Annotated in this window: 49 protein-coding genes (2 of these 49 cut by a window edge); 25 read left to right on the top strand and 24 right to left on the bottom strand. The window is 62.3% G+C overall.

Annotation, left to right across the window (positions count from 1 at the left end):
* From HFO99_RS28940 to HFO99_RS28930, 3 genes are all read right to left on the bottom strand, one after another.
* Positions 1-319 carry the 5' portion of a 4-(cytidine 5'-diphospho)-2-C-methyl-D-erythritol kinase gene (locus HFO99_RS28940; protein ID WP_222365110.1) on the bottom strand. 593 nt of this gene lie to the left of the window's left edge, so 319 of the gene's 912 nt are visible here — the first part of the coding sequence; it begins with the start codon at positions 317-319; its stop codon lies beyond the left edge, outside the window.
* Between the two features lie 57 nt (positions 320-376).
* Entirely contained in the window at positions 377-2,209 is a 1,833-nt protein-coding gene (locus tag HFO99_RS28935; protein ID WP_222310929.1) for a tetratricopeptide repeat protein, read from the bottom strand.
* Positions 2,210-2,343: 134 nt separating this feature from the next.
* On the bottom strand, positions 2,344-3,360 hold the full coding sequence (locus tag HFO99_RS28930) for a polyprenyl synthetase family protein (RefSeq protein WP_018070111.1): 1,017 nt from the start codon (positions 3,358-3,360) through the stop codon (positions 2,344-2,346).
* Between the two features lie 108 nt (positions 3,361-3,468).
* Here HFO99_RS28930 and HFO99_RS28925 point away from each other — a divergent pair, with 108 nt between their 5' ends.
* Both HFO99_RS28925 and HFO99_RS28920 read left to right on the top strand, forming a co-directional pair.
* Entirely contained in the window at positions 3,469-3,696 is a 228-nt protein-coding gene (locus HFO99_RS28925; protein ID WP_024321294.1) for a DUF2007 domain-containing protein, read from the top strand.
* Positions 3,697-3,702: 6 nt separating this feature from the next.
* Complete coding sequence (locus HFO99_RS28920) at positions 3,703-4,479, top strand: tRNA1(Val) (adenine(37)-N6)-methyltransferase (protein ID WP_222333326.1); 777 nt, start codon at positions 3,703-3,705, stop codon at positions 4,477-4,479.
* A gap of 58 nt (positions 4,480-4,537) precedes the next feature.
* Here the strand turns inward: HFO99_RS28920 and HFO99_RS28915 are convergent, their stop codons facing one another.
* A complete protein-coding gene (locus tag HFO99_RS28915) occupies positions 4,538-5,878 on the bottom strand; it encodes an Nramp family divalent metal transporter (RefSeq protein ID WP_222253302.1) in 1,341 nt (446 codons plus the stop codon).
* A gap of 198 nt (positions 5,879-6,076) precedes the next feature.
* Here HFO99_RS28915 and HFO99_RS28910 point away from each other — a divergent pair, with 198 nt between their 5' ends.
* The 10 genes from HFO99_RS28910 (at position 6,077) to HFO99_RS28865 (ending at position 17,205) form a co-directional block, all read left to right on the top strand.
* On the top strand, positions 6,077-6,937 hold the full coding sequence (locus HFO99_RS28910) for a S49 family peptidase (protein ID WP_164577540.1): 861 nt from the start codon (positions 6,077-6,079) through the stop codon (positions 6,935-6,937).
* Between the two features lie 18 nt (positions 6,938-6,955).
* Complete coding sequence (locus HFO99_RS28905; protein WP_003556931.1) at positions 6,956-7,147, top strand: membrane protein; 192 nt, start codon at positions 6,956-6,958, stop codon at positions 7,145-7,147.
* A 365-nt stretch (positions 7,148-7,512) separates the two neighbouring features.
* Positions 7,513-8,469: a glycine--tRNA ligase subunit alpha gene (locus HFO99_RS28900; protein WP_170258247.1), complete on the top strand. Its 957-nt coding sequence runs from the start codon at positions 7,513-7,515 to the stop codon at positions 8,467-8,469.
* The gene (locus HFO99_RS28895; RefSeq protein ID WP_222365108.1) at positions 8,466-9,017 is read left to right on the top strand and encodes an AAA family ATPase; all 552 of its coding nucleotides are present in this window, start codon (positions 8,466-8,468) and stop codon (positions 9,015-9,017) included. The genes HFO99_RS28900 and HFO99_RS28895 overlap by 4 nt, the downstream gene beginning before the upstream one ends.
* Before the next feature lie 61 nt (positions 9,018-9,078).
* Entirely contained in the window at positions 9,079-9,630 is a 552-nt protein-coding gene (locus tag HFO99_RS28890) for a LemA family protein (protein ID WP_164577536.1), read from the top strand.
* Between the two features lie 159 nt (positions 9,631-9,789).
* Complete coding sequence (gene aroA / locus HFO99_RS28885; protein WP_222365106.1) at positions 9,790-11,052, top strand: 3-phosphoshikimate 1-carboxyvinyltransferase; 1,263 nt, start codon at positions 9,790-9,792, stop codon at positions 11,050-11,052.
* Between the two features lie 36 nt (positions 11,053-11,088).
* The gene (locus tag HFO99_RS28880; protein WP_222365103.1) at positions 11,089-13,023 is read left to right on the top strand and encodes a DUF2207 domain-containing protein; all 1,935 of its coding nucleotides are present in this window, start codon (positions 11,089-11,091) and stop codon (positions 13,021-13,023) included.
* 64 nt (positions 13,024-13,087) lie between these two features.
* Positions 13,088-14,365, top strand: a complete 1,278-nt coding sequence (gene purD / locus HFO99_RS28875; protein WP_222365100.1) for a phosphoribosylamine--glycine ligase — start codon at positions 13,088-13,090, stop codon at positions 14,363-14,365.
* Positions 14,366-14,464: 99 nt separating this feature from the next.
* The gene (locus HFO99_RS28870; protein ID WP_222365099.1) at positions 14,465-14,923 is read left to right on the top strand and encodes a plant virulence effector HPE1-like domain-containing protein; all 459 of its coding nucleotides are present in this window, start codon (positions 14,465-14,467) and stop codon (positions 14,921-14,923) included.
* A gap of 458 nt (positions 14,924-15,381) precedes the next feature.
* The gene (locus HFO99_RS28865; RefSeq protein WP_222365097.1) at positions 15,382-17,205 is read left to right on the top strand and encodes a methyl-accepting chemotaxis protein; all 1,824 of its coding nucleotides are present in this window, start codon (positions 15,382-15,384) and stop codon (positions 17,203-17,205) included.
* 78 nt (positions 17,206-17,283) lie between these two features.
* Here HFO99_RS28865 and HFO99_RS28860 read toward each other — a convergent pair whose 3' ends face one another.
* Positions 17,284-17,772 (bottom strand): DUF523 domain-containing protein, encoded by a 489-nt coding sequence (locus tag HFO99_RS28860; protein WP_222365095.1) that lies wholly within the window; start codon positions 17,770-17,772, stop codon positions 17,284-17,286.
* A gap of 57 nt (positions 17,773-17,829) precedes the next feature.
* On the bottom strand, positions 17,830-19,944 hold the full coding sequence (glyS, locus tag HFO99_RS28855; protein ID WP_222365093.1) for a glycine--tRNA ligase subunit beta: 2,115 nt from the start codon (positions 19,942-19,944) through the stop codon (positions 17,830-17,832).
* A gap of 228 nt (positions 19,945-20,172) precedes the next feature.
* Here glyS and HFO99_RS28850 point away from each other — a divergent pair, with 228 nt between their 5' ends.
* The 5 genes from HFO99_RS28850 (at position 20,173) to ubiA (ending at position 26,859) form a co-directional block, all read left to right on the top strand.
* Entirely contained in the window at positions 20,173-22,482 is a 2,310-nt protein-coding gene (locus HFO99_RS28850; RefSeq protein WP_222365092.1) for a Tex family protein, read from the top strand.
* Positions 22,483-22,615: 133 nt separating this feature from the next.
* Positions 22,616-23,875: an SAM-dependent methyltransferase gene (locus tag HFO99_RS28845; RefSeq protein WP_222365087.1), complete on the top strand. Its 1,260-nt coding sequence runs from the start codon at positions 22,616-22,618 to the stop codon at positions 23,873-23,875.
* Between the two features lie 67 nt (positions 23,876-23,942).
* Entirely contained in the window at positions 23,943-24,524 is a 582-nt protein-coding gene (locus HFO99_RS28840) for a histidine phosphatase family protein (RefSeq protein WP_222365086.1), read from the top strand.
* A 401-nt stretch (positions 24,525-24,925) separates the two neighbouring features.
* Positions 24,926-25,741, top strand: a complete 816-nt coding sequence (locus HFO99_RS28835; protein WP_222365085.1) for a MipA/OmpV family protein — start codon at positions 24,926-24,928, stop codon at positions 25,739-25,741.
* Positions 25,742-25,899: 158 nt separating this feature from the next.
* Positions 25,900-26,859, top strand: a complete 960-nt coding sequence (gene ubiA / locus HFO99_RS28830) for a 4-hydroxybenzoate octaprenyltransferase (protein ID WP_222365121.1) — start codon at positions 25,900-25,902, stop codon at positions 26,857-26,859.
* A gap of 85 nt (positions 26,860-26,944) precedes the next feature.
* Here the strand turns inward: ubiA and HFO99_RS28825 are convergent, their stop codons facing one another.
* The gene (locus HFO99_RS28825) at positions 26,945-27,511 is read right to left on the bottom strand and encodes a DUF6101 family protein (RefSeq protein WP_222253320.1); all 567 of its coding nucleotides are present in this window, start codon (positions 27,509-27,511) and stop codon (positions 26,945-26,947) included.
* Between the two features lie 300 nt (positions 27,512-27,811).
* Between HFO99_RS28825 and HFO99_RS28820 the strand changes: the two genes are divergently transcribed.
* Positions 27,812-31,141: a DUF1217 domain-containing protein gene (locus HFO99_RS28820; protein WP_222365084.1), complete on the top strand. Its 3,330-nt coding sequence runs from the start codon at positions 27,812-27,814 to the stop codon at positions 31,139-31,141.
* Between the two features lie 24 nt (positions 31,142-31,165).
* On the opposite strand, the gene HFO99_RS28815 is transcribed toward HFO99_RS28820, so the two are convergent.
* From HFO99_RS28815 to HFO99_RS28805, 3 genes are read right to left on the bottom strand one after another with little or no spacing between them, the layout of a single operon-like run.
* Positions 31,166-32,602 carry an FAD-binding oxidoreductase gene (locus HFO99_RS28815; RefSeq protein ID WP_222333298.1) on the bottom strand — a complete coding sequence of 479 codons (1,437 nt, stop codon included), beginning with the start codon at positions 32,600-32,602 and terminating at the stop codon, positions 31,166-31,168.
* A 33-nt stretch (positions 32,603-32,635) separates the two neighbouring features.
* Entirely contained in the window at positions 32,636-33,610 is a 975-nt protein-coding gene (locus HFO99_RS28810) for an L-threonylcarbamoyladenylate synthase (RefSeq protein WP_222365082.1), read from the bottom strand.
* A gap of 59 nt (positions 33,611-33,669) precedes the next feature.
* On the bottom strand, positions 33,670-34,278 hold the full coding sequence (locus HFO99_RS28805) for a DUF6656 family protein (protein ID WP_222365080.1): 609 nt from the start codon (positions 34,276-34,278) through the stop codon (positions 33,670-33,672).
* 417 nt (positions 34,279-34,695) lie between these two features.
* Here HFO99_RS28805 and HFO99_RS28800 point away from each other — a divergent pair, with 417 nt between their 5' ends.
* Together HFO99_RS28800 and HFO99_RS28795 are read left to right on the top strand one after the other, a co-directional pair.
* Positions 34,696-35,940 (top strand): aromatic ring-hydroxylating oxygenase subunit alpha, encoded by a 1,245-nt coding sequence (locus HFO99_RS28800; RefSeq protein ID WP_222253325.1) that lies wholly within the window; start codon positions 34,696-34,698, stop codon positions 35,938-35,940.
* Between the two features lie 225 nt (positions 35,941-36,165).
* Positions 36,166-36,651: a BA14K family protein gene (locus tag HFO99_RS28795; protein WP_222365078.1), complete on the top strand. Its 486-nt coding sequence runs from the start codon at positions 36,166-36,168 to the stop codon at positions 36,649-36,651.
* A 235-nt stretch (positions 36,652-36,886) separates the two neighbouring features.
* Here HFO99_RS28795 and HFO99_RS28790 read toward each other — a convergent pair whose 3' ends face one another.
* Complete coding sequence (locus HFO99_RS28790; protein WP_222365076.1) at positions 36,887-37,882, bottom strand: transporter; 996 nt, start codon at positions 37,880-37,882, stop codon at positions 36,887-36,889.
* 209 nt (positions 37,883-38,091) lie between these two features.
* On the opposite strand from HFO99_RS28790, the gene HFO99_RS28785 reads away from it, so the two are divergent.
* Together HFO99_RS28785 and HFO99_RS28780 are read left to right on the top strand one after the other, a co-directional pair.
* Positions 38,092-39,870: an acyl-CoA dehydrogenase gene (locus HFO99_RS28785; RefSeq protein ID WP_222365074.1), complete on the top strand. Its 1,779-nt coding sequence runs from the start codon at positions 38,092-38,094 to the stop codon at positions 39,868-39,870.
* Between the two features lie 9 nt (positions 39,871-39,879).
* The gene (locus HFO99_RS28780; RefSeq protein WP_222365073.1) at positions 39,880-40,635 is read left to right on the top strand and encodes a crotonase/enoyl-CoA hydratase family protein; all 756 of its coding nucleotides are present in this window, start codon (positions 39,880-39,882) and stop codon (positions 40,633-40,635) included.
* A gap of 90 nt (positions 40,636-40,725) precedes the next feature.
* Here HFO99_RS28780 and HFO99_RS28775 read toward each other — a convergent pair whose 3' ends face one another.
* The 3 genes from HFO99_RS28775 to HFO99_RS28765 are packed head-to-tail and all read right to left on the bottom strand — an operon-like array spanning position 40,726 to position 43,771.
* Positions 40,726-41,736: an MBL fold metallo-hydrolase gene (locus tag HFO99_RS28775; RefSeq protein ID WP_222365072.1), complete on the bottom strand. Its 1,011-nt coding sequence runs from the start codon at positions 41,734-41,736 to the stop codon at positions 40,726-40,728.
* A gap of 2 nt (positions 41,737-41,738) precedes the next feature.
* Entirely contained in the window at positions 41,739-42,989 is a 1,251-nt protein-coding gene (locus HFO99_RS28770; RefSeq protein ID WP_222365071.1) for a class I SAM-dependent RNA methyltransferase, read from the bottom strand.
* The gene (locus HFO99_RS28765; protein ID WP_409994949.1) at positions 42,986-43,771 is read right to left on the bottom strand and encodes a TlyA family RNA methyltransferase; all 786 of its coding nucleotides are present in this window, start codon (positions 43,769-43,771) and stop codon (positions 42,986-42,988) included. Before HFO99_RS28765 ends, HFO99_RS28770 begins: the two co-directional genes overlap by 4 nt.
* A gap of 93 nt (positions 43,772-43,864) precedes the next feature.
* On the opposite strand from HFO99_RS28765, the gene HFO99_RS28760 reads away from it, so the two are divergent.
* Positions 43,865-44,872, top strand: coding sequence for a DUF4424 domain-containing protein (locus tag HFO99_RS28760; protein WP_222365068.1), 1,008 nt, complete (start codon positions 43,865-43,867; stop codon positions 44,870-44,872).
* A gap of 219 nt (positions 44,873-45,091) precedes the next feature.
* The gene (locus tag HFO99_RS28755; RefSeq protein ID WP_222365066.1) at positions 45,092-47,029 is read left to right on the top strand and encodes a methyl-accepting chemotaxis protein; all 1,938 of its coding nucleotides are present in this window, start codon (positions 45,092-45,094) and stop codon (positions 47,027-47,029) included.
* Positions 47,030-47,453: 424 nt separating this feature from the next.
* Here HFO99_RS28755 and dxs read toward each other — a convergent pair whose 3' ends face one another.
* The 5 genes from dxs to HFO99_RS28730 form a co-directional block, all read right to left on the bottom strand.
* A complete protein-coding gene (gene dxs / locus HFO99_RS28750) occupies positions 47,454-49,376 on the bottom strand; it encodes a 1-deoxy-D-xylulose-5-phosphate synthase (protein WP_222365064.1) in 1,923 nt (640 codons plus the stop codon).
* 178 nt (positions 49,377-49,554) lie between these two features.
* The gene (locus tag HFO99_RS28745; RefSeq protein WP_222333275.1) at positions 49,555-50,478 is read right to left on the bottom strand and encodes a pirin family protein; all 924 of its coding nucleotides are present in this window, start codon (positions 50,476-50,478) and stop codon (positions 49,555-49,557) included.
* Positions 50,479-50,745: 267 nt separating this feature from the next.
* Positions 50,746-51,513, bottom strand: coding sequence for an SDR family NAD(P)-dependent oxidoreductase (locus tag HFO99_RS28740; RefSeq protein WP_222365062.1), 768 nt, complete (start codon positions 51,511-51,513; stop codon positions 50,746-50,748).
* Between the two features lie 88 nt (positions 51,514-51,601).
* Complete coding sequence (locus HFO99_RS28735) at positions 51,602-51,853, bottom strand: exodeoxyribonuclease VII small subunit (RefSeq protein ID WP_003545921.1); 252 nt, start codon at positions 51,851-51,853, stop codon at positions 51,602-51,604.
* 2 nt (positions 51,854-51,855) lie between these two features.
* On the bottom strand, positions 51,856-52,791 hold the full coding sequence (locus HFO99_RS28730; RefSeq protein WP_128408042.1) for a histone deacetylase family protein: 936 nt from the start codon (positions 52,789-52,791) through the stop codon (positions 51,856-51,858).
* A 284-nt stretch (positions 52,792-53,075) separates the two neighbouring features.
* Between HFO99_RS28730 and HFO99_RS28725 the strand changes: the two genes are divergently transcribed.
* Complete coding sequence (locus tag HFO99_RS28725) at positions 53,076-53,477, top strand: acyl-CoA thioesterase (RefSeq protein WP_222297744.1); 402 nt, start codon at positions 53,076-53,078, stop codon at positions 53,475-53,477.
* Positions 53,478-53,601: 124 nt separating this feature from the next.
* On the opposite strand, the gene HFO99_RS28720 is transcribed toward HFO99_RS28725, so the two are convergent.
* The 5 genes in view from HFO99_RS28720 to HFO99_RS28700 are tightly spaced (at most 44 nt apart) and all read right to left on the bottom strand, a layout consistent with a single transcriptional unit that may run on beyond the window.
* Positions 53,602-54,273: a flavin reductase family protein gene (locus tag HFO99_RS28720; protein ID WP_222365060.1), complete on the bottom strand. Its 672-nt coding sequence runs from the start codon at positions 54,271-54,273 to the stop codon at positions 53,602-53,604.
* 1 nt (position 54,274) lies between these two features.
* Complete coding sequence (locus tag HFO99_RS28715; protein WP_222365058.1) at positions 54,275-55,696, bottom strand: M24 family metallopeptidase; 1,422 nt, start codon at positions 55,694-55,696, stop codon at positions 54,275-54,277.
* Between the two features lie 44 nt (positions 55,697-55,740).
* Positions 55,741-56,562: an ABC transporter permease gene (locus HFO99_RS28710; protein WP_222365055.1), complete on the bottom strand. Its 822-nt coding sequence runs from the start codon at positions 56,560-56,562 to the stop codon at positions 55,741-55,743.
* The gene (locus tag HFO99_RS28705; protein WP_012755672.1) at positions 56,555-57,382 is read right to left on the bottom strand and encodes an ABC transporter permease; all 828 of its coding nucleotides are present in this window, start codon (positions 57,380-57,382) and stop codon (positions 56,555-56,557) included. Before HFO99_RS28705 ends, HFO99_RS28710 begins: the two co-directional genes overlap by 8 nt.
* Before the next feature lie 9 nt (positions 57,383-57,391).
* On the bottom strand, positions 57,392-57,671 hold the 3' portion of the coding sequence (locus HFO99_RS28700; RefSeq protein WP_222298968.1) for an extracellular solute-binding protein. Its footprint extends 770 nt past the window's final position; the window shows 280 of its 1,050 coding nt (coding positions 771-1,050); its start codon lies off the right edge, out of view; it ends in the stop codon at positions 57,392-57,394.

The raw sequence follows: 57,671 nt of genomic DNA, 5'->3' as shown, positions 1-57,671 counted from the left end.
CGAGATGGATGCGGACCGGAAAGGCGAGGGGACCGATCGCCTCGCGCAGGAGATCGCGGGCCTTCAGCACCAGGTTGGTGCCGCCGTCGCCGGCAAGTACTTCGCCGAAACGGCCAGACAGGGTGAATTCGTCGGCCGGCGACCGTATGAAGTCCAGCCGGTCGCCGTGATCTGCGAAGGTCACCAGCATATCGAGCAGATGATAGCCATCCGGCCGCTGGCCCGTCACATGCAGGGCCAGGTTGATTTTCGCGCGAGCTTCCTCGGAAACGCTAGAGCATGATGCCGAAAAGTGTGAGCGATTTTCGGACGACATCATGCTCTATTTCTTTGACCTGTATCCGGCCAAGCCCTTTTCAGGCATGCCTTCCGCTCGTCAGGATTTCTTGTCGACCGGCGGCGGGATGACAGGTGCCGGATCCGGCTGCTTCTTGTCGGCCGCCTTGGCATCGTCGCTGGCGGGAGGCAGGCCATTGGCGACCTTGTCCTTGATCTTCGGGATCTCGGCAGCTTCGGGCTCGGAGCTGAGCGCCCGGTTCCACTGGTAGACGGCCTCGAGCTTGCGGCCGACGCGCCAGTAGGCGTCGCCGAGATGGTCGTTGATCGTCGCGTCGCCGGCCTTGATCTGTGCGGCGCGCTCCAACTCCTCGACGGCATCATTGAAGCGGTTGAGGCGGAAATAGGCCCAGCCGAGCGAATCGATGATGTAGCCGTCGTCAGGGCGAAGGTCGACAGCCTTCTTGATCATGCCGAGACCTTCGTCGAGGTTTCGGTTCATGTCGATCCAGGAATAGCCGAGATAGTTCAGCACCTGCGGCTGGTCGGGATTGAGCTCCAGCGCCTTGCGGAAGTTGGGCTCCGCCTGGTCCCACTTCTTCAGCCGCTCATAGGCAATGCCGCGCTGGAAGAAGACGCTCCAGTTGGCGCGGCCGGGAATGGGGCCGATTACTTCGACGGCCTTGTCGTAATTGGTGGCCATCGCCTCGTAGTCCTTGGCGTCGGAGAGCACGCTGCCATAGGCGAGGTAACTGCGGATGTCCTTCGGGTCGGAGGCGATCAGCGCCTGCAGGTGCTTGCGCGCCTCGTCCACCTTGCCGCCCTGGGCAAGGGCAAGGCCGAGCTGCAGCTCGGAGATGCGCCGCATCGGCGAATTCTCCGGCACCTTCTTGTAGAGCGCAATGGCACGGTCCATCTGGTTCTGTTTCTCGGCGATGCCGCCGAGCAGCACCAGCGTATCGGCGCTGTTCGGATCGAGCGCATTGGCCGTCTGCAGGTACAGCGAGACGATGTCCTCGGCGCCGTCGCGGTTTAGCGCGCCGCCGACGGAGAAGAGCACGCCGGCAGCCCCTTCTTCGGCCGTCTTGACCTGTTGTTCCTGCTTCTCGTTCTTTTCAATGCTGTCGCGCAGCGCGTTCAGCGGCGCATAGTTCGGCAACAGGTTGTCGCCGACGGAAACGGCGTCGAGCGCCTTCTGCTTGTTGCCTTGTGTTGCTTCGAGGCGGGCAAGCGCCATCACCGCGCGCATGAAGGTATCCGGCGCCGTCGCGCCGCCTTCCTTGTCGAGCACGGCATCGTTCAGATGCTGACGGGCGGCTTTCACGTCGCCGGAGACGATGGCGATCGCCCCGGCATTGTAATTCTGGAAGATGCGGAACCAGTCCGGCCCCTTCATCTTCTCGACCACGGTGAGTGCTTCCTTGCCGCGGCCAGCGCCGACGCGGGCCCAGGCGAGCAGCAGGTCGTTCATCATCCGGTCGAGATCGTTCGGCCCCTTATATTTCAGGATGGACTCGGCGGTCTTGTAATCGTCGCGGCGTACGGCATCCATGCCGCGCACAATCGTGGTGATGCGCTCGACGGAAGGGTCGCCCTTCAGGTCGTTGGCATATTTGACGCCGTCCTTGATGTCGCCATTGAGCAGCAGCGAGATCATCAGCCGTTGGCGAATCTCGGGATTGCCAGGCTCGATCTGCAGCGCCTTCTTGTAGAGTTCGATCGCCGTCTCGTAGTCATGATCGACATCGGCGGTGCGCGCTGCGAGGAAGGCGCCCGAGAAAGTGGTCACGCTGTCTGCATCAAAGTGAGCGGCCGTGCCGGCATCGTCTGCCTTGGCCGCATCCTCGGCGTTCACGCCGCCGACACTGCCCAGCGAAAGGACAGCTGCAAGCGCTGCGCTCGTAAGAAGACGGATGGCAAGTCTCTGCCGCATTAGGAAACCTTTCTTCGACAGCGTCCCGACAAATGGTGTCGGTCGCAATACCAGTTGCGATCACTGATTCACAACAGGATGGCTTTTTTGAAGCGGCGCTGCAAGAAAATCAGCCTGCGATCAAGGACGTTTGATCAATTGACGCGCTCGATGCAGAAGTCGATCACCTCCATCAGGGCGGATTTCCAGACCGTATCGGGAAGGGGCGCAAGCGCGTCCCGTGCGATCGTTCCGTAATGGATCGCCCGGCCGATCGTGTCGCTGAGCGTGCCATATTTGGTGATCAGCCCCAGCGCTTTTTCGAGGTTGGCGTCGGTGCTGTTGCCGGCTTCGATCGCATCGCGCCAGAAGGCGCGCTCGTCCTCGGTGCCGCGGCGATAGGCCAGAATGACGGGCAGGGTGATCTTGCCTTCGCGGAAATCGTCGCCGACATTCTTGCCGAGATCGGCCGCCTTGCCGCCGTAATCAAGCGCGTCGTCGACGAGTTGGAAGGCGAGCCCCAGATTCATACCGTAGGATTTCAACGCATTGCGGCCCGACCGGCCGACCTCGGCGACGATCGGCCCGACTTCGGCGGCAGCGGCAAACAGGGCCGCCGTCTTGGCGCGAATGACGGAGAGATAATCGTCCTCCGTCGTCTCCATGTTCTTGGCGACGGAAAGCTGCAGCACTTCGCCTTCGGCGATCACGCAGGCGGCGGAAGACAAGACGTCGAGCGCATCGAGCGAGCCGACGTCGACCATCATGCGGAAGGCCTGGCCGAGCAGGAAGTCGCCGACCAGTACGCTTGCCTGGTTGCCCCAGATCATCCGCGCCGTCGATTTGCCGCGGCGAAGATCGCTCTCGTCGACGACGTCGTCATGCAGCAGCGTCGCCGTGTGCATGAACTCGACTGACGTGGCGAGCTTGACGTGGTTTTCGCCCCTGTAGTCGAACAGCGAGGCGGAAGCCAGCGTCAGCATCGGCCGCAGCCGCTTGCCGCCCGATGAGATCAGATGGTTCGCCACTTCGGGGATCATCTGCACGTCGGAGCCGGCCTTGGACAGAATGAGCTGGTTCACTCGCTCCATGTCCGCCCTGGTGAGATCGACCAATGGCTTGATGGATGCCAGTTTGTTTTTGCTTTCTTCAAGCGGTATGACCACGCCCAACGACCCGGACTCCTGTTCATTCTTTGCATCTGACAATAGAAAGGGGCGATGGACGCGGCAAGGGGTGAATTGTCGCGCTGAGCGAAATTGGAAGGAAAACGACGGCAAATGCATGAGCTTATCCGCGCCAACGACCCCGTTCTTCTCTCCTATGCCGAGAGTTTGATGAAAGATGCGGGAATTCACTGCTTCATCGCCGATCAGGGCATGAGCGTGCTGGAGGGCTCGCTCGGCATGCTGTCGCGCCGCCTGCTGGTGGATGAGGAGATGGCCGATCAGGCGCGCCGCATCCTCATCGATGCCGGTCTCGGTGGCGAGTTGCGCGAGCGGAAGTGAACTCCGATGACCGGAAAAACCACTGACACCATCGATGCCTTTCATCGCGGCGCCTTTCACGTGATGCAGCCGAAGGGCAGGGGCCATCGCTCCGGCATGGATGCGATGCTGCTTGCGGCTCTGGTCGTCGACGACCGTCCGGTCAGGGTTGCTGATCTCGGCGCCGGCGCTGGTGCCGCCGGTCTTGCCGTCGCCTCGCGGCTTGCCAATACGCAAGTGGTGCTCTTCGAGCGCTCGGCCGAGATGGCCGATTATGCCCGCCGCAGCATCCTCTTGCCCGACAATGCCCATGTCGCGGGCCGCGTCAGCGTCGTCGAGGCCGATGTGACGCTGACCGCCAAGGCGCGCAACGATGCGGGGCTCACCGATGAGAGCTTCCACCACGTCATCATGAACCCGCCCTTCAACGACGCCGGCGACCGGCGCACGCCGGATGCGCTGAAGGCCGAAGCCCATGCGATGACCGACGGCCTGTTCGAAAGCTGGATACGCACGGCCGGCGCCATCATGATCCCAGGCGGGCAAATGTCGCTGATCGCCAGGCCTCAGTCGATCGCCGAGATCGTTGCCGCCTGCGGCCGGCGTTTCGGCGGCATCGAGATCACCGCTATCCACCCGCGTCCGGGTGAAAATGCCGTGCGTATCCTGGTGACTGGTATCAAGGGATCGCGGGCGCGGCTGTCGCTGCGCGCGGCGCTTATCATGCACGAAGAGGGGAGCCACAAGTTCTCCCCCCTCGTCGACGATTTCAACAATGGCCGGGCGGCTTATGCCAGGCTTTAGACCGGTTTAGTTCCTGCGCAATTCTGGGAAAACCGCTTCCCATTTTCTCCGAATTGCTTCAGCCGGTGACGAAGTCGAAAAGCAGCTTGACGTTCAGCCCGGCGATGACGACCGCGATCAGATAGGCGATGCCGCTCAGCCAGCGGGGCGCCACCAGTTCGCCCATCTTGGCCTTGCTGGCGGTGAACATCACCAGCGGGAAGACGGCGAAGGAAAGCTGCAGGCTGAGGACCACCTGTGTCAGGATCAGCAGCTGTGCCGTGCCCTGATCGCCGTACCAGATGGTGACGATCGCCGCAGGCACGATGGCGATGGCGCGGGTGATCAGCCGGCGTACCCACGGCTTCAGCCGGATCTTGAGGAAGCCTTCCATGACGATCTGGCCGGCAAGCGTTGCCGTCACCGTCGAGTTGAGGCCGCAGCAGAGAAGTGCGATGCCGAACAGCGTTGGCGCGATGGCGAGGCCGAGCAGCGGCGATAGCAATGAATGGGCCTCGCCGAGTTCGACGACGTCGGTCTTGCCGTTGGCATTGAAGGCGGCGGCCGCCAGGATCAGGATCGAGGCGTTGATCAGCAGCGCGAAACACAGCGCGACCGTGGAATCGATCGTCGCAAAGGTCAGCGCCTCCCTCTTCTCGGGAACGGTATGGCCGTAGGCCCGCGTCTGCACGATGCCGGAGTGGAGGTAGAGATTGTGCGGCATGACGGTCGCGCCGAGAATGCCGAGCGCCAGATAGAGCATCTCGGGATTTGTGACAATCTCGGTGGTCGGGAAGAAGCCGGTGAGGACGGCGCCCCATTGTGGGTCGGCAAGCAGGATCTGCACGCCGAAGCAGACCGCGATGACGCCGAGCAGCGCGATGATGAAGGCCTCCACCCAGCGGAAGCCGAGCTTTTGCAGGAAGAGGATCACGAAGACGTCGAGCGCGGTGATCAGCACGCCGAGTTCGAGCGGGATACCCATCAACAGGTTGAGGCCGATCGCCGTGCCGATCACCTCGGCGATATCGGTGGCGATGATGGCGATTTCCGCAAAGGCCCAGAGCGGCACCGAGACATATCTCGGAAAAGCGTCGCGGCAGGCCTGCGCAAGATCGCGCCCGGAAGCGATCGCCAGACGCGCACAGAGCGCTTGCAGCACGATCGCCATCAGGTTGGAAAGCAGCGCGACGGTGAGCAGCGCGTATCCAAATTTCGAGCCGCCGGCGAGCGATGTCGCCCAGTTGCCGGGGTCCATGTAACCGACGGCGACCATGTAGCCCGGCCCGGCGAAAGCTGCCGCCCTTCGCCATGTCGAGCTGTGACGCCCCGTTCCGACGGTGCGGTAGACATCGGACAGCGATCCCTCTCCGCGTTCGTGCCGCCAGCCGCTCTTTGCATTCGGATTAAGGACGTCCATGCGATTTCCACCTGTTTTATCGTCAGCGCACTATGACGAATTAGAATGATAATGCAAGTCATTCGCAACAACAAAATCAAACCTGATGTTTTCAGGCCCAATGTTTTCAAGAACGCGGCCATTGCGTTTGCTGTTCCAGCGCATACATGGATGCCGATCGCAAACTGCGATCGTGCGACCCGAAGCGAAGGATGGGAAATGGCCGGATTCTTGAGAAAACTGCTACCGAAACGGTTCCGCAAGGACGGCATCACCATCCCGGTCGTCCGGCTGCAGGGGGCGATCATCAGCGGCGGCGGCCAGTTCCGGCCGACCCTCAACCTCGCTAATGTCTCTCCGGTTCTCGAAAAGGCCTTCGCCATGAAGGACGCGCCGGCGGTTGCCATCTCCATCAATTCACCGGGCGGCTCGCCCGTGCAGTCGCGCCTGATCTTCACCCGCATTCGCGAGCTTGCCCGCGAGAAACAGAAGAAGGTTCTGGTCTTCGTCGAGGATGTCGCCGCCTCTGGCGGTTACATGATCGCGCTTGCCGGCGACGAGATCATCGCCGACGCCACCTCCATCGTCGGCTCGATCGGCGTCGTCTCCGGCGGTTTCGGTTTTCCCGAACTCTTGAAGAAGATCGGCGTCGAGCGCCGCGTCTATACGGCCGGCGAAAACAAGGTGATCCTCGATCCTTTCCAGCCGGAAAAGGAAAAGGACATCGAGTATCTGAAGAGCCTGCAGCTCGAAATCCATCAGGTCTTCATCTCCATGGTGCGCGAACGTCGCGCCGGCAAGCTGAGGGACGATACGGCGGTGTTTTCCGGCCTGTTCTGGAGCGGCACGCGCGGCCTGGAGCTCGGCCTCATCGATGGCCTCGGCGACATGCGCCAGGAACTGAAAAGGCGCTACGGCCAGAAGACCAAGCTGGAGCTCGTCACCGCCGGCCGCGGCCTGTTCGGCCGCCGAATTCCAGGCGTGTCGCCGGTTTCGCTCGAGGGCGCTGCCTCCGGTCTCGCAACAGGGCTTGTCGAAGCGGCGGAAGAGAGAGCATTGTGGAGCCGTTTCGGGCTTTGAAGGGAGCAAAAGAGGGGCATGCCGCAATTAATTACCATTCTGATCCTGGTCTTCTCAGCCTGGTGGCTCTACCGCCGCTTCGTCTCTGATGCCCGCAAGCTCGCCGAAAAGTCGCGCCGTGCTGAAAAGGAACGCCAGACCGGTGCGATCGGCACGCTGGTCAAGGATCCGGCGACCGGAGAATACCGGCTGAAGCGCGAGGGAGAATAACAGGCTTCGCCACTCATTTGCCTCTGATCCGCCTGCCAATCCGGGCGCTCTGTAGGTGGGAAGCCCCCTCTGCCCCGCCGGGCATCTCCCCCACAGGTGGGGAGATCGGCAAGTGGCCAAGGCTTCTCCAAACAACGGAACGCCTGCGCGGAGGCGTTATGAAGGCCGGGACATTCCCCCCAGCCGATCTCCCCCCTTGTGGGGGAGATGCCCGGCAGGGCAGAGGGGGGTACCCCGCAGCACAAGAAAGAATTCCTCTTTCCTATCGGCATTCGACGCTTCTCCGCCGCCGCAAAAGTCTTGACCCCCGGCGCCCTCCATGGCACCTGTCGCGCCGATAAATCCCACGCAATCGGTGCCGTTCGATGTCAGCTATCCCAGACCATATGAACCCGAAGCGCTCCTTTCAGGCGCTGATCCTGACCCTGCATAACTACTGGGCGGACAAGGGTTGCGCGGTGCTGCAGCCCTACGACATGGAAGTCGGCGCCGGCACCTTCCACCCGGCCACCACGCTGCGCGCCCTCGGCCCCAAACCGTGGAAGGCCGCTTACGTCCAGCCGTCTCGCCGTCCGTCCGACGGCCGCTACGGCGAGAACCCGAACCGGTTGCAGCATTATTACCAATACCAGGTCATCCTGAAGCCCAACCCGCCCAACCTGCAGGAGCTCTATCTCGGCTCGCTGTCGGCGATCGGCCTCGATCCGCTGCTGCATGATATCCGTTTCGTCGAGGACGACTGGGAAAGCCCGACGCTTGGCGCCTGGGGCCTCGGCTGGGAATGCTGGTGCGATGGCATGGAAGTCTCGCAGTTCACCTATTTCCAGCAGGTCTGCGGTATCGAATGCTCACCGGTATCGGGCGAACTGACCTATGGTCTCGAACGCCTCGCCATGTATGTCCAGGGCGTCGACAATGTCTATGACCTGAACTTCAACGGCCGCGACGGCGACGAGAAGATCAGCTATGGCGACGTCTTCCTGCAGGCCGAGCAGGAATATTCGCGCCATAATTTCGAATTCGCCAATACCGAGATGCTGCATCGCCACTTCGTCGATGCCGAGAAGGAGTGCCGCGCGCTGCTCGATGCCGGCGCCCCCGGCGACAACGCCAACCAGCGCCTGCACAAATGCGTCTTCCCGGCCTATGACCAGTGCATCAAGGCAAGCCATGTCTTCAACCTGCTCGATGCCCGCGGCGTCATCTCGGTCACCGAGCGCCAGAGCTATATCCTACGCGTGCGCACCCTCGCCAAGGCCTGCGGCGAAGCCTTCCTGCTGACCGACGCCGGCGGCGTCAATCTGGCCAAAGAGGCGGCGTGACACAACAGCCCGCCAGTCGCATCATCCATATCAACGGCTGGCCGGGCACTGGAAAGCTGACTGTCGGCCGCCTGCTGGCGAAGAGGCTCGGCGCGCGGCTCGTTGATAATCACATGCTGCTCAATCCGGCTGAGGCCCTGTTCTCGCGCAGCGATCCGCTGCACGCATCGCTGCGGGGGCAGATCCGCCAGGCGGTTTTCGGCCATGCCGTGCGCGCCGACCCGGCTGAAAGCTTCGTCTTCACCGATGCTTTGTCGGACGATGCACAAGACACTGCGACCTTCACCTGGTATCGCGATCTGGCTGCCGCAAGAGGCGCCGATCTGGTGGCGATCCTGCTCGATTGCGCCCCGGAAGAGAACGCCAGGCGCCTTGTTTCTCCCGGCCGGTCCGGGGCGCTCAAGCTGACGGATATTGCGGTACTGCAACGGCTGCGGGCAAACCATAGGCTGCTGCGCGGGCTGGCTGAACGCACCGTCGAAATCGACACGACAGGCCTTTTGCCGGAGCAGACGACGGCCCGAATCCTCGGAGATATCGGCGTTTGACGGCAGCCGGCAAAACCGCTTAGTGTCCGCCCGGACATTACTTCGCTGCGGGGGATTCGCGATGTATATTGCACTTGGCGTCATCGTTCTGGTCGCGCTCTATCTCGTCTTCATCTACAATGGCCTGGTTCGCGCGCGGCAGATGGCTGAGGAAGCCTGGTCGGGCATCGATGTCCAGCTCAAGCGCCGCGCCGATCTGATCCCGAACCTGATCGAGACGGTCAAGGGCTATGCCGCCCATGAAAAGTCGACGCTCGAAGAGGTGGTTGAGCTCCGCAACAAGGCGCAAGCCGTGCCATCAGGCGATGTCGCCGGCAGGGCGCAGGCGGAAGGTCTGCTCGGCCAGGCGCTCGGCCGCGTCATGGCGCTCGCCGAAGCCTATCCCGATCTCAAGGCCAACCAGAATTTTGCCGAGCTCCAGGCTTCGTTGGAAACCATGGAAGGCGAGCTGCAGATGGCGCGGCGTTACTACAACGGCGCCGCCCGCGATCTCAACGTCAAGGTCGAAAGCTTCCCGTCCAATCTCGTCGCCGGCCAGTTCGGTTTTGCCAAGCGGGAATATTTCGAAATCACCAACGAGGCCGACCGCGCCGTCCCCACCGTGAAATTCTGACGATCCGGCATTTTGCCTTTGCAAGAAAGCGATTAAGAGCAAGGGCAGATTGCGGCCGGCTTGAGCATGTCGCGCAAAACCAAGGACCTGAAGGGTGGGCCAAGCGAATCTGAAAGATCGCGACGCGCTTCAGGGTCGCCCCATGGACGGAAGAATAGCATGACACGCACAGCCAAACTCACGATCATTCCGCCGGGCCGGCCGCTTTCAGGCCGCGCCATGCCGCCGGGCTCCAAGTCGATCACCAATCGCGCGCTGCTGCTTGCCGGCCTTGCGAAGGGCACCAGCCGGCTGACCGGGGCGCTGAAGAGCGACGATACGCGCTATATGGCCGACGCGCTGCGTGCCATGGGTGTCGCGATCGACGAGCCTGACGACACCAGCTTCGTCATTACCGCCAGCGGCAGGCTGCTGCCGCCGAAGGCGCCGCTGTTCCTCGGCAATGCCGGCACGGCGACACGCTTCCTGGCGGCGGCTGCGGCTTTGGTCGACGGCACCGTTATCGTCGATGGCGACGAACATATGCGCAAGCGCCCGATCGGCCCGTTGGTCGAGGCGATGCGCACGCTCGGCATCGACGTGGCCGCCGAGACCGGCTGCCCGCCGGTCACCGTCAAGGGCACCGGCCGCTTCCAGGCTGACCGCATCCGCATCGATGGCGGCCTGTCCAGCCAATATGTTTCGGCACTGCTGATGATGGCGGCCGGCGGCGACCGGCCGGTCGATATCGAACTCGTCGGCGAGGATATCGGCGCACTCGGCTATATCGACCTGACCACGGCGGCGATGAAGGCTTTCGGCGCAAAGGTCGAGAAGACCAGCCCCGTCACATGGCGTGTCGCGCCGACCGGCTACCGCGCCGCCGATTTCATCGTCGAGCCGGATGCCTCGGCTGCGACCTATCTCTGGGCCACCGAAGTGCTGACCGGCGGCGCGATCGATCTCGGTGTTCCCTCCGGCGCCTTCTCGCAGCCCGATGCGCGCGCCTATGACATCATCGCCAAATTCCCGCATCTCCCGGCAGAGATCGACGGCTCGCAGATGCAGGATGCCGTCCCGACCCTTGCCGTGCTTGCCGCATTCAACGAGACGCCGGTTCGCTTCGTCGGCATCGCCAATCTGCGCGTCAAGGAATGCGATCGCATCCGGGCGCTCTCGACCGGCCTCAACCGCATTTTTTCAGGCCTTGCCCGCGAAGAGGGCGACGATCTGATCGTGCAGTCCGATCCCGCACTTGCAGGAAAGCGTCTATCGGCGGAGATCGACAGTTTCGCCGATCACCGCATTGCCATGAGCTTCGCGCTCGCCGGGCTCAAGATCGACGGCATTACCATTCTCGATCCGGATTGCGTCGGCAAGACCTTCCCCGCCTACTGGCGGACGCTGGCGGCACTCGGCGTGACCTATCAGAACAACGATTGACGAAACGCAGCCGAGGCTGCCGGCGGGGAGACAGGGATGGGGCGTCGGGTTTTCGGATTTTGTTTTGCGCTGTTGTTGATGCTCGCCGCTCCGGCGGTGTTTGCCGCCGAGGTGATCGACGGTTTCGCTTCCGATATCGTGCTCGAAAAGAGCGGCGCGATGACGGTGACGGAAACGATCACCGTTAACGCAGAGAACAACCAGATCAACCACGGCATCTTCCGTGACTTCCCGCTCTATTTCACCGATGCCACAGGCCGTCGCCGCAGCGTCGATTTCGATATGGTCTCGGTCCAGCGTGATGGCGATAACGAGCCCTGGCACACCGAGTCGATATCAGGCGGCATCCGCATCTATGCCGGTTCTCCCGATGTGACGGTGACGCCGGGCCGTCATCAATATGTCTTCACCTACAAAACCAACCGCCAGATCCGCTATTTCGACGATCATGACGAACTCTACTGGAACGTCACCGGCAATGGCTGGATCTTCCCGATCCGCTCGGCAACGGCGACGGTGCACCTGCCGCCCGGTGTCGGCGCCACTGATACGATCTTCTTCACCGGCCCGGAGGGCGCGACCGGCAAGAATGCCCGCGTCAGCGAAACCGGCGCCGGCCTGGTCTTTTCGACGACCGAGCCGCTTGAGGCCCGTGAAGGCCTGACATTTTCGATCAAGATGGCGAAGGGCGCCATCGATGCGCCGAGCGCCGATATGGAAAGCAGCTGGTGGCTGAAGGACAACCGCAATTATTTCATCGGCTTCGGCGGTCTCATCCTCGTCTTCGCATACTACACGCGCTCCTGGCTGAAGGTCGGCCGCGATCCCGCCCGCGGCGTCGTCGTGCCGCGCTGGGATGCGCCAGACGGCATCTCGCCGGCACTGGTCAACTACATCGATAATAAGGGCTTCTCCGGCGGAGGCTGGACGGCGCTGTCCGCCACCGCACTCAATCTCGCCGTTCGCGGCTACGTCAAGCTCGAGGACCTGAAGAATTCGATCGTCATCAGCGGCACCGGCAAGCCGCTCGGCAAGGAGAAATTCCAGGCCGGCGAGACCGAATTGCTGAAGGTTGCCGGCGGCGCCGGCTCGACGCTGACGATCGACAAGGCCAATGGCGAACGGGTGAAGTCGGTCGGCCAGGCCTTTCGCTCGGCGATCGAGAAGGAGCACCGCGGCAAATATTACAATTCCAACCTCGGTTATACCGCAGGCGGCATCGTGCTCAGCGCCGCCGCCCTGGTGATACTGTTCGTCTTCGGTTCGCTGGAGCCCGACACGATCGCGCTGATGCTGATTCCAATCGCCATCTCGGTCTTCGTTGCGGTGTTTGCCGCCGGCCTCGTCAGATCGGTGCATCGCGGCAAGTCGCTGTTCGGCAAGATCATCGCCATCATCTCCACGGCGATCGGCGTTTTCGTCGGCGTCAGCATCCTGGCGATCATGGTAATGGTGCTCACCTCGTCGCTGATGGAGCTGCATGAAACGCCGATGCTCTTTGCCATCGGCGGCATCGTGCTTTTGAACATCCTCTATTTCTTCATCATGGGCGCCCCGACCCCGCTCGGCGCCAAGATGATGGATGGCATAGACGGCCTGCGCCAGTATCTGACGCTTGCCGAGAAGGACCGGATGAACACGGCCGGCGCGCCCTCTATGTCGCCGCAGCATTTCGAGACGCTACTGCCCTATGCGGTGGCGCTCGGCGTCGAAAAGCCCTGGTCGCGCACTTTCGAGACCTGGCTTGCGGCAGCTGCCGCCGGCGCGGCTGCCGCCTATGCGCCCGCCTGGTACTCCGGCAATTTCAACAGCGGCAGTTTCTCTGATCGCATCGGCGGCTTTTCCTCGTCGATGGCCTCGACCATCGCTTCGACGATTCCTTCGCCGCCGCCGTCCAGTTCATCCTCCGGTTTTTCCGGCGGCGGCTCGTCCGGCGGGGGCGGCGGAGGCGGCGGAGGCGGGGGCTGGTAGCTTTCCCGCTTGACCTTTCGGTCCTTCGCCCTTAACCGCCAGACGAAACAGGAAAGGGTCGCGCATGAAGGTTCTGTTGATCGGATCGGGCGGACGCGAGCATGCGCTCGCCTGGAAGCTGGCGCAATCGCCGTTGATGACGGAATTCTACGCCGCACCCGGCAATCCCGGCATTGCCGAACACGCCGTGCTGGTGCCGGTTGACATCGAGGATCACCAAGCTGTCGCGAACTTCTGCAAGGACAAGGCGATCGATTTCGTCGTCGTCGGACCGGAGGCGCCGCTGGTTGCCGGCCTCGCCGACCGGCTGCGTGCCGATGGCCTGGCGGTCTTCGGTCCTTCCGCTGCCGCAGCCCAGCTCGAGGGTTCCAAAGGCTTCACCAAGGATATTTGCGCCCGCTACGATATTCCGACAGGTGCCTACCAGCGCTTCAACAATGGACCGACGGCTAAAGCCTACATCCGCGCCGAGGGTGTGCCGATCGTCGTCAAGGCCGATGGCCTTGCCGCCGGCAAGGGCGTGACGGTTGCGATGACGCTGGACGAGGCGCTGGCAGCTGTCGATGACTGCTTCGAAGGCGCCTTTGGCGCTGCCGGCGCCGAAGTCGTCGTCGAAGCCTATCTCGATGGCGAGGAGGCGAGCTTCTTCTGCCTCTGCGATGGCAAACATGCGCTGCCGCTCGCAACCGCCCAGGATCACAAGCGGGTGGGCGAGGGCGATACCGGCGTCAATACCGGCGGCATGGGCGCCTATTCGCCGGCGCCTGTGATGACCGCCGAGATCGTCGAACGCACCATGAAAGAGATCATCGAACCGACGATGCGCGGCATGGCCGAGAGCGGTCATCCTTTCTCCGGCGTCTTTTTCGCCGGGCTGATGATCACCCAGAAGGGGCCTGAGCTCATCGAATACAATGTCCGCTTCGGCGATCCTGAATGCCAGGTGATGATGATGCGGTTGAAGAGCGATCTGCTGCCGCTGCTGCTTGCCACCGCCAACGGCACGCTCGATCAGGTCAACGCCGAATGGAACGACGATCCGGCCCTGACCGTGGTCATGGCGTCCAAGGGTTACCCTGGCGCCTACGAGAAGAATACGCCGATCCTTTCCCTGCCGGATGCAGGCGAAGGCGAGAAGGTGTTTCATGCCGGCACGGCTCTGAAAGACGGTGCGCTGGTTGCGACCGGCGGCCGCGTGCTGAACGTTACCGCGTCGGGCGGCACGGTCGCCGAGGCCAAGGACCGCGCCTACGCGCTGCTCGACAGGGTGAGATGGGAAAACGGTTTCTGCCGGCGTGACATCGGCTGGCGGGCGATCGAGCGCGAAACCGGCTCGGCATGAGTATAAACCGGCCCGTTCTTTAAATTTTTACCCTTTCCCCTGACGGGATGGAAACAAAGCTGCGCTAATTTGCTCCCAAGATGAGACGGAGTGGCATTGATGCGTCAGATTTCCCTCGGTGCGGCAATCCTGCTGATGGCAGGTTCTGCGATGGCGTCCTCGATAGAGGTGATCGGCAAGACTGCGCCGCGCGATGATGGCAGCATCGTTACCGAAACCTGCGCCCATTGCCCGCCGCTCCAGGCCGAGCTGACCAACAAGGACTATACGGTGCCGGAGCTGAAGCCCGGCGTCCTCCAGGCGAGTGAAATCCGTGATGTCGGCGGTGAAAAGAAGATCTATCGCACCGAAGGCTGGATGGGCGGCTCGCCCGTCGTCTTCGTCAGCAAGGCGACGCCTGAATCCATGATTGCGACCGCGCCGGCGGCGCCGGTAGACGGCATCGACATGAATGCAACCACCGCGGCGGTCATTGGCGGCGACGCCAAGCCCGTTGTGGCAGGTATGGCGGAACAACCGGCAGCGCTTAACGCTTCCGAATTCAAGCTGCGTTTCTAGGAGCAACTTCCAGGAAAACTGCCAAGCGGTTTTCCCAGGCAAAGCGCGAAGCGGTTTTGCCGGGAATTGCCTAAACAACAAGTTCCCTGCCCCGCCTGATCAAGGTTTCGATCGTTTGGGGGTCCACCACAGGTGGGCCGAATGCACCCTCGATGAGCAGCGGGGGTGCATTCCTGTTTTGATGCACCGGGCAAGCTGAGAATTCGAAAAGAAATGATATTAGGCCTGCGGATGAAAATCCGTCGGTGTGCCTAACTCTACCCCCTGATTTTCAGGGAAGTTCACATCGCGTTCAATAAAGTTAAAGCTTTTTTATAGGGTGAGCATCAATTGTCACTTTACCCGGTCGCAGCATGTTTATTTTAGCAGCGGTAGACGCGTCCTCTTTTTCGGCGCGCTCGCACAGGCGGTAGAAAACCGCACCGGAATGCAGCTATCCATTCCCGTTGCGAGGCGTCATGAAAAATTTGAAGATATCGAAGCAGCTCATATTGCTGGTCGTCGGCCTGATGGTGGCGTTTGCAATCGCCACCTCCCTGCAGATCCGCTCCTCCGTCAATGCGATTTACAACGAACGCTACGACATGCTGCGGGCGGAGGTGCAGTCTGCCGTCTCTGTTCTCAAAATCTACCAGGCGAAAGTGACTGCCGGCGAAATGACGCTGGAAGATGCCCAGAAGCAGGCCTACGCCACGGTCAATGCGATGAAATACGATCCGGACGGCTATTTCTTCGGCTATAGCTATGATGTCCAGATGGTGTTCCACTACGATGCCTCGAAAGTCGGTCAGGTCAACAAGGGCCAGCCGGACAGCAAAGGCAAGCTCTATCGCGATGAGCTGGTCAGGCTCGGGCAGCAGGGCGGCGGTCTCGTCGAATATTATTCCACAGCCAAACCGGGCCAGCCCGCTGGCGATTTTCGCAAGACGGCCTATGCACAGGCCTTCGATCCCTGGAAGGTCGTCGTTGTCACCGGCGTCTATATGGACGATCTCGATGCTCAGATAAACAGCACGATCCTGACCGCGCTCTCCGGCAGCATCGTTCTGTTCTTCCTTGCCATGACAGCCGCATACTTCGTCATCCGCGGCATATCGGGACCTCTCAACAACGTGCATGCCGCCCTGAAGGCCGTCGCCGAAGAGGATGTTTCGATCGCCATCCCGCATACCGGGATGAACAACGAAGTCGGCATGATGGCCAAGGCGACGTTGTCGCTGCAGGAAAAGATCAGGGAACGCCATCAGATGTCCGATCGCGAGGCGGCTCAGCAGCTGGCTCTGGAAAGCGAGCGCGAGAACAATCTGCGCCAGCAGCAGGATGAGACGACGCTCCAGGCGCGCGTGGTGGCGACGATCGGCCAGGCGCTGGCGATGATTGCCCGTGGCGATCTTACAGTCCGCTGCGCTGATCTCGGCCAGAAGTATGCCGCCCTCCGCGACAACTTCAACGATGCGCTGTCGCATCTCGAAGCCGCCATGGCCAAGGTCAGCGCCAAGGGCACCGACATCGGCACCAGCAAGGAAGAGATCCGCCGTGCTTCCAACGAGCTGTCGCAGCGCACCGAGCGCCAGGCCGCCAGCTTGGAAGAAACCTCGGCCGCTCTCGATGAGCTCACCGTCGCCGTCCGCCAGACGGCCGATGGCGCCCATGAGGCGAGCAAGCGTGTTCACTCGGTCAGCACCGAGGCCACCCATAGCGATGCGATCGTCACCCAGGCGATCGAGGCGATGAGCGGCATCGAGAAGTCGTCCTCGGAAATCACCAAGATCATCGGCGTCATCGACGAGATCGCCTTCCAGACCAACCTTCTGGCGCTGAATGCCGGCGTCGAAGCGGCGCGCGCCGGTGAATCCGGCAAGGGTTTTGCGGTCGTCGCTCAGGAAGTGCGCGAACTTGCCCAGCGTTCCGCCGCGGCCGCCAAGGAGATCAAGGACCAGATCGCCCGCTCCTCCAGCCAGGTCGACCATGGCGTCCGTCTGGTCGGCGAGGCAGGCGAAGCGCTGAAGCGGATCTCCGACCAGATCAAGGCCGCCAACGAGATCGTCGCCAAGATCGCCCACAGCGCTTCCGAACAGGACACGACACTGCGCTCGATCTCCTCGTCGATGAACCAGCTCGACGCCGCCACCCAGCAGAACGCCGCCATGGCCGAAGAGACCACGGCATCGGCAGAGACGCTGGCCACCGATACCGACGAGCTGATCGACCTCATCCGCGGCTTCCGCGTCAGTGGCGAAAGCGCTGCCTCGGCCATGCATCAAGGTCGCCGTGCCGCTTAAACGGCGCGGAGACAAAAGCGTTTTTATCACCAAATTTTTAGCGGCCGTCGGTTCTCCGGCGGCCGTGCTTTTTGAGGCTCATTGCCCGATACGTTCGATCAGCCGCTCGATCTCATGATCGGAAAACACTTCGACACCGGCCGCTTTCAGCGCCGCCGCCGTCACGCCATTGCCGGCCTGCTTGTGGCCGGAAAAGGTGCCGTCATAGATGAAACCGAATCCGCAGGACGGGCTGCCGTCGATGAGCAGCGCATAACGGCAGCCGGTCTGCCTTGCGAGCGCCACGGCATTCTTTGCTGCCTGCAGGAACTCTTCCGTCACGTCGGCGCCCGTTAGCTCGACAACCCGCGCCGTGCCGGCCAGCACCTCTTCGCCGGTTGCCGCCTCTGCGATCTCCGCCGGCGGCCGCGGCACCGTCATGCCCGCCGACATCTCCGGACAGATCGTCACCAGCCGACCCTCCGCCCGCCATGTCTCGATTACCGGATGAAGCAACGGCTTCGCCCGCCCGTCATAGCGGACGGCATGGCCCATGAGACAGGCGCTGACGAGAATCTTGCTCTGCATGTCTCTTGAATAACGCGACGACCGCGGCAATGCCAGACCGCCGATGGCGGCCGAACATCACCCCGAAATCTTCGAGAAATCCGCAACCGTTCCCGTTGCCTCGCGGATGAGCCGCAGCAGGGCGAGACGGTTGGCGCGGATGGCGGCGTCCTCGTCGTTGACCAGCACGTCCTCGAAGAAGCGGTCAACCGGGCCGCGCAGCTTGGAGAGCGCTTCCATCGCCGAGCGGAAATCCTCGCCGGCGACGGCGTCCGACGCATCCTTCGAGGCGCCGGAGATTGCGGCGAAGAGCTCATTCTCGGCATCGAGCGTCAGAAGCGCCTGCGAAACGCCATCGGCGATCACGGTGCCCTTCTTTTCCTCGGCGGCGAGCAGCTGCGTTGCCCGCTTGGTGCCGGCGAGCAGGTTCTTGCCGTCTTCCGAGGTGATGAAGGCCGTCAGCGCTTCAACGCGGCGCGCCACCATCAACAAGTCGTCGGCTTCAGGCGTCAGCACGGCGTCGATCAGATCGTGGCGGGCGCCCTGGTCGCGCAGATAGACCTTGAGACGGTCGTGGAAGAAGGAGAGCAGGTCGCCATCCCTTGTTGTTGCCAGCAGCGGCAGACGGATCCTTCGCTCCAGCAGGATCCTGACGACACCGAGGGCCGCCCGCCGCAGAGCAAACGGATCCTTCGACCCTGTCGGCTTTTCATCGATCGCCCAGAAGCCGATCAGCGTATCGAGCTTGTCGGCAAGGGCGATCGTGATCGCCACTCTGTCCTCCGGCACGCGGTCCGACGGACCCTGCGGCTTGTAGTGATCCTCGATCGCTGCGGCAACGGAGGCATCCTCACCCTGCAGCACCGCATATTTGCGGCCCATCAAGCCCTGAAGCTCCGGGAATTCGCCAACCGCTTCGGTGCGCAGATCGGCCTTTGCAAGCACGGCGGCGCGATCGGTGAGAGCCGCATCGGCGCCGGTGATATCAGCCAATCGCTTGGCCAGGGCGCGGATGCGGGCGACGCGTGCGCCCTGCGTGCCGAGCTTGGCATGGAAGGTCACATCGAGCGCATCGAGCTTGGCCATGCGCTGGTCGAGCGGCTTGTTGATGTCGAGGCCGAACTTTGCCGCTGAAGCGGAGAGCATCTCAAGATCCGGCAGATTGCCCTGGTCGCGCTTCCAGAAATGCAGCGCATCGGAAAGCCTTGCCCGCACCACCTTGCCGTTGCCGTGGACGATTTCCTTGCCGCCGTCGCTAGCCTGGATGTTGGAAACCAGGATGAACTTGTTCGATAGCGTTTCGCCACCCTGCGCCCGCGTCACGAAGCATTTCTGGTTGGTCTTGATCGTCAGCCGGATGATTTCGGAGGGGATCGAGAGATAATCCTCCTCGAAGCTGCCCATCAGCACCTGCGGCCATTCGACGAGGCCGGAGACTTCCTCCAGCAGGCCTTCGTCTTCCACCATCTCAAGCCCGTTGGCAAAGGCGATGTCGCGGGCGTCGTGCAGGATGATGTCCTTGCGGCGCTCGGCATCGAGGATGACCTTCGCCTTTTCCAGGTTCGCCGCATAATCGTCGAAGCGCCGCACCGTGATCGCCTCGGGCGCGTGGAAGCGATGGCCGTAGGTGATGTTGGCAGCGGTGATGCCGTCGATCTCGAAGGGGATGACAGTGGTCTCTTCATGCTCCGGGCCGAAGGTGCAGACGATCGACTGCAGCGGCCGCACCCAGCGCAGCGCGCCGGGCTTCGACGAGGCCTTGCCCCAGCGCATCGATTTCGGCCAGGGAAAATCGCGGATGATGCCGGGCATGACATTGCTGACGATCTCTTCCGTCGCACGGCCGGGCTTGGAAATAACCGCGACGTAGAAATCGCCCTTCTTCGGATCGCTCACCACCTGCGCCTCGGAGACCGAGGAAAGGCCGGCACCGCGCAAAAAGCCTTCGATCGCCTTCTCGTTGGCGTCGGTGCGCGGTCCCTTGCGTTCCTCGCGCACATCGGCGGAGCGGGCCGTCAGGCCATGGATGTCGAGCGCAAGCCGCCGCGGTGTCCAATATTCGCGTGCGCCCTCGTAGGAAAGACCCGCTTCGACAAGCGCATCGGTGACGAGCTTCTTCAGGTCGCCGGCAGCTTTGCGCTGCATGCGGGCCGGAATCTCTTCGGAGCGGAGTTCGAGAAGAAGGTTTGGCATGTCAATCTTTTCCTTGCGCCCGCGGGCAGGGCGATCCAAAAACGTTGCTTCTGCTATCAAAGAATGCCGCATCTGCACAACCGCAAAAACGGACGAGAGCGATGGGGTGGGGCAACACGCCGATGGATCCCCGATCCAATAACTTCCGCTGTGGAAACCACAGTCGGGCATTGCCTTGCCGCTTTTCGCCGCTATGGTCCCGCCACCTCTGTCGAAACAGGAAATCCCATGGCCGCAGACCTCCGTTTTCTCGCAGCCCGCATCTCCGCCGAAATCAATGCCCGGCCCGAACAGGCCAAAGCCGCCATCGAGCTGCTCGATGAGGGCGCAACCGTGCCCTTCATTGCCCGCTACCGCAAGGAAGTGACGGGCGGGCTGGATGATACGCAGCTGCGCAATCTCGCCGAGCGGCTGGTCTATCTGCGCGAACTCGAAGCCCGGCGCGACGCGATCGTCGAATCGATCACCGGCCAGGGCAAGATGACCGACGAGCTGATGGCCAAGGTCGCAGGCGCCGAAACCAAGGCCGAGCTCGAAGATCTCTATCTGCCCTACAAGCCGAAGCGCCGCACGCGGGCCGAAATCGCCCGTGAACGTGGCCTCGGCCCGCTCGCCGAGACGATCCTTGCCGACCGCGCCAGGGAACCGGCGTTGCTGGCCGAAGGCTTCGTCACCGCTGATGTGCCCGATGTGAAGACGGCGCTCGAAGGCGCGCGCGACATTGTCGCCGAAGGCATTGCCGAAAACGCCGACCTGCTCGGCAAGCTGCGCGCCCATATGCGCCAGGCTGCGCTGCTGAAGGCCAAGGTCGTCGACGGCAAGCAGGCGGCGGGCGAGAAGTTTTCCGATTATTTCGACCATTCCGAACGCTGGGCGACCGCCCCCGGCCACCGCGCGCTCGCCATGCTGCGCGGCTGGAACGAGGAGGTGCTGACGCTGACGATCGAGGCCGACGTCGAGACCGCCTCTCCGAACAAGCCGGTCGAACGCATGATCGTGGCCGCCTACGAGATCGGTACCAGCCGTCCCGGCGACCGCTGGCTGATGGAGGTCGCAAGCTGGACCTGGCGCGTCAAGCTTTCCATGTCGCTCTCGCTCGACCTGATGCGGGAACTGCGCGAAAGGGCAGAAGAGGAGGCGATCCATGTCTTCGCCCGCAATCTCAAGGACCTGCTGCTGGCCGCACCCGCCGGCTCGCGCGCGACGATGGGTCTCGATCCCGGCATCCGCACCGGCGTCAAGGTCGCCGTCGTCGACGGCACCGGCAAGGTGGTGGCGACATCGACCGTCTATCCCTTCCAGCCGAGGAACGACGTGCGCGGCGCCCAGGTCGAGCTCGCCTCGCTGGTCCGCAAGCACAATGTCGAGCTGATCTCGATCGGCAACGGCACCGGCAGCCGCGAAACCGAAAAGCTGGTGGCCGACATGCTGGCCGAGTTGCCGGCGCCGAAGCCGACCAAGGTCATCGTCTCGGAGGCCGGCGCCTCGGTCTATTCCGCCTCGGCGACCGCAGCGGCAGAATTCCCCGATCTCGACGTGTCGCTGCGCGGCGCCGTCTCCATCGCGCGGCGCCTGCAGGATCCGCTGGCCGAACTCGTCAAGATCGAGCCGAAGTCGATCGGCGTCGGCCAGTATCAGCACGACGTCGACCAGCAGAAGCTGTCGCGTTCGCTCGACGCCGTGGTGGAAGACGCGGTGAATGCCGTCGGTGTCGATCTCAACACCGCGTCTGCGCCGCTGCTTTCCCGCGTCTCCGGCCTCGGCCCGTCGATTGCCGACGCCATTGTCCGTCACCGCGACAGCGAAGGCCGTTTCGCGAGCCGGCGGGATCTGTTGAAGGTCGCGAGACTCGGCGGCCGCACCTTCGAGCAATGCGCCGGCTTCCTGCGCATCCCCAACGGCAAGGAGCCGCTCGACTCCTCCTCGGTCCACCCGGAGGCCTACGGCGTCGCCAAGAAGATCGTCGCCGCCTGCGGCCGCGATCTGCGCGCGCTGATGGGCGATAGTGCCGTCTTGAAATCGGTCGATCCGCGCCAGTTTATCGACGAGAAATTCGGCCTGCCGACGGTCAGGGACATTATCGCGGAGCTGGAAAAGCCTGGCCGAGACCCGCGTCCGAGCTTCAAGACCGCGACCTTCGCCGAGGGCGTCAATGAAATTTCCGACCTCAAGCCCGGCATGGTGCTGGAAGGCACGGTGACCAATGTCGCCGCCTTCGGCGCCTTCGTCGATATCGGCGTGCACCAGGATGGTCTGGTACATGTGTCCCAGCTTGCCGATCGCTTCGTCAAGGATCCCCACGAGGTCGTCAAGGCGGGCGATGTCGTCAAGGTGCGGGTTGTCGAAGTCGATGCCAAGCGCAAGCGCATTGCTCTCTCTATGAAACGCGATGACGGTTCTTCAGCGCCGCCGCCGCGCGGTGATTCTCGCCGAGACCAAGGGTCCCGGCCGCAGAACGAGCGCCGGCCTGCAGCTCAGAAACCGGAGAGCCAGGGCGCTTTCGGCGCGGCACTTGCCGAAGCGATGAAGCGAAAATAAGGGTTTAGCCGGCATTTCGGCAAAAATGCAACAGTTTGGCAGCGTTCTGAACAGAGTGCTAAATCCGGCGCTTGTAAGGCGAAAGAGAGCTATTAAGTTGATGTGACCATCCTGTCACATTTGCGAGGCGTGCATGGCGTCGGCATTCTTATCGATCGTCCAGCAAATCGTCCGCAAGGGTTCGTTGAAACTTACCCTTGCCAATGGCGAAACCCACACTATCGGCGACGGCACGGGGGAACCGGTTGTCGCCCGGCTTGCCGATCAGGAGGCCGAGGACGCCATCCGGCGCGACCCGGCCATGAAGCTCGGCGAAATGTACATGCAAGGCCGGTTCATTCTCGAACAGGGCAACATTTACGATTTCCTGTCGCTGGTGAAACAGAACACCACCAACGAGATCTTCGATTTCAAGATGGCGGCACTGCTCCTCGGCCGCATTGCCTGGCAGCAGCTGAAGAGCCGCGTGCCGGTCAATCGCAACAAGCACAATGTCGCCCATCATTACGACCTGTCGGCCAAGCTCTTCGATCTTTTCCTCGATGAGGACTGGCAATATTCCTGCGCCTATTTCGAACCCGCCGGCATCGGTCTCGATGAGGCGCAGCTCGCCAAGAAGCGCCATATCGCCGCCAAGCTTCTGCTCGAGCCGAACCAGCGCATCCTGGAGATCGGCTCCGGCTGGGGCGGCATGGGCATGTACCTGACGGAGGCGACCGAAGGTGCCGAGTTCACCGGCATCACACTGAGCGAGGAGCAACTCAAGGTCTCCCGTACGCGCGCCGAAAAGCGGGGCCTTGCCGACCGGGTGCGATTCGAACTGCAGGACTACCGCACCATGACGGGCAGAAAGTTCGACCGCATCGTCTCGGTCGGCATGTTCGAGCATGTCGGCATCGGCCGTTACGGCAATTTCTTCCGCAAGGTATCGGATCTCCTCGACGACAACGGCGTCATGGTGCTGCATTCGATCGGCCGCCCGAAGCCGAGCTTCGGCACCAATGCCTTCATCGAGAAGTACATCTTCCCGGGCGGCTACATCCCTTCCGTCGGCGAGGTCGTGCCGCCGCTTGAAAAGGCCGGGCTGCTGGTCAAGGATATCGAGATCCTGCCGCTGCATTATGCCTATACGCTGCGCCATTGGCGCGAGCGTTTCGTGGCACGCAAGGCCGAAGCGGTGGCGCTTTACGACGAGCAATTCTTCCGCATGTGGGAATTCTATCTGGCCGGTTCCGAGATGGGCTTCCGCTGGGACGAGCTCTTCATTCTGCAGATCCAGATCGCCAAGAACCAGTTTGCCGTTCCCGACAATCGCAGTTACATCGCGCGCAATGAAGCGAAGCTGAAGGAATTCGAGGCGAGGCGCGCCCCGCTGGAAAAGGTGACGTTCTGACCCCGCGGACGTGCCGCTTCCGCTGGCGGTTTTGCCGAGGGACCGATTCTCATGAAAGGACGTGCCGATGAGTAATGCGTTTCCCGAGATCTACCTAGTCCGCCATGGTGAAACCGAATGGAGCCTGTCCGGGCGCCATACCGGACGCAGCGATATTCCCTTGACGACGAATGGCGAGGCCGCCGCCCGCAAACTCGCCGACCGGCTGGCGGGCCCTACCTTCTCCGCCGTCTGGTCGAGCCCATCCGAGCGAGCCCGCAAGACCTGCACGCTCGCCGGATTCGGATCGGGCGCGGTGATCAAGGACGATCTCGCCGAATGGGACTACGGCGCTTATGAAGGCATCACCACCAAGGCGATCCTGGCGGAGCGCCCCGGTTGGCAGCTCTTTCGCGACGGCTGTCCGGACGGCGAGTTCGCCGCCGATGTCGGCGCCCGCGCAGACGCCGTCACCCATGCGCTTCGCCAAACGGCCGGCACCGTCCTGATCTTCTCCAGCTCGCATTTCCTGCGCGTCCTCGCCGCCCGCTGGCTCGGTCTGCCGCCGGAAGGCGGCGCGCATTTCTCGCTCGATACGACGAGTATCAGCGTGCTCGGCTACGAGCACGACCTGACCGAACCGGTCATCCGCCGCTGGAACCAGATATAGGGAAGCTGCCGGAGCGGTTTTGCGGAGTTCGATAGCAGATGCCATCAGCCGTGTGGCCCCCTCATCCGGCCCTTCGGGCCACCTTCTCCCGAGGGGAGAAGAGGGGAGAAAGGCGCGCCGACACTGCCAAACGAACCCGCCTGCTCAACGGTACGCCATCCAATGGGGTCGCTGACGAAGCGGCATTCTCCCTCTTCTCCCCAGCGGGGGTCCGAAGGGCGGGTCGAGACCCGCGGCTCGACCCCGGTCGGTGCCCGTAGGGCGGATGGGGGGGCCACACGGCACGCCTTTCATGAGCGCCCTTTGTTTCACCGTGGTTAACATTGGGGTAACGACATCCGGATAAATGTCGCGAGCGCCGCCCTCCGCGGCTTTGTTTTTGCGTTTTCTGGAGTGCGGACGTGTCTCATCGATCAGTCGTATCGATCTCTCTGGCTATTGCCATTTCATCTCTAGGTTCGGCGGCCGCCGCGCAGGAAAGCGGCCAGCACTTCTGGTCCGGCGACTGGTATCTGAGCGTCGGCGTCGCCGGCTTCTCCGCCCCGAAATTCGAGGGCTCGTCGCACAACGAATTCAAGTTCAGCCCGCTGATCTCGGTTGGCCGCCAAAGCGCCGGCCAGCGTTTTTCCTCGCGCAACGATAATCCTTCTTTCGCCCTCGTCGACAAGGGTGCCTTCCGTGCCGGCATCGTCGGTAAATTCGTGCCGTCGCGCGATGACAGCGACGGCAGCGAGCTGAAGGGCTTGAAGAAGGTCAAATGGGGCGCGGAAGCCGGCGCTTTCCTAGAAGTTTACCCGACCGATTTCCTTCGCGCCCGCGCCGAAGTCCGCCAGGGCATCCGCTCGCATGACGGCATCGTTGCCGATCTCGCGGTCGATGCCTTCAGCGATATCGCGCCCGACCTGCAACTATCAGGCGGTCCGCGCGCAACCTTCGCCACCAGCGGCTACTACGACGCTTATTACGGCGTCAACGCCAAGCAGGCGGCGGCAAGCGGCCTTGATCCTTACAAGCCGTCATCGGGCATCCAGTCCTATGGCGCCGGCACGGCGCTCACCTGGAAGGCGACGGAAAACCTCTCTGCCAGCTCCTTCCTCGAATATAAGCGGCTGGCAGGTCCTGCCGCCGACAGCAGTCTCGTGCGCGAGCGCGGCTCGAAGAACCAGGTCCTGGTCGGGGTCTCGGCGACCTACAAGTTCAATTTCTCACTGCAGTGATTGACGCCGCCGCGGGCCTTTCCGGATATGCGGCGCTGTAACACTTTGAATTTGCTTATAGTTTCATCCCTGGATCGATTCTGGCTGAGGAATGATGCAGGTGGCATTGCAATGATCGCTTCTTGACCGGATCGGCGGTCCGCCGCTAGATGAGCGGCATGCACGATACCGGCGATTTCAACGATCGCGTCTCCGACGCACCTTCCGATAACTGGGTCTACCGGATCCTGCCGCCATGGCTTTGGCCCTATGCGCAGCTCGCGCGCTGGGATCGCCCGATCGGCTGGCAGTTGCTGATGTGGCCGTGCTTCTGGTCGGCGACGCTTGCCGCCAATGCGGCGATCGGTGAGGGGATCTATTCCGGCAGTGTGCTGGTGTCTCACCTGTTCCTCTATTTCATCGGCGCGGTCGCCATGCGCGGCGCCGGCTGCACTTATAACGATCTCGTCGACCACGAGATCGACATGGAAGTGGCGCGCACGCGGTCGCGTCCGCTGCCCTCCGGCCGCGTCACGCGCGCCCACGCGAAAATCTTCATCGGCTTGCAGGCGCTGGTCGGCCTCATCGTGTTGCTGCAGTTCAACTGGCTCAACGTCTTCCTCGGCGTGCTCTCGCTCGGGATCGTGGCGTTTTATCCCTTTGCCAAACGTTTCACCGACTGGCCGCAATTCTACCTCGGACTTGCCTTTTCCTGGGGCGCTCTGATGGGCTGGGCCGGCATTCTCGGCGGCCTCTCCTTCGCCGCCGTCCTGCTCTACGCCGCCTCCGTCGCCTGGACGATCGGTTACGATACGATCTATGCGCATCAGGACAAGGAGGATGATGAACTGATCGGCGTCCGCTCCACTGCGCGCCTGTTCGGCGACAGGACGCGGCAGTGGCTGATCGGCCTCTATGGACTGACGCTGGTGCTGATGTTTATCGCCTTCGCTCTCGCCGGCGCCAATCTCATCGCGTTCCTGGCCTTGGTCGGTGCGGCCGGCATGTTCGCCTGGCAGATCGTCCGGCTGGATATCAACGATGCCGACCAGTGCCTGGCGCTCTTCAAATCGAACAACCGCGTCGGCCTGATCATCTTCTTCGGCCTCTTCATATCGCTGCTGTTTGCCATTCCCTGATTGGGACGATGGATGAAAACGATAAACCCGGCGCGGGCGCCGGGTTCAAAATCGTATTGCCAAATCGGGACTTTCGCGGTTTCGCTTAGGTCCGGGCGATGATTTCCTTGCCTTCGATCGTCATGGCGACGCCCAGCCGGCCGGTGGTGCGGCGCACGAGGAAGCGCGGACGGCGATTGGCGAAGTAGGAATGACGGCGGCGCGGCTTGAGATCGCTGGTGCGTAAGGCACCAATATGGTCTTCGAGCGGCCGGGCGACGCCATCGGCCTCGACCATCAGCATCGGAATGCGGAAGGCTTCGGACCAACTGCGCCAGTCGGCAGCGATGTCGCTGAGATCATGGGCGACGAGCAGGGGAATGCAGAGCTCCGGATCGGTGTGGTGAAGCTCGAGCGTGACGGTGACATCGCCGTCGCCATGGTCGATGGCGCGGGCGGCGACACCCTTGAAAACGCGCTTCGGCAGCGCGATCGAGAGCGGCAGGCCGCTGGAGGGGAGGACCTTGCGCAGGACCGCACCGCGTTCGTCTATCGTGATATTGACGTCATCCGAACAATCGTGGATGGCGTAGCTGACCTGCTGGGGAAAGCGGGACGGATCGAGGCGCAACGTCGTGCCAGCCCAGGCGGGCTTCATAACGGGATTGTTCATTTCATTCTACCCTTGTCTTACCTGAGAGCCGATTTCCGGTCTTCTCCTTGGGACTTTTCGTCCTCTATGGCCGACAATAGGCAGCCGCCGTTCCGTACAGCTTAAAAATTGCGGTTAAGAAAACTTTGCCTCCTCTGATGGTTATCAAAACCGAATCCGGCAGGGTTTCCGGAAGGTGAACGCTGTGGTGTTCTGAAATGATGCATCCAGAGGTAAGCCTCAGGTAAGCTTTCCATGGCAAAATGTGCTCACCAGCAGTTCGTCTTTCTTTTAGAAATTTGGGTGAAAAGGGCGCTTTTCATGATCTCGGCTTCCCTCGCTTACACGATCCTGTCGCGGGATATGACGTCCAGCCTCAACAAGGTTGCGTCGCAGGCGACGGTCAAGAAGGATGCTCAGTACTACGCCGACCATATCAACAAGGTCGAAAACGTCGACGATTTCCTCGGCGACTACAAACTCTACAGCTATGCAATGAAGGCCTATGGTCTCGAGGACATGACCTATGCCAAGGCCTTCATGAAGAAGGTGCTCGAAAGCGACCTCACAGACCCCGACAGCTACGCCAACAAGCTTTCCGATACGCGTTATCGCGAGTTTGCCGCCGCCTTCAATTTCAACGCGCCGGCCAAGGATGTGCAGACGGACGCGCAGGAGGACGACCTGATCGGCCTCTACAAACAGTCCTTCGTCGATGCCGACAAGGCCGCCAGCGCCGAGAGCACCTACTATAGCAACAATATCGATAGCGTGCAGACCGTCGACGACCTGGTCAACAACACCCGGCTGCGCACCTATGTGCTGAAGACCTTCAAGATCGATCCGACCTATGCGTCGAAGGATTTTCTGCGGCAGGTGCTGACGAGCGATCTCAGCGACCCCACGAGCGTCGTCAACACGCAAGGCGGCGACAAGTACAAGGCTCTTGCCGCCCAGTTCAGCTTCAATGCCGACGGCACCGTCACCGGCACGGCGCAGACCGCCGCGCAGAAGGCCTCGGTCATCGAATCCTACACCCTGAATTCCCAGTCCGTCATCATCGACAATTCGGTGGGTTCGGACGTCTATTACGTCGGCCAGACGGCGGCCGATTACAACGAGGCCTATTACACGGCGAAGATCGGCACGATCACCAATGTCGACGATCTGGTCGCCGACAAGCGCCTGACCTCTTATATCACGACGGCCTACAGCATGGGCGCCGACTTCACCGCCGCAGCGCTGCGCACGGTGCTGACCGATCCCGGTTATGCCCAGCTGATGGGCTTTACCAATGTTTACAACGCTTTCAACTTCAAGGCTGACGGATCGGCCTCCAGCACGGCGCGCGTCCAGACGGTCGATCAGGCAAACAGTCTGAAGGCGGCCGCATCGAACACGAACAACTATTATACCGTCACCTCGCAGTCGAGCGGCATCACCAATGTCGACGACCTGCTCGCCGACAGTGTGTTGGCGCGCTACATCAAGGATGCCTACGGTCTCGGCACGAGTTTCAGCAATGCCGAGCTGAAGAATATCCTGACCGATTCGGCCTATGCCGCGGCCCAGGGCTATTCCGATCTCAATGGCGACTTCAACTTCCAGGCAGACGGCTCGATCAACGGTTCCGTGATCCAGACCGCGGCGCAGCGGAAATCGACGACCGACAAGTCGGCGGCGAATGCAGCACATTTCAACGGCATGATCGGCAACGTCACCAATGTCGACGACATCATGTCCGATGCGGCTGCGGTCAGCTATATCAGAAACAGCATGCAGATCGCAGACAGCGTCTCCGATGCGACATTGAGGACTTTCCTCGTCGACCGCACGGCTGCCAGCGCCCAGGGCTACAGCGACGTTCACGACCTCTTCAATTTCAAATCGGACGGTTCGATCGCCACCCTTTACGCCTCGCAGACGGCGACGCAAAGTGCCAGCACCACCAGCAAGGCCGACAACGCGGCAGTCTACTACCAGTCGACCATCGCCGGCATCTCAAACGTCGATCAGTTGCTGGCGGACCAGACGCTGAACAATTTCGTGCGCAACGCCTACGGCATCCCGTCGACGGTCAGCGACGTCGCTCTTCGCGCTATCCTGACCGATCAAAGCGGCACCGGAACCTATGCCGACGTCGCCGCGGCCTTCAATTTCAAAGCGGACGGCACGCTTGAGGACGGCATGGCGGCGCAGACGGCGACCCAGATCAGCAGCACGAAATTTGCCGCCGCGGCGCGCACGGATGATTATTCCGCCAGGATGTCGACGATCGGCAATGTCGATGATCTGCTTGCCGACAACGCCATTACCAATTTCCTGAAGAGCACCTACAATCTGCCGTTCAGTATTTCGGACGCCGATCTAAAGGTCATCCTGACCGATGCGACGGCGGCCGCCGCAGCCGGCCATGCCGATCTCAATGCCGACTTCAATTTTGCCGCCGACGGATCGCTTCCTGTCCTCAGCTCGGCCCAGACGGCCGATCAGGCACAGACCACAAACGACAATTATGCGGCGCGCTACGACGACGAACGCGACGAGGCGATCGACGAGGTCGCGTCCAATTACCAGAAGCTTATGGCCGACAGCAGCAGTCTGCTGAATTTCTCCGACGTCAACAGTGTCAATGATTTCCTGCGCAGCAATTCGTCGGCCGATTTCAGCAAGAGCAACGACAAGCTGCCGGATCTCTTCCATGTGGCGCTGCAGGCCTTCGGTCTGACCGACCAGGAGGTCTCGCGCTCGATGATGCGCAAGATCCTGACGAGCGATGCCTATGATCCGAATGGCTATGTCGCCTCGCTCAAGGATGAACGTATCACCAATCTTGCCCGGGCCTTCAATTTCGGCCCCGACGGCAAGGCGGCATCACCCTTCCAGGCGCTGCCCGACGCGACCTTGGCCAAATACGCCACCGACTATAGATCGCATATCACCATGCTGATGAAGGACGGTCCGGTGAAGGACAAGGCGGCGAAGGACGCGACGGCTGAAGTCAACTATTTCGCCAAGAGCATGGCGAAGGTAAAGTCGCTCGACGATTTCCTCGACGACAGTCGCCTGACCGACCTGGTGCTGAAGGCGAACAACCTTGATCCGAAGGATTACGACAAGGCGACGCTCAAGAAGATCTTCACATCCGATCCAGACGACAAGAAGAGCTATCTCAACGCCACCGCCGATGCACGTTTCAAGGATATCGTCGCCGCCTTCAACTTCGACAAGGACGGCAATCTGACCCGCGCCAAGATCGGCACCATCCAGAACAAGGCGGCCGAGGAGCACACCCAGGAGCTCTACGTCAAGCAGACGATGGAAACCCAGGAAGGCGAAACCAACGACGGCGTGCGCCTGGCGCTCTATTTCAGCCGCAAGGCCCCGAGCATCACCTCGATCTATTCGATCCTCGGCGACAAGGCGCTCTATCAGGTCATCACAACAGCCTACAGCCTGCCGTCGCAGATCTCGGGCATGGACGTCGCCAAGCAGCGCGATCTCATCAACCGCTTCGTCAAGCTCGAGGATCTCCAGGATCCGAAGAAGGTCGACAAGCTGCTGCGCCGGTTTACCGCGATGTACGACGTCCAGAACGCCACCCAGCAGTCGCCGGCGCTGATGATCCTGACCGGCGGCGGCACGCAGTAAAGCTGATCCCCCCGATCGTCGGCCTCACGGATCGAGGCTGACAACCTTTCCCGGGTTCATGATATCGGCGGGGTCGAAGGCGCGCTTGATGCGGCGCATCAGCTCGATTTCGATCACAGGCCGGATCGCCGCCAGTTCGTCGCGCTTCAGCTGGCCGATGCCGTGCTCGGCCGAGATCGAGCCGCAATGGGCAAGCACCCGTCCATGCACGATATGGTTCATCTCGTGCCAGCGGGCGATGAAGGCGTCCCTGTCGGCGCCGAGCGGCTGGGAAATATTGTAATGAATATTGCCGTCGCCCATATGTCCGAAGGCGCAAATGCGGGCGCCCGGCATCGCCGCCATCACCGCTTCTTCGGCCTCGGCCATGAAATGCGGGATCTTCGATACGGGCACGGAAACATCGTGCTTGATCGAGCCGCCTTCCGGCTTTTGCGCATCCGACATGCTCTCGCGCATGTGCCAGAGCGCCTTCTGCTGCGCTACCGATGAGGCGATTGCCGCATCCAGCACCAGCCCGGCCTCGAATCCCTGTTCCAGCACGCCGTTCATCATCCGCTCCGCCGTCTCGGCCGAGTCCGACGTCGAAATGTCGATCAGCACATACCAGGGATAGGCGGTCTCCAGCGGATCGCGCACGCCGTCGATATGGCGGGTGGTGATCTCGACGCCGAAACGCGGCATCAGCTCGAAACCGGTGAGCGAGGCGCCGCAGAGGCTGGAGGCTAGGTTGAAGAGGGCAAGCGCATCCGCCACCGAATTCAGGCCGGCGAAGGCCACCTGATGGCCGAGCGGCTGGGGAAAGAGCCTCAGCACCGCGCCGGTGATGATGCCGAGCGTGCCCTCGGCGCCGATGAAGAGATCGCGCAGATCGTAGCCGGTATTGTCCTTCTTCAGGCGGCGCAGGCCGTCCCAGATCTCGCCGGTCGGCAACACCACTTCGAGGCCGAGGCAGAGCTGGCGCACATTGCCATAGGCAAGCACGGCCGTGCCGCCGGCATTGGTGGAAAGGTTGCCGCCGATGCGGCAGGAGCCCTCCGAGCCGAGCGACAGCGGAAACAGCCGTCCATGCGCCTCGGCCGCCTTCTGCACCTCGGCAAGGATGGCGCCGCCATCGGCCACCAGCACGTTCGCCACCGGATCGACATCACGAATCCTGTTCATGCGCTCGAGCGACAGGATGATATCGGACTTGCCCTGGCGCGGCGTCTGGCCACCGACGAGGCCGGTATTGCCGGTTTGCGGCACGATCGCCGTTCCGGTCTCCGTCGCAAGCTTCATGATATCAGAGACTTCTTCGACCGAACCGGGTTTCAAGAGGAGAGGGGATGAGCCGTGATAGAGCCCGCGGTTTTCGATCAGATGCGGTGCAAGATCGGCCTCGCTACGCAACGCGTATTTTTCACCGACGATGGCCGCGAAGCGATCGAGGAGTTCGGTGGAAATGCTGGAATTGCTCATCGGCCTCGGTTCTCCATCGTGATGCACTGTCCTTCAGTCGCGGGGCGCGGCTGCCCGCTGCAGCCGGTCGTTGATCGCTTCGCCCAGCCCATCCTCGGGAATCGGCGAAAAGGCGATGCTCTGGGCGCCGCTGGCATCGGCCCGCTTCATATAGTCGAAAAGATTGGCCGCTGCCTCCGCCAGGTCGCCGCGCGGGCTGAGATCAAGGACGATCCGGGCACCGTTCGCGCCGGAAACCGCAGCGCTTCCAAAGGCAATCAGTGCCTCGCCGGGTTCCACCGCCGTCGCATTGAGGCGCACGGAAGCGCCCGGCGCGTAATGTGAGGCGAGCATGCCCGGCGCCTCGATCGCCGCCGATGCCGTTTTCGGCCGCAGCAGCGGCTGGCCCGCGACATGCTCGATCTCGCGCGCTGCCAGTCCACCCGGGCGAAGCAGCCGCAGCCGGCCGCCCTCCGCTTTGACGATTGTCGATTCGACGCCGACAGCACTTGGGCCAGCATCGAGGATCAACGGGATCCGCGCCCCGAGATCGGCGTCGACATGGGCGGCACTCGTGGCGCTGATCCCGCCCGAGGTATTGGCACTGGGGGCTGCGAGCGGCCGTCCGAAGGCGCCGATCAACGCGCCCGCAAAGCCCTTCGGCACGCGGATGCCGACACTGTCGAGCCCGGCGGTCGCCAGCGAATGGATCGGGCTTTCTGGCTTCAGCGGCAGCACGAGGGTCAGCGGACCGGGCCAGAAGGCTCTGGCCAGCGCCCGTGAGACCGGGTCGAACTCGGCGTGCTCTTCGGCCATGGCGAGATCGGCCATGTGGCAGATCAGCGGGTTGAAGCGCGGCCGTCCCTTTGTCTCGTAGATGCGGGCGATGGCTGCGGGATTGGTGGCGTCGGCCGCAAGGCCGTAGACGGTCTCCGTCGGGATGGCGATGGCAAAGCCGTCGGCAAGAGCGGCTGAGGCCGCCTCAAGCGCTGCCTGCCTGTCTGCCGTGATGTCGATTATGCGTGCCATATCCTGCCCGTGTTGGTCCTGGCAGTCATTAGGCTTTCCGCCGCTCGCGATCAATCGCTTTAGAGCTGCCGGATGATTTCGCGCAGCTGTTCGTTGCGGGCGCCGAGCAAGAGGATGTTGCGGATCGCAGCCTGCGGATCATGGGTGCGGAAGAGCAGGCCGTTGCCGCGCACCGACCGGTCGATGGTCATCTTTTCCGCCGAGTCTTCGCCCGGCTTGATGGCGACGGCGAAATACATGCGGGAATAACCGACATCGATGCGCTCGAAGAAATTATCATTCTCGCCGATGTCGGAATAGAAATTGGCGATGTAGAAGGCCCAGCTTACCTCTTCGTAATGGGCGAATTTCGTCCGCGCGGCGGTGACGTGGCAATAGCCGAGATGCGGGCTGTCCTCCAGCGTCCGGTGGAAGATCATCTTCGGAAACTGGATCGAGTGGTGAAAGCCGTTGATGTGCTGATGCGTCTTTTCGCCGGCGACCTGCAGCTTGCGGCCGGTCCTTGCGGCGACGTCATCATGGGTGAAATAGCGCTTTTCCTCGGCCAGCCAGTGCCGCCGCTCGCGGGGGATGCGGCCGGTGCGCAAAAATTCGGAATGCGCGGCAATCAGCTGCGGCTCCTGCAGTTTACCTGCTTCCTTCGCGTCGAAATAACGGAGTTTGGCCATGGTTCGCGTTCTTCGGTCGGTCTGAATCAACAGTAGGATAGGATGGTATGGTTAAGGCGATGTTAAAAATCGCCATGGCGGCCGGCCGGCTGAAGGCAAATGCCGGTAGTTGTCGCAAACACGACTGACATCGATATCAGGCAGCCGACCTCTTTGCGCAACGGGTCTTTACGCCATGTCGCAATTGAGGATAATTGCCGGGAGAGTCGGGCGAGGTGATCGACGGGGATGGGCTGCTTCAAGCCTTGCCGCATCCTGTCGTCAATTTCGAAGCCGATGTCGCATTACAACCAAGCGGCAGCCATGCTCGGTGATTAAATGACGCCATGAACAATTCTCCCGAAGGAGAAGGAAGCGGGCGCGCTTCCGCCGGCCTTCTTGCCAGAAGGCGGTAGCCGGGTGCACGAGGACATGAAGATGGATATTCGCAGCAACGTTTTGCGTCAGCTCAAGAGCCGCCGTGAGGGCTTCAGCCTCGAACAGCCGTTCTATATCGACGAGGATTATTTCCAGCTCGACATGGAGATGATCTATTATCGCGACTGGCTGTTCATCGGCCATGATTGCGAGCTGCCGAAGCCAGGCGCCTATTTCACCGTTCAGATCGGCAGCTATCCCGTCGTCATCGTCCGCGGCCGCGACAATGTCATCCGCGCCTTCCACAACAGCTGTCGCCATCGCGGCTCGCGCGTCTGCACCAAGGAGCACGGCTCCTCGGTGCGTCTCGTCTGCCCCTACCATCAGTGGACCTATGATCTCGAAGGCAAGCTCGCCTTCGCCCGCCACATGGGCGATGATTTCGACAAATCGGGTTTCAACCTGAAGCCTGTCCACTGCGAAACCGTCGCAGGCTTTGTCTTCATCTGCCTTGCCAACACCGCCCCGGATTTCCAGACGGTGCGCGACAAGATCGAACCCTATGTCGCACCGCACCGGATCAGCGAGAGCAAGGTCGCCTTCCAAAGCACGATCATCGAGAAGGGCAACTGGAAGCTTGTCTGGGAAAACAACCGCGAGTGCTATCATTGCGCCGCCAATCACCCCGAACTCTGCCGCACCTATCCCGAAGCGCCGAGCGTGACCGGCACGGATGGCGGCGCCGACGATCCCGAGATCGCCGGCCATTGGGCGCGCTGCGAGGCCGCCGGCCTGCCGAGCAAGTTCCAGATTTCGCCGGACGGTCAGTTCCGCACCGCCCGCATGCCGCTGATCGAGGATGCCGAAAGCTACACAATGTCGGGCAAGAGCGCCGTCAAGCGTCCGCTCTCCGACGATATCTCGATCGGCCATATCGGCACCATGCTGCTCTTCCATTACCCGACGACGTGGAACCACCTGCTCGGCGACCACGCCATCTCTTTCCGGGTGCTGCCGCTCAGCGCCAATGAGACCGCGGTGACGACCAAGTGGCTCGTCCACAAGGACGCCGTCGAAGGCGTGGATTACAATCTCGAGGAACTGACCCACGTCTGGACCGAGACCAATGATCAGGACCGCCGCATCGTCGAGGAGAACGCCTTCGGCATTCACTCGCCCGCCTATGAGCCCGGCCCCTATTCCGCCTTGCATGAGGGCGGCGTCATGCAGTTCCTCGAATGGTATTCGAACTTCATGGTGAACCGTCTGCAGGGCGACCAGGCGAAAATTTCCGCCGTGGCCTGATCCATCGCCCGGAACTGTTAGCGGTTCCGGGATAACGACATGCATGAACAAAGGACTGAGGTGCGTTCCGGGCGATATCGTCGAGGGAAGGCCTCCCGGTTAATGCCCGGTTCAGATCGATTTCTTTAAACATACGAAAGCAGCCGGCCCCGGCCGCTTTCGGAACCATTCCGGCACGAAAGCGTTGCTGAGCAGGCGGTTATCGCTGTTGAATGGGAGAGAAGAATGTCCGGTTTGAGTAACAAGATCGCGACTGCAGTTCTGACTGCGGCCGTCGTTCTGACAGGTTTTGCGCCGTCGCAGGCAATCCAGATGCCCACCGCCCCGCAGGTGGAAAAATCTTCCGCTGTCGAGAACGTCCAATACCGCCGCTATTATCGCCCCGGTTACCGTCCGGGCGCGTATTACCGGCCTGGCTATCGTCCCGGCGCCTACTACCGGCCCGGCTATTACGGCGGCTATCGCGGATATTCCTATTACCGCCCGGGCTATCGCCGTTATAACGGCTACTGGTATCCGCTCGCCGCCTTCGGCGCCGGCGCGGTCATCGGCGGCGCCATTGTCGCGCAGCCGCGTTACGTCGCGCCTGCGCCCAGCATGGGTTCGAGCCACGTTGCCTGGTGCGCCAACCGCTACCGGTCCTATCGCGCCTACGACAACACCTTCCAGCCCTATAACGGCCCGCGCCAGCAGTGCTATTCGCCGTATTGATGAGGCATCGGAAGCGCGACGCGCTTCCGATCGCTAAGTGTCAACGCAGCGTTATGCCATAGGCGCGGCGCCGTTCCATTCGTTGCTTCGGCGGCTAGTTCGGCCGGACGTAACCCCACCCTCCGTCATCCTCGGGTCGGGCCCGAGGATGACGGAGGGTGGGGTGAGCTTCTGGAGCAAGTACCGCGGCGTGAGGGGAATGCGCCTCCCGACAGTCACGCCCGCACGTCTACCCTCAAAGAATATCCACCCGCCTCAGCAGCCACCAGGCAAAGGCGATGGAGGCGACGATGAGGGCGACGGCGTATTCGGTGCCGTAGTCGCCGACGGCGAAGGGCAGGTTTGCCGTGTTCATGCCGAAGAAGCCGGTCACCAGCGTCGGCGGCAGCAGGAAGGCCGTCATGATGGACAGCAGATAGAGGTGGCGGTTGGTTTCGGAGGATTGCTTCGAATCGATTTCTTCGTGCAGCAGGCGTGCCCGGTCCTGCAGTGCATAGATGTCGTGGTCGACCGTTTCCAGCCGGCTCGTCAGCCGCCGCGCCACATCGTCGAAGCCGAAGGGCATCTCGTCGTCGTCGGCCGCGGCCGCCCGGCGCATCAGCGCCAGCACGGTGCGCAGATGCCGATGCAGCCTGACCACGGTGCGCCGCACCGGCGCCAGACGCCGGCGCTCGTCGCGCTGCGCACTGTCGTAGACGATATCCTCGATCTGGTTCAGTTCTTCGGTCAGCTCGATGACGATCGCGATCAACGTACGCTGGAATTCGGTCACCAGCAGTTCGAACAGATCGACCGGCCGTGAGAATTTGCCCGGATTCTTCTCGATCAGCGCCCGCGCCCGTTCGACGCTGCGTAGCGGCTGCAGCCTTGTGGTGATGATGAAGCGGTCGGACATGGCGAAATGCAGCCAGCCGAGATTGTTGGTATCCTGGGCGAAATCGCGCTGGCAATCGACGAGCGTCCCATAGAGCATCTGCTCGTCGACGGTGATGGCCGCATGCGTATCGCGCGTCGTCAGCGCCGATTTCGCGTCCTCTGTCAGCCCGTCCAGCGTATCGAGCAAGGCCGGCACGCGGGCGTCGACAAGATTGAGATGCAGCCAGTAGAAACAGTTGTCGGCGGTCAGTTCCGCCACCGTCGCACTATTGTTCAGTCGCACCGCGGTCTTTTCTTCGGGCGAGAAGCGATAGGCCCAGACGAAACCGGGTATGTTGACGGGCAATGTATCCATTGTTCGCCGGTCCTTTGCGAAGGCGATGTCTTCCCTTAGAGATTGTTCATGACGTCCATTTGTCCAAAGGTGCAAGAGCAAAGCGCCATGTCAGGCGATTTATCGCATGGCGGCCGAGGAAATCGAAATTGACGTTTACGTAAAAATCAATTAGCCGTTGCCTCGGAGGGGCTTTGCCGCGCGCGAGGCCGGTCTGCGGAGGAAAAACCATGTACAAGGCGCCGGTCGAGGAAATCGCGTTCACGTTGAAGCACGTAGCGGGCATGGGCGAGGCGATTTCCAAAGGGCTGCTCGGCGATCTCGGCGAAGATCTCGTCGATGCGATCCTTGCCGAGGCGGGACGTTTTGCCACAGAGGAAGTGGCGCCGCTTGCCGACATCGGCGACCGCCAGGGCGCCCGCCTGATCGATGGCGAGGTCAGGCTGCCGGATGGCTGGCGCGATCTCTATCGCCATTGGATTGCCGGCGGCTGGAACGGCCTGACGGCACCGGAAGCTTTCGGCGGCCAGGCCTTGCCGCATATGCTGAATGTCGCAGCACTCGAAATGTGGAATTCCGCTTCCATGGCCTTCGCGCTCGCCCCGACGCTGACGATGGGCGCCATCGAGGCGGTCAGTGCCCATGGCAGTGCCGCGCTGAAAGACAAATATCTGGAAAAGATGGTCTCCGGTGAATGGACCGGCACCATGAACCTGACCGAGCCGCATGCCGGCTCCGATCTCGGTGTACTCAAGGCCCGCGCCGAGCGGCGCGATGACGGCAGCTACCGCCTCTTCGGCCAGAAGATCTTCATCACCTGGGGCGAACATGACGCGGCCGACAACATCATCCATCTGGTGCTGGCCCGTCTGCCGGACGCGCCGGCCGGCACTCGCGGCATCTCGCTCTTTCTGGTGCCGAAGTTCCTGGTGAACGACGACGGTTCGCTTGGGCCCCGCAACGATCTGTTCTGCCACTCGCTGGAGCACAAGCTCGGCATCCATGGCTCGCCGACCTGCACGATGATCTACGGCGATGGAAAATTTGGCGGAGAAAAGGGCGCTGTGGGCTGGCTGGTCGGCGAGGAGAACAAGGGACTGGCCTGCATGTTCACGATGATGAACAATGCCCGCCTTGCCGTCGGCATGCAGGGTGTGGCGATCGCGGAGGCCGCCACCCAGAAGGCGCTCGCCTACGCCAGGGAACGCACCCAGGGCAGGGCGCCGGGCGCAAGTGGCGCCGGCATGAGCCCGATCGTCGACCATCCCGATGTCGCCCGCATGCTCCTCACCATGAAGGCTCTGACCCAAGGCGCGCGCGCCATCTCCTATACCTGCGCCCACGCGATCGACATGTCGCACCGGGCAGGTGACAACAGCCGCCACTGGCAGGAGCGCGCCGCTTTGCTGACGCCGATTGCCAAATCCTTTTCGACCGATGCAGGCGTCGATGTCGCCTCGCTCGGCATTCAGGTGCATGGCGGCGTGGGTTTTATCGAGGAGACGGGTGCGGCGCGTTATCTCCGCGATGCCCGCATCGCGCCGATCTACGAGGGCACCAACGGCATCCAGGCGATCGACCTCGTCACCCGCAAGCTGCCGCTCTCCGGCGGCGATCAGGTGAAGGGCTTCATCGCCGAGCTTAGAGAGATCGCCGACGACGTCCGTCGCTCCAATTTCGATGGTTTCGGCGAAACGGCTGTGAGGCTCGACGCTGCGATTGCCGATCTCGAACAGGCGGCCGCCTGGCTCATGAAGATGCTTGCCGAGAACAGGGTCACCGAGGCGCTCTCGGGAGCGACGCCCTATCAGCGCCTGTTCGGGCTGGTGCTCACCGGCTGTTATCTCGCCAAGGGTGGTCTCGCTGAGGGAGCCGATGGGGCAGGCGAAAACCGCATCGCGCTCTGCCGCTTCGCCGCCGAAAACCTGCTTGCCGAAACCGCAGCCCTGCGCGACCGCGTCGTCAATGGCGCGGCAAGCCTTGCCGCTGCCCGCATCCTGCTTGCCTGAGGAGACCTTATGACCGACCACATCATCGTCGAGCAGCCTTCCGCCTATCCCGGCGTCCAGCTGATCCGCTTCAACCGGCCGGAAAAGAAGAACGCCATCACCCGCCCCATGTACCGCATAATGGCCGATGCGCTGAATGCGGCAAACGCCGATCCCGGCATCCGCACCACCGCCTTGCTCGGCACCGAAGGCTGCTTCTCGGCTGGCAACGACCTGAACGATTTTCTCGCTGCCGCAGTGGGCGGCCGCGGCCTGGAGCAGGAGATCCTTGATTTCCTCTATGCACTGGTGAAGGCCGAAAAACCCGTCGTCTCCGGCGTCGACGGTCTGGCGGTCGGCATCGGCACGACGATCCATCTTCATTGCGACCTGACCATCGCCTCCAGCCGCAGCCAGTTCCGCACACCCTTCGTCGATCTGGCGCTGGTGCCGGAGGCAGGTTCCAGCCTCGTCGCGCCGCGCCTGATGGGGCATCAACGCGCCTTCGCCATGCTTGCCGCCGGCGAAGCCTTTTCGGCCGAGGAGGCGAGGGAAGCCGGTCTCGTCTGGAAGGTCGTTGAGCCCGGCGAGGTCGATGCCGTGACGCTTGGCCTCGCCGCAAAGCTCGCGGCCAAGCCGCCGGAGGCGCTGCGCATCGCCCGCGACCTCATTCGTGGCGACCGTGGCGAGATCATCGCCCGCATCGACGAGGAGGCCCGCTATTTCTCCGCGCGGCTGAAAAGCGCCGAGGCCCGGGCGGCCTTCGAAGCCTTCATGCGCCGCTGAGCATCGCTTAGCGGCGATCTCGGTCGTTTCCGAAGTATCTATGGCAAGCAGGCCGACACCAACACCGGTCGGGGAGCAAACGGATACCGATTAGACTGCCGGCACATTGAATACCTCGCCGGCCCTGAGCGGCCGAAACCGTTCCGGGGGGATCTCATGCTCGCGCATTGCGTCTTGCAATGCTCTTGCCGGTGCGTCGACCGCTTCATTTGTCAGTTGGAACGTGGCGAAGTGGTGCCCGGCGACATAGGCCGCATTTGCCAACTTCATCCCGATCACCGCCTCCTGCGGATTCTGGTGCTGCCCTTTCATGAACCAGCGTGGCTCATAGGCGCCGAAGGGTAAAATGGCCAAACGAAAGCCGCCATGCTTCTGCTGTGCCGCTTTGTAATTGATGCCGTGGTGAAAGCCCGTATCTCCGACGTGATAAATTTTTCCGGCTGGAGTTGATAAAACGAACGAAGCCCAGAGCGCCATCCGGCGATCGGCGGTTCCGCGCGCGGACCAGTGGTGTGCAGGCTCCGCATCAATGCTTATTCCGGCGTGCGAAATGCGCTCGCCCCAGTCCATCGATGTCGTCTGGATATCGGGCACGGCATGGCGAATGATCGTGTCATTGCCAAGTGGCGTCACGACACGCGGCCGATGCTTCGCACCCAACCGCCTGAGCGTTGCGATATCGAGATGATCATAATGATTGTGCGATACCAGTACGAGATCGATTGGCGGCAAATCATCGAACGCGATGCCGGGCGGGACGACGCGCTTGGGTCCGGCAAAAGCGAAGGGACTGACGCGCTCTGACCATACCGGGTCAGTGAGGATATTGAGCCCAGCGACCTGAACGAGCATAGTTGCATGGCCGACCATGGTCACCCTTAGATCCTCGCCGTCGACGTATGGATCCGGCTTGGCCGCCGCGTATGGACTTGGGACCGACCTCGGCCAAGGCTCACGGCCACCGCCGAATTGCCACCGCAACACTTCGCGGAAACCAAGGGGTTCAATACCTTTGGGATTGAAGAAATGCGTGCCGTCGAAATGATCGGACACGGGGCCGTGATAGTAGGGGTTGCGTCTTTTGGTCTTTCCGACAGGCACGCCTATTTCTCCAGCGTCGCCACCACCTCGACATGCGAGGTCCAGAGGAACTGGTCGATCGGCGTCACGCCGGTAATGCGGTAGCCGCCCTCGACGAGGATCGCGAGATCGCGCGCCAGCGTCAGCGGATTGCAGCTGACGGCCACGATCTTCTTCACGCCTGAGCGGGCGAGCTCCTGGCACTGGAACTCGGCACCGGCCCGCGGCGGATCGAAGACGACGGCGTCATAGAGCTTGAACTCCTGCGTCATCAAAGGACGGCGGAAGAGATCGCGCTTTTCGATGGTGACCGGCTTCAGCCCCTGTGTGTTGCGGGCCGCATGATCGAGGGCTGCGAGCGCCTTTGCCTCGGCTTCGACGGCGTGCACGCGGCCGATCCGCGCCAGCCGCAATGAAAACGTGCCGGCGCCGGCAAAGAGATCGGCGATCCGCTTCGACTTGCCGACATGAGCAAGCACCAGTTCCGCCATCGCCTCTTCCGCCGGCTTGGTTGCCTGGGTGAAGCCGCCCGGCGGCGGTGAAACCTGGACGCCGCCGAATTCGACCATCGGCTTCGACGGCTCGACGAGGATTTCGCCGTTCAGCGAAACACGGGCGATGCCGCGCAGGCTGAGCGCGGTCTCGATCGCCTTGCGCCGCTGCGGGTCGGAAAGTTTCTTCACCTCGTCGACGGATATATCCAGGCCGGAAAGCGTTTCGAGCACGGCGACGCGGAAGGGTTCGGCGCTGGTCGCCAGCGAAGCAGCAATCGCCCTGATCGCCGGCAGCCGGGCGATGATCCCTGCCGACGAGATCGGACATTCCTCGATGGCGACGATATGGTGGCTTTCGGCCTGGTTGAATCCAACAAGCATGTCCTTCTCGGTCTTGCGCGCCGCAAAGACGACACGCCGGCGCTCGCCCGGCCGGGCCGGAACGATCTCGCCGACCTCTGACGTCAGCCCCTTCGATTTCAGCGCATCGATCACCAGCTGGCGCTTGAAGGCGCCGTATGGCGCATCTGCCATATGCTGCAGCGTGCAGCCGCCGCAGGTGCCGTTGACACCATCCGGGCCGAAATGCCGGCAGGGCGGCTCCTGCCGGTCGGGCGAGGGTGTCGTGATCGACATGATCGTGCCCTGGCTCTTGACGCGGGCGATCGCCACCGTTTCGCCGGGCAGGGAAAAGGGCACATAGACAGGCCCGCCGGCGCTGCTGGCAATGCCGTCGCCTTGGGCGCCGAGCTTCTCGATCTTGACGGTTTCGGTGCTCACGGTTTCAATCCTGCCAGAAGAAATTCCTGATTGCCGTCGCCGCCGGAAATCGGGGAAGGGATGAGGCCGAGGCTTTTCCAGCCCATGTCCTCGACGAACCAGCGCTCCAGTTCTGCAGCAACGGCGGGAGCAGACGAGGGGTCCTTCAGCATTCCGCCCTTGCCGATCGCCTCGCGCCCGGCCTCGAACTGCGGCTTGACCAGCAGCACGGCGACAGCGCCCGGTTCGGCGATCTCGAGAGCCGGCGCAAGCGCCAGCCTCAGCGTGATGAAGGAGACGTCGGAAACGATGAAGGTGATGGAATGGCCGATATCCTCTGCGGTCAGGTTGCGGGCGTTGAGGCCTTCCCTGTTGGTCACGCGCGGATCGCCTGATATGCGCGGGTGCATCTGCCCATGGCCGACATCGATCGCGGTGACATGCGCAGCCCCACGCTGCAGCAGAACCTCGGTGAAGCCGCCGGTGGAGGCCCCGACATCGAGACAGTGATGGCCGGCGGGATCGAGCCGGAAATGGTCAAGCGCTGCGGTAAGCTTCAGTGCGGCGCGCGAGACATAGTCCTGCGCCGGATCGTCGATCTCGATTGCCGCGTCTGCGCCAAACAGCGCGCCGGCCTTCGTGACCACTTGGCCGCCGATCCTGACGGTGCCGCGCTGCACGGCATCGCGGGCACGTGAGCGGCTGGCAAAGAGGCCGAGGGAGACGAGAAGCTGGTCGAGGCGTTGGGTGTTTTGATCTGACATCGGCTGTGCATGACCGGCAAAGCCGCCGGTTGCAAGCATTTTGTTCCCAAGACCGTCATTGACCCTCAAAAGCTTTCGGCGATAATCCTGCCGCGGCGATCGCGGAGCGGACCGCAGACACGGGGGTGTTCCATGCTGAAGCTCTTCACTCTGATTGTCGCGGTAGCGATCGCATCGCCCGCGCTCGCGAACGACACGATGGCCGAGGTCAAGACCGGCGGGCTGATCTTTGCCCAATCCGACGATGTCAGCATGGCTGAAGAGGATCTCTTCATCTCCGCTTCGGAAGTGCGTGTCGACTATATCTTCGAGAATAGCTCCGACAAGGATGTCGAGAGCCTGGTCGCCTTTCCGATGCCCGACATCACTGGCCAGGTCGACAACAACTCCGCCATCTCCGATTATGACAGCGATAATTTCCTGCATTTCTCCACCGTGCAGGACGGCAGGCCGATCACCGCCAAACTGCAGCAACGCGTCGTCTCGCTCGGCATCGACGTCACCGACGAGTTCGCCAAGCTGGGCATTCCCTTCCTGCCCTATAGCCAGAAAACGACCGAGGCGCTTGCCAAGCTTTCCGAAACCGTCCGCAAGGACTGGATCGCCCGCGGCCTCGTCTATCCCATGGCCGAGGGCGATGCCGACGGCACCGCGAAGATGGATCTCGTGCCGCTCTGGACGCTGCGCTCGACCTATTGGTGGCGCACCACCTTTCCGGCAAAGAAAAAGGTCAGCGTCGAGCATCGCTACAAGCCGGCCGTCGGCGGCACCGTCGCCATCAGCTTTCTCGAAGGTGGCGAGCCGAAGGGCGAGCGTTTCGCGGAATATTCGCGCAAATACTGCCTCGACGGAGATTTCGTCAAGGTTGCCCAGCAGCGTGCTCGGGAAGCCGAGGCGGGAGGCGCCAACTATACCGAAAGCTGGATCTCCTATGTGCTGTCGACCGGCGCCAACTGGGCGGGACCGATCAAGCGATTCCAGCTGACGATCGACAAGGGCAAGCCCGGCAGCCTCATCAGCTTCTGCGGCAGCAACGTTCGGAAGATCGGTCCGACGACCTTCCGGATGACATCAGAGGATTTCGATCCCACAAAGGATTTCGACATCCTGATCCTCAATCCTCCGGAAACGGCACAATAATCCGCGGGCTCGGCCGCTGTTGCGATGCACAAATTTAAACAAATTTAAAGCCTGCCCGGATAAGTTCGGCGTGATTGCAGCGGTTCGTCTGAACTGCTTGGCGCCATGAAGGCGCAAGCGTTTCCACGCCGATCATGTTCTCAGTTTCAAACATCTCGGCGGTTGCGTCTCGCGCGACCTGCCTCTCGCCGCGTCGACTGTCGTCAGGAGAAATCACCGATGTCCGCCAAAAACATATCCTTGAACGGTAAGCTTGCGGCCACGTTCGCAGCCCTCATTCTCATTTTCGTCGCCGTTTCCGCTTTCGTTTATTCCAAGGCGACGGCGTCCGCGGCCGCTTCCGCCGAGCAGGAAAAGTCCGAGTTGCTCGTCAACCAGATCGACGATGCGCTGCAGGCGATGCTCGAGCAGGCCGTCAACCTGCGTGGCTTCATCCTCTTCCGCAGCGACAGCACCTATGGTGATGTCTTCGCCAATCGCGAGCGCATGCTGAAGGCGATTGCTGCCGCCAAGCAGACGGCGGCGGGCGAGCCGCAGCTGGTGGAGATGATCGACGGCATGCAGAAGGCAGCCGATCTCTATTTCCATGAACTCGCCGAGCCGCAGACCAAGGCGCGCAAGGAAACCGACATGCCGATCGAAGAGGTCGTCAAGATCGGCGTCAACGCCACCAAGGGCCAGCTCGACGGTTTTCGCCAGGCCTCGGCCAAGATCAAGGCGACCGCGCGTGAAAAGTCGAACGCGCTTGCCGAGATCCGGGCTGATGCCAACAGCGATCTGAAGATGACGCTGCTTGCTGGCGGCATCCTCGCCTCGCTGGCCGCTGCCATGCTCGCCTGGCTGATGTCGCGCATCATCGTCCGCCCGGTCGTCGGCATGACGAGCGCCATGGATCGCCTCGCCGGCGGTCAGAACGACATCGAGGTTCCGGCAACCGACCGCGGCGACGAAATCGGCCGCATGGCCCAGGCGGTCCTGGTCTTCAAGCAGGCGGCGATCGAGAAGCTGCGCCTTGCCGGCGAGACCGACCGCATGCGCGACGACGCCGAGCGCCAGCGCCGGGCAGGTGATGAGCAGAAGGCGCGCGAGGAAGGCGAGATCCGCTATGCCATCGACGCTTTGGCGGGCGGCCTTGCCGAGCTTGCCAACGGCGATATGGCCGGTCGTCTCCAGACGCCGTTCGCCTCGCAATATGACAGCCTGCGCAACGACTTCAACCATGCCGTCGAAAAGCTGCAGGCGGCGCTGCAATCGGTCGGCCGCAACGCCTCGGCGATCAATGCCGGCGCCGGCGAAATCCGCTCGGCCGCCGACGACCTTGCCCACCGCACCGAGCAGCAGGCTGCCGCCGTCGAACAGACCGCCGCGGCACTCGAACAAGTGACGACGACCGTCCGCGACAGCGCCAAACGCGCCGAGGATGTCGGCAATCTCGTCGAGCGCGCCCGCCTCGGCGCCGAGAAATCAGGCGAAGTCGTCCGCAAGGCCGTTTCCGCCATGCAGCAGATCGAGAAGTCGTCGGGCGAAATCTCCAACATCATCGGCGTCATCGACGACATCGCCTTCCAGACCAACCTGCTCGCTCTGAACGCAGGCGTTGAAGCCGCCCGCGCCGGCGATGCCGGCAAGGGCTTTGCGGTCGTCGCCCAGGAAGTGCGCGAGCTCGCCCAGCGCTCGGCAAAGGCGGCCAAGGAGATCAAGGCTTTGATCACCACCTCGGGCGAACAAGTCGTTGCCGGCGTCGGCCTCGTCGGCGAAACCGGCAAGGCGCTGGAGGTCATCGTCTCCGAGGTGCAGGAAATCAACCACCACGTCAGCGCCATCGTCACCGCCACGCGCGAACAGTCGATCGGCCTGCAGGAGATCAACACCGCCGTCAACAACATGGATCAAGGCACACAGCAGAACGCCGCCATGGTCGAGGAGCAGACCGCGGCCAGCCATGCGCTTGCCCAGGAGGCAAACGCTCTCGAAGAATTGCTGCGCCAGTTCAAGCTCGGCCAGCTGGCCCCGGCACCGCGCGCAAGCGTTGCCGGCACCAACGCCCGCCCGGTCGCCTCCCCGGCCCACGCGCTGACCCGCACCGTCGCCAAGGCCTTCGGCGGAAGACAGGCAGGTGCTACGGCTACCGTTCAGGAGGAATGGACGGAGTTCTGAGAGAGGCTTTTCTTAGGGACGTTAAATGAACAGGGCGGTGCAGTGATGCGCCGCCTTTTTTATGGGATGGACCGCTATGATAAGCACGAAAAGCGAAACGTCATCCGCTGTTTCGACGGCGAGTTTTGGCTGGGAAATCTCCTCACTCTCCGTCATCCTCGGCCTTGAGCCGAGGATCCATGCCCGCTGCTGGTGTGGAGGTCAGCGTAGATCCTCGGGTCAAGCCCGAGGATGACGGAGGATGGGGTGGCTCCTGGAGCAAGTATAGCGATGAGCAGTGTAGAATGAGGCATTGCGCCTCCTGCCGGTCGTGCTCCTCAATCTTCTTAAGGACTCGAGTCCTGTCGGTACCCGTAGGGTGAATGAGGGGGCTGGCACAGCACACCTTCAAAGGGGCCACACGGCACGCCCTCACCCAAATCACCTATCCCGCAACCCCAACCCCAACCGCAACGCCGCGCCCCAGCGCCTTGAACACCGTCGAGACGATACCGGCGCGGTCGAGCCCCGCATGGGCGTTCATGGCTTCGGGCTTGGCCTGCTCCATCCAGATGTCGGGCATCACAAGCGAGCGCAGCTTCAGGCCGTTGTCGAGCAGGCCTTCGGTGGCGAGGAAATGCATCACGTGGCTGCCGAAGCCGCCGATCGAGCCTTCCTCGACGGTGATCACCATCTCGTGGTGGCGGGCAAGCTGGCGGATCAGGTCGTGGTCGAGCGGCTTGGCGAAGCGCGCATCGGCGACCGTCGTCGAAAGCCCGGCGGCATCGAGATCCTCGGCGGCAAGCAGACAGTCGGCAAGCCGCGTGCCGAAGGAGAGCAGCGCCACCTTGGTGCCTTCCTTGACGATGCGGCCCTTGCCGATCTGCAGGATTTCGCCGCGCGCCGGCATGTCGACGCCGACGCCTTCGCCGCGCGGATAGCGGAACGAGATCGGCCCGCCATCATAGGCGACGGCCGTGCGCACCATATGCTTGAGTTCGGCCTCGTCGGCCGCCGCCATCACCACGAAGCCGGGCAGGGTGGTGAGGAACGTGGTGTCGAAGGAGCCGGCATGGGTCGGCCCGTCGGCGCCGACGAAGCCGGCACGGTCGATCGGGAAACGCACCGGCAGTCCCTGGATCGCCACGTCGTGCACGACTTGGTCGTAGGCGCGCTGCAGGAAGGTCGAATAAAGCGCCGCGAACGGCTTGTAGCCTTCCGCTGCCAGGCCGGCGGCGAAGGTCACGGCATGCTGTTCGGCAATACCGACGTCGAAACAGCGCGACGGAAAGGCCTCGGCGAGCTTGTCGAGGCCGGTACCATTAGGCATGGCGGCGGTGATGCCGACGATCTTGTCGTCGAGGGTGGCTTCCTGCACCAGCGCTTCGGCAAACACGCTGGTATAGCTCGGCGCATTCGGCTTGACCCTTGCCTGGGCACCGGTGATGACGTCGAACTTGTTGACGCCGTGATATTTGTCGGCCGCGGCTTCCGCTGGCGGATAGCCCTTGCCCTTCTGTGTGACGACATGGATCAGCACCGGTCCGCGCCCATTGTCGCGCACGTTGCGCAAGACGGGCAGCAGGTGGTCGAAGGAATGCCCGTCGATCGGGCCGATATGATAGAAGCCCATCTCCTCGAACATCGTGCCGCCGGTGACGTAGCCGCGCGCATGCTCGACGGCGCGGGTGATCGCCCGGTCGATGTTCTTGCCGAGATAGGCCGTCAGCTTCTTGCCGAGATCGCGGAAGCCCATATAGGTGCGGCCCGAAGCGAGGCGGGCGAGATAGGCGCTCATTGCGCCTGTCGGCGGCGCGATCGACATGTCGTTGTCGTTGAGGATGACGATGAGGCGGGCGTCGAGGGCGCCGGCATTGTTCAGCGCCTCATAGGCCATGCCGGCCGACATCGCTCCATCGCCGATGACGGCGATGACGCGGCGGTCTGATTTGTCGAGGTCGGCGGCAATCGCCATGCCGAGGCCGGCCGAGATCGAGGTCGAGGAATGCGCGGCCCCGAAGGGGTCATATTCGCTCTCCGCGCGGCGGGTGAAGCCGGACAGCCCGTCTTCCTGGCGCAGCGTCCGGATGCGGTCACGCCGGCCGGTGAGAATCTTGTGCGGATAACATTGATGGCCGACATCGAAGATCAGCCGGTCATCAGGCGTGTCGAAGACGCTGTGGATGGCGATCGTCAATTCGACAACGCCGAGACCGGCGCCAAGATGGCCGCCGGTGCGCGACACCGCATCGATCATTTCGTCCCGGACTTCGCGGGCAAGCTGCGGCAGGTCGCGATCCTCGAGCTTGCGCAGGTCGGCGGGATAGAGGACCTGGTCGAGCAGGGGGGTCTTCGGCAGTTGTGTCACGGGCGGGCGCTCTTTCTTGCTTTTCCTTGTTCCGCTTTTATTCGATTAGATTGCGGCAAAACAAGTGCATTTCAGGAACCGAAGGTTTTCACCTTAGAGCATGGCGGAAAAATGTGTGAGCGGTTTTCAGGGGATATCACCCTCTATTTCTTCGATCAGGGTCCGGATTCGGGCGGGTTCAGCCTTCCGGCAAAGGCACGAATTCCTCTTCGTCACCGGGAACGATATCGAAGCGGCCGCTGCGCCATTCCTCCTTGGCCTGTTCGATCCGCTCCCTCGAGGAGGAGACGAAATTCCACCAGATATAACGTTTCGAGTTGAGCGCCGCCCCGCCGAAGAGCATCAGGTGGCAGCCGTCACGGCCGGCTTCCAGCGTGATCTGATCGCCCGGCCGGAAGACCAGCAACTGGTCGGCGGCGAAGCGGTCGCCTGATATGACGACCTCGCCCGACAGCACATAGACGGCGCGCTCTTCGTGGCCCGCGCCGAAGGGAAATTTGGCGCCCGCCTGCAGGTCGAGATCGACATAGAGCGTGTCGGAGAAAACGCCGACCGGCGACGTCATGCCCTCGAACGAGCCGATGACCACGCGCCCGCGCACGCCTGCCGTCTCGATCAGCGGCATGGCGGACTTTTCCGTATGGGCGAAGGCGGGGGCGATCTCCTCCTTGTCGTCGGGCAGCGCCAGCCAGGTCTGCAGCCCCGACATCAGCAGCGGATGGCCGCGCAGGTTGTCGGGCGTGCGCTCGGAATGCACGATGCCGCGGCCGGCCGTCATCAGGTTGATATCGCCGGGACGGATGACCTTTTCGGTGCCGAGGCTGTCGCGATGGCGGATCTCGCCGTCGAACAGATAGGTGACCGTCGACAGCCCGATATGCGGATGCGGCTTGACGTCGAGCGCCTCGTCGGGCTTCAGGATCGCCGGTCCCATGCGGTCGAAGAAGATGAACGGCCCGACCAGCCGCCGCTGCCGGCTGGGCAGCGCGCGGCGCACCTGAAAGCCGCCGATATCGCTGGTGCGCGGGATGATCAGGTTCTCGATCGCGTCGCAGGCGAAGGCATCGCCGGGCAGGGGGTCTTTACCGGGAAAGAAGGACATGGGGATCTCCGATCACTACAGTGCCGCGCGTCATCGCCCACAGATAGCGCCTGGAGCGCCGCGCGTCCAATCGGACGCGCAAAGGACGCTCCAGCACTGGAAAGTGCGCCGCGCGTCCAATCGGACGCGCAAAGGACGCTCCAGCACTGGAAAGTGCGCCGCGCGTCCAATCGGACGCGCAAAGGACGCTCCAGCACTGGAAAGCGCGCCGCGCGTCCAATCGGACGCGTAAAGACACTCCAGCATTTTAAAGCGCGCCCGATTGGCTCAGATCGCGGTAAAACCATTGTCGACGAAGAGATGGGCGCCATTGACGAAGCTCGACTCGTCGCTGGCGAGATAAAGCGCGGCTCGCGCCACGTCTCCGGGCTCGCCGATCCGCCCCTGCTGCGCGGCAATGGCGGCATCCGAAACGTCGACGCCGAGCGCCTGCAGGTCGGCCACCTCGCGCAGGCCATGCGGCGTGCGGATGAAGCCGGGGCAGACGGCGTTGCAGCGGATGTTGCGGTCGCGAAATTCCACCGCGATGGCGCGGGCAAACATATGCACCGCCCCTTTGGTCGTGTCGTAAAGCACTTCCATCGGCGTGGCGGCGACCGCCGAGATCGACGAGGTGCAGACGATCGACCCGCCACCGCTCGCAATCATCTTCGGCAGCACCGCCTTAGTCATCAGAAACATCGAGCGAACATTGACGGCGTGCAGCCAGTCCCATTCCTCGACGGTTGTTTCGAGAAAAGGTTTGATGACGATCGTGCCGGCGTGATTGAAGAGCACGGTGACTGCGCCGTATCGTTCTTCGACGCCGGCGACGGCGGCATTGACGGCGGCTTCGTCCGAGACATCGGCCGTCCAGCAATCGGCCTCGCCGCCGGCATCACGGATCTGCTTTACGGTCTCGGCGGCTGCATCGCCATTGCGGTCGATGATCGCAACGCGCGCGCCTTCCGCCGCAAAAAGCTTCGAGGCGGCACCGCCCATTCCGGTCGCGCCGCCCGAGATAATGGCGACCTTGCCCTTCAACCTGTCCGTCATTTCCTTGTCCCATCATCGTTTTGGATGGGGATCATAGATCGGTCTGAAGCCGATAGCCAAGCGCCTTCAAAAGGGAGTTTGCTGCGCCTCAGGCGCCGTCCAGCGGCTCGACGCCCTGCGGTTTGCCGGCACGGTCGAGCCGGATCTTCTCGATGCGGTTTTCGGCGGCCGAAAGCAGCGTCTCGCAATGTTTCTTCAGCGCTTCGCCGCGCTCATAGATCTCGATCGATTCATCCAGCGCCACATCGCCGCGTTCCAGCCGGGCGACGATGCTTTCGAGTTCGGCGACCGCCTTTTCGAAGGAAAGGCCTGATACCTCAGGCTTGGCGCTGTCAGTCATTCTCAACCCTTCATCATTCTCAGAATATGCATGCCCGCCGATTCGGCGAGTCCCTCGAGATCATAACCGCCTTCAAGCAGGCTGACGACCCGGTTCTTCGCGTACCGGTCGGCCAGTTCCAGCACGCGCCCGGTCGCCCAGTCGAAATCCTCGCCGGTCAGATTGATCTGCGCTAAGGGATCGCGGTGATGCGCGTCGAAGCCGGCGGAGATGATGATGAGATCCGGCCGGAAATCGTCAAGGGCGGGCAGCACGCGCGATTTGAACGCCTCGCGAAAATGGTCGCTGCCGACATTCGGCGAAAGCGGCGCATTGACGATGGTGTTGTGCGTACCCTTCTCGTCCTTGGCGCCGGTGCCGGGATAGAGCGGCATCTGATGCGTCGAGCAGAACAGCACCGAAGGATCGTCCCAGAAGATATCCTGCGTGCCGTTGCCGTGATGCACGTCCCAGTCGACGATGGCGATGCGCTCGGCGCCATGCGTCTTCTGCGCATGGCGGGCAGCGATCGCCGCATTGTTGAAGAAGCAGAAACCCATCGCCGTCATCTTCTCGGCATGGTGCCCCGGCGGGCGGGCGGCGACGAAGACATTGTCGGCCCGTCCGGTAAAGACGTCGTCGACCGCCGCCATCGCCCCGCCGATACCGGTCAGCGCCGCCTGCAGGCTCTTGCTGCTGGCATAGGTATCGGCTTCGATCTGGTTGATCTCACCCTCTTCCTCGGGAATCTCCCGCATGACGGCGATGAGATGTTCTTCGGGATGGGCCAGCAGCACCGCATCCTCGTTCGCCTGCGGCGCCTGCCGGCGCTCCAGCCGCTCGAAATTCGGATGTTCCAGCGCGACATTGATGGCGCGGATCCTGTCCGATCGCTCCGGATGGCCAGCGGGTGTCACATGTTCCAGGAAGATCGGGTGTTCATAAAGACGGGTGCTCATGAAGACACTCTATCGGTCGCTTATGTCATGTGCCACAGCAGATGGGGCATCGCCTGACGATTTCAACAAGCGCTCTTGTCGCGCCTGCGGACCGTTCGCCTATCACACTGTCTCATTTGCGCCGTTTCGGTCGATCAGGTCCCTTGCAACGGCGCCGCATCTTTTCCGGCGGTGGAGGACACTGTAACGCTTTGAACTATTGCGTAATTTATCCTTAAGCCGGTTCCGGTATAAGCAATTATGAAGTAGTGTTGCCATGGGAACTCTGTAAGGCAGATCTGTTGATGAGTCAGTCGAAACGTCCTGATGTGGCGGAAATACGCGTGCCGTTTCGCGATGTCGATATGACCGGCCGGATGTTTCTGGCCTCCTATATTTCTTATGCCGAATCCGTGCTCGCAGGCTTCTGGTCCTCACGGCCCGATGTCGATGACGAACCCGTCTATAGCCCCAGCAAGGTTTCCTGCTTTCTCCACCGCCCGCTGCACTACGACGAGCCGGCAACCTTCACTGCCACCGTCGACAAGATCGGCGTGCGCTCCATCGGCTTCCTCATCTCGATCGAGACGGGCGAGGAGCGCGCCGCCGAGGTGGAAATCATCTGGCAGGCCCACGCCCCCGAAGACGAATCGCCGGCTCCGTTGCCGGAGGAGACGCGCGACTGGCTCTATCGGTTTTTGAATTAAGGGATTCCAAAGGCAAAACGGTCCCCGTGAGCTGGGCGAAAACCAAAAGAAGGCATTTCAGTGCCTTTGAGAAACGGGAGCGGTCTTTCCGACAGCTGAATAGCCGGCCGGAGCCCAAGCCCGGCTATGCGATGACCGGCTCCGAAACGCTCTTTCGCGAACTCCACTCCTCCTTGGTCTGCGTCTTGATGTCGAACTGGTCGCGCGTCCTTGTGTAGGTATGGCCGCCCATCCGGCCGACGGCGTCCATCAGTTGCTGGTCGATATGCAAGTTCGCCGGATTGACCGCATCGCTTCTGACATAGACGCCGAGCACTTCGCCGAGGATGATTTCGCGGGCCGGGCCGACCTGCAGGGTGGTGTGGCGGCGGCATTCGAGTGCTGCGGGCGCTGCCAGGATGCGCGGGCTTCTGACCATCTGTCCCGGCGCCGTTGCCAGCCCGGCTTCAGAGAGTTCGTCGACCTCGGGGCCGAACTTGATGGCGCAGACTTCCATCTGGCCGACAAGGGCGTCATCGCAGATATGGACCGTGAACTCGCCGGTTTCGCGGATGTTGCGGGCGGTATCCTTGAAGCGCATGTCGGCATAATTCTCGACGCCGATGGCGACGATTGCCGGGTCGTGGGTCAGGACGTTGAAGAAGCTGAACGGGCCGGCATTCGGCAGGCCTTCCTTGCTCACCGTCGTCACCAGCGCGATCGGGCGGGGAATGACCGTGCCGATGAGGATCTTGTAACGCTCGCGCTCGGTCAGCTTGGCGAAATCGAAATGGGTGTGTTGTTTATGATGGGTCATGTCAGGCCTCGGCAGCGACGCGGTGAGTTTCAAGCGGGGTATGGCGGCTGAGGTTCTCAAAACCGTCCTTGGTCACGACATACATGTCGCCGATGTTGCAGCCGGCCGACAGCGGTTCCAGCCACTGCGTGTGCAGCACGAAGACCATGCCTTCCTCCATCCTGTCGTAGTTATGCGAGGAGATGTTGAAGCTGTTCTGGCCACCAGCCATGCCGACCGAATGGCCGAGGTTCGGATTGTGCGGTCCGTGCGTTGCCGGATAGACATGCATGAGCTTGCGGCCCTGCGCCTCCCAGTCGATGTCCTTGACATACTGTTGGGGGATCAGGCGTGCTCCGCCGTCTTCCATCGGCGACCAGTTATAGGGCATGGTGCGCGCTTCCGGTGACTTAAGCATGCCGCGCTCGATCATCGGCTCGAAGGCGGCATTGTTGACGTCGCGCATCAATGCGCCGGGCTTGATGAGCTTTTCGGCCCGCTTGACGCCTTCAGTGCAGGCGGCAAGCACATCCTCCTGATGGCTGCTGATGTCGCCGACCGCGATCATCCGGGCGGTCTGGGCGGTATAGCCGCGATAGGTGACGTTGGAGATATAGAGGTTGATGAGGTCGCCGGGCCGGACGATGTGGCCATAGGGCTTGCCGCAATGGGTGCCGAATTCATTGATGCCGATCTGGTAGCCGTCGCCAGTTTCGCCGCCGAGCGCCATCTGCGCATAGGTGAAGGCGGCCAGGATTTCATGGTCGGTGACGCCTGATTTCGCCACATGATAGGCGGCCTGCGTGCCGATGTTAACCAGTTGGGCGGCGGCGCGAAACATCTCGATCTCGCGCAGCGAGCGGACCTTCTGCATGCGGTCGAGGATGCCGTTATCGGCGAGGAACTTGCTCTTCGGCAGCAATTCGTCCAGAGCTGACCAGAAGGTCAGCGACGTACGGTCGCCGATCCTGCCGATCTGGGCCCTGGCAAGACCGAGACTGGCGAGAACCTCGGCACATTTCTCGGCGGTCTTGATGACGGAGTCGCCGGGACGGTCGGCATATTCGCGGCCGATCGGGCCGATCTGCCAGATTTCGTCGACGAGCACAGGCTCGCCGCCCGGCGGAAGCAGGACGGATTGGGTGAAGAAGGACAGAAGCACCATCGCCTTGTCGGCATCGGTCGGAATGATCAGCACGCCTTCGCGCATCCAGTCGCAGATGTAACGCAGATAGGCATTCGAGGCGTGGAACCAGCCGACGCTGCCGGCATGGACGATCAGCGCGTCATGGCCGGCTTCGACCGCCTGACGGCGAATTCTGCGAAGGCGATCCTCGAACTCTTCGACAGGAAGCGGCAGCGGGGCGGAGAAATCGAAATCCGGCTGGAAATCGGCCAGCAGCGATCCCATCCCGCCGCCTGCATTTGTCGCACGCATGTTCATGAGTTTGTTCCTTCTATTTCAGGCATAGGTCGATGACGGATTGTTCAGGCCTGCCTCGGCGGCGCGAGCACGCGCCGGGCAACCAGCAGCCCGATCAGCGTCACGGCGATCAGAATTCCCGAAATTGCCGCGACGCGCACATCGAGCGATTCCTCGATCAGCGCGAACATGCGCAACGGCAAGACCGTCGTTCGGGCATCGGCGAGGAAAAGCGATACCGACACATTGTCGAGCGACTGGATGAAGACAAGAAATGCGCCGGCCAGAATGCCGGGCATCAGCAGCGGCAGGGTGACGCGCCGCAGTGTCATGAACCAGCTCGCGCCCATGGTCGTCGATGCCTCGGCAAGCGAGGGATTGAGACCCTGGGCGACGACGGAGGCGGCGCGGTACATCAGCGGCCCGAAGACCACGACATGGCCTGATACTGTCAGCCAGAGCGACGGCTTGAAGCCGATGAAATTGGCGACGATCAAGGCGGCGAGGCCGTAGACCAGGCTCGGCAGGACGAGCGGGGCGAGCAGCAGCGGCTCGATGGTGCCGGCGGTGCTGCGCTTCATGCGCGTCATGCCGATGGTTGCCGGAACCGCAAAGATCAGCGATCCAAGGACGGCAAGGCCGGCGATCTTCAGCGAATTCCAGGCGGCGATATGTTCGGTTGCCGAGCGCACCGGATCGAGCAGCGCCGCGTACCACCGGAGCGAAAAGCCCTGCGGCGGATATTTCAATGTCTGCCCCGAGGTGAACGACATCGTCAGCGCTATCACGATGGGTGCAACGAGATAGATGACGCAGAGCCCGCCAAATCCGTAGACGAATGTCTTGTAGAGCATGACGGGAACGGGATTTTCGTGACGATCACGCATGACCGACCAGCCTCCTGTGACGGGACATCATTGTAAGGGCGACCAGCAGGCAGCCAGTGGAGAGCAGCAGGACGACGGCGATGGCCGAGGCCAGTGGCCAGTCGAACAGCGTACCGACCTCGCGGTAGATCAACTGCGGAACATAGACGTTGCGCGCGCCGCCGATGACGGCCTGGGTAACGAAGGAACTGCTGGTGCTGGCAAAGACCAGGATCCAGCCCGCCAGCAGGCCCGGCAGCATCAGCGGCAAAAGCACAGTGACAAAGATGCGCCAGGGACCGGCGCCGGAAACCTGGGCCGCTTCCGTCAGTTGCACCGGCGTACGCGACAGGATCGCGATCAGCGGCAGGATGATCAGCGGCAGGTCGATCTGGCACATGGCCATGACCAGGCCGAGTTCGGTAAACAGCAGGCTGGTCGGCATGCCCGTCAGGCCGAGCCCAACCAGCGCTTCGCTGATCGGCCCCTGGCGCCCGAGGATGACGATCCAGGCGAAGGTGCGCACGACATTGCTGGTCAGCATCGGAATGAGCGTCAGGAAGATCAGAACCTGCCGCAGGTTTCGGCCGCCGTGCCAGTAGAGAAGCGCGATCGGCACGCCGAGCAAGGTCGTGCCGATGACGGTTTCGAGCCCGAGCCTTGCAGTATTGACGAGGACGCGGAAATTGAACGCGTCGCCGAAGAAGCGGGCATAATGCTCGAGGGTAGCTCCGCCGGGACCGGCGAAGCTGAAACCGACGAGGACGGCGAGCGGCGTTGCGAAGAACGCCACCGAAAGCAACAGCATCGGTAGGACGTATGGGAAGCCGCTCGCCTTCATCACGTCACCTCAACCGGCGACGAGCGCGTCGAACTGGCGGATCCAGTCGTCGCGGTTCTTGTTGATCGCGACCCAGTCCGGATAGACCATGGTCTTGATCTGGTCGCGGGTGACGTAGGCTTCGATGCCGGGTGTCAGCGCCACGTCCTTGTTGGTCGGGAACATCTCGGTCGGCGGCTCCTTGAGCTGGTCCTGGGCGGCCTTGGAGATCGCAGCATCCATATAGGCATAGGCCGCGTCGAGATTGGCCGAGCCTTTGGTCAGGTGGATGTTGACGGGGGCTGCCGGC

Source organism: Rhizobium leguminosarum (assembly GCF_019798305.1).
Classification (GTDB): Bacteria; Pseudomonadota; Alphaproteobacteria; order Rhizobiales; family Rhizobiaceae; genus Rhizobium; species Rhizobium leguminosarum_U.
Note: the sequence above shows the minus strand (reverse complement) of the source record. Positions and strands in the feature narration are given on the sequence as shown.

What these genes read in the sequence shown, in the direction of transcription:
- HFO99_RS28935 (WP_222310929.1), bottom strand. Translation starts at nt 2,209, where the DNA reads ATGCGGCAGAGACTTGCCATCCGTCTTCTTACGAGCGCAGCGCTTGCA.
- HFO99_RS28925 (WP_024321294.1), top strand. Translation starts at nt 3,469, where the DNA reads ATGCATGAGCTTATCCGCGCCAACGACCCCGTTCTTCTCTCCTATGCC.
- HFO99_RS28920 (WP_222333326.1), top strand. Translation starts at nt 3,703, where the DNA reads ATGACCGGAAAAACCACTGACACCATCGATGCCTTTCATCGCGGCGCC.
- HFO99_RS28915 (WP_222253302.1), bottom strand. Translation starts at nt 5,878, where the DNA reads ATGGACGTCCTTAATCCGAATGCAAAGAGCGGCTGGCGGCACGAACGC.
- HFO99_RS28910 (WP_164577540.1), top strand. Translation starts at nt 6,077, where the DNA reads ATGGCCGGATTCTTGAGAAAACTGCTACCGAAACGGTTCCGCAAGGAC.
- HFO99_RS28905 (WP_003556931.1), top strand. Translation starts at nt 6,956, where the DNA reads ATGCCGCAATTAATTACCATTCTGATCCTGGTCTTCTCAGCCTGGTGG.
- HFO99_RS28900 (WP_170258247.1), top strand. Translation starts at nt 7,513, where the DNA reads ATGTCAGCTATCCCAGACCATATGAACCCGAAGCGCTCCTTTCAGGCG.
- HFO99_RS28890 (WP_164577536.1), top strand. Translation starts at nt 9,079, where the DNA reads ATGTATATTGCACTTGGCGTCATCGTTCTGGTCGCGCTCTATCTCGTC.
- aroA (WP_222365106.1), top strand. Translation starts at nt 9,790, where the DNA reads ATGACACGCACAGCCAAACTCACGATCATTCCGCCGGGCCGGCCGCTT.
- HFO99_RS28880 (WP_222365103.1), top strand. Translation starts at nt 11,089, where the DNA reads ATGGGGCGTCGGGTTTTCGGATTTTGTTTTGCGCTGTTGTTGATGCTC.
- purD (WP_222365100.1), top strand. Translation starts at nt 13,088, where the DNA reads ATGAAGGTTCTGTTGATCGGATCGGGCGGACGCGAGCATGCGCTCGCC.
- HFO99_RS28870 (WP_222365099.1), top strand. Translation starts at nt 14,465, where the DNA reads ATGCGTCAGATTTCCCTCGGTGCGGCAATCCTGCTGATGGCAGGTTCT.
- HFO99_RS28865 (WP_222365097.1), top strand. Translation starts at nt 15,382, where the DNA reads ATGAAAAATTTGAAGATATCGAAGCAGCTCATATTGCTGGTCGTCGGC.
- HFO99_RS28860 (WP_222365095.1), bottom strand. Translation starts at nt 17,772, where the DNA reads ATGCAGAGCAAGATTCTCGTCAGCGCCTGTCTCATGGGCCATGCCGTC.
- glyS (WP_222365093.1), bottom strand. Translation starts at nt 19,944, where the DNA reads ATGCCAAACCTTCTTCTCGAACTCCGCTCCGAAGAGATTCCGGCCCGC.
- HFO99_RS28850 (WP_222365092.1), top strand. Translation starts at nt 20,173, where the DNA reads ATGGCCGCAGACCTCCGTTTTCTCGCAGCCCGCATCTCCGCCGAAATC.
- HFO99_RS28845 (WP_222365087.1), top strand. Translation starts at nt 22,616, where the DNA reads ATGGCGTCGGCATTCTTATCGATCGTCCAGCAAATCGTCCGCAAGGGT.
- HFO99_RS28840 (WP_222365086.1), top strand. Translation starts at nt 23,943, where the DNA reads ATGAGTAATGCGTTTCCCGAGATCTACCTAGTCCGCCATGGTGAAACC.
- ubiA (WP_222365121.1), top strand. Translation starts at nt 25,900, where the DNA reads ATGCACGATACCGGCGATTTCAACGATCGCGTCTCCGACGCACCTTCC.
- HFO99_RS28825 (WP_222253320.1), bottom strand. Translation starts at nt 27,511, where the DNA reads ATGAACAATCCCGTTATGAAGCCCGCCTGGGCTGGCACGACGTTGCGC.
- HFO99_RS28820 (WP_222365084.1), top strand. Translation starts at nt 27,812, where the DNA reads ATGATCTCGGCTTCCCTCGCTTACACGATCCTGTCGCGGGATATGACG.
- HFO99_RS28815 (WP_222333298.1), bottom strand. Translation starts at nt 32,602, where the DNA reads ATGAGCAATTCCAGCATTTCCACCGAACTCCTCGATCGCTTCGCGGCC.
- HFO99_RS28810 (WP_222365082.1), bottom strand. Translation starts at nt 33,610, where the DNA reads ATGGCACGCATAATCGACATCACGGCAGACAGGCAGGCAGCGCTTGAG.
- HFO99_RS28805 (WP_222365080.1), bottom strand. Translation starts at nt 34,278, where the DNA reads ATGGCCAAACTCCGTTATTTCGACGCGAAGGAAGCAGGTAAACTGCAG.
- HFO99_RS28800 (WP_222253325.1), top strand. Translation starts at nt 34,696, where the DNA reads ATGGATATTCGCAGCAACGTTTTGCGTCAGCTCAAGAGCCGCCGTGAG.
- HFO99_RS28795 (WP_222365078.1), top strand. Translation starts at nt 36,166, where the DNA reads ATGTCCGGTTTGAGTAACAAGATCGCGACTGCAGTTCTGACTGCGGCC.
- HFO99_RS28790 (WP_222365076.1), bottom strand. Translation starts at nt 37,882, where the DNA reads ATGGATACATTGCCCGTCAACATACCCGGTTTCGTCTGGGCCTATCGC.
- HFO99_RS28785 (WP_222365074.1), top strand. Translation starts at nt 38,092, where the DNA reads ATGTACAAGGCGCCGGTCGAGGAAATCGCGTTCACGTTGAAGCACGTA.
- HFO99_RS28780 (WP_222365073.1), top strand. Translation starts at nt 39,880, where the DNA reads ATGACCGACCACATCATCGTCGAGCAGCCTTCCGCCTATCCCGGCGTC.
- HFO99_RS28765 (WP_409994949.1), bottom strand. Translation starts at nt 43,771, where the DNA reads ATGCTTGCAACCGGCGGCTTTGCCGGTCATGCACAGCCGATGTCAGAT.
- HFO99_RS28760 (WP_222365068.1), top strand. Translation starts at nt 43,865, where the DNA reads ATGCTGAAGCTCTTCACTCTGATTGTCGCGGTAGCGATCGCATCGCCC.
- HFO99_RS28755 (WP_222365066.1), top strand. Translation starts at nt 45,092, where the DNA reads ATGTCCGCCAAAAACATATCCTTGAACGGTAAGCTTGCGGCCACGTTC.
- HFO99_RS28745 (WP_222333275.1), bottom strand. Translation starts at nt 50,478, where the DNA reads ATGTCCTTCTTTCCCGGTAAAGACCCCCTGCCCGGCGATGCCTTCGCC.
- HFO99_RS28740 (WP_222365062.1), bottom strand. Translation starts at nt 51,513, where the DNA reads ATGACGGACAGGTTGAAGGGCAAGGTCGCCATTATCTCGGGCGGCGCG.
- HFO99_RS28735 (WP_003545921.1), bottom strand. Translation starts at nt 51,853, where the DNA reads ATGACTGACAGCGCCAAGCCTGAGGTATCAGGCCTTTCCTTCGAAAAG.
- HFO99_RS28730 (WP_128408042.1), bottom strand. Translation starts at nt 52,791, where the DNA reads ATGAGCACCCGTCTTTATGAACACCCGATCTTCCTGGAACATGTGACA.
- HFO99_RS28725 (WP_222297744.1), top strand. Translation starts at nt 53,076, where the DNA reads ATGAGTCAGTCGAAACGTCCTGATGTGGCGGAAATACGCGTGCCGTTT.
- HFO99_RS28720 (WP_222365060.1), bottom strand. Translation starts at nt 54,273, where the DNA reads ATGACCCATCATAAACAACACACCCATTTCGATTTCGCCAAGCTGACC.
- HFO99_RS28715 (WP_222365058.1), bottom strand. Translation starts at nt 55,696, where the DNA reads ATGAACATGCGTGCGACAAATGCAGGCGGCGGGATGGGATCGCTGCTG.
- HFO99_RS28710 (WP_222365055.1), bottom strand. Translation starts at nt 56,562, where the DNA reads ATGCGTGATCGTCACGAAAATCCCGTTCCCGTCATGCTCTACAAGACA.
- HFO99_RS28705 (WP_012755672.1), bottom strand. Translation starts at nt 57,382, where the DNA reads ATGAAGGCGAGCGGCTTCCCATACGTCCTACCGATGCTGTTGCTTTCG.